The 57,671-nt window shown below is 60.7% G+C and carries 46 protein-coding genes and 2 pseudogenes (1 of these 48 only partly in view); 34 read left to right on the forward strand and 14 right to left on the reverse strand.

From position 1 onward, the window contains the following. A protein-coding gene (locus C4J91_RS01730) for a hypothetical protein (protein ID WP_124360864.1) crosses the window boundary here: on the forward strand, positions 1 to 270 show its 3' portion. Its footprint begins 171 nt before the window's first position; 270 of the gene's 441 nt are visible here — the last part of the coding sequence; the start codon falls outside the window, past its left edge; it ends in the stop codon at positions 268 to 270. A 450-nt stretch (positions 271 to 720) separates the two neighbouring features. Here C4J91_RS01730 and ntrC read toward each other — a convergent pair whose 3' ends face one another. The 4 genes from ntrC to glnA all read right to left on the reverse strand — a co-directional run bounded on the left by ntrC (position 721) and on the right by glnA (position 5,760). After that, entirely contained in the window at positions 721 to 2,157 is a 1,437-nt protein-coding gene (ntrC, locus tag C4J91_RS01740; protein WP_124360865.1) for a nitrogen regulation protein NR(I), read from the reverse strand. Further along, positions 2,154 to 3,239: a nitrogen regulation protein NR(II) gene (gene glnL / locus C4J91_RS01745; protein WP_005783937.1), complete on the reverse strand. Its 1,086-nt coding sequence runs from the start codon at positions 3,237 to 3,239 to the stop codon at positions 2,154 to 2,156. The genes ntrC and glnL overlap by 4 nt, the downstream gene beginning before the upstream one ends. A 372-nt stretch (positions 3,240 to 3,611) precedes the next feature. Beyond that, positions 3,612 to 4,148, reverse strand: a complete 537-nt coding sequence (locus tag C4J91_RS01750) for a chorismate mutase (protein ID WP_124360866.1) — start codon at positions 4,146 to 4,148, stop codon at positions 3,612 to 3,614. Between the two features lie 205 nt (positions 4,149 to 4,353). Continuing rightward, positions 4,354 to 5,760, reverse strand: a complete 1,407-nt coding sequence (glnA, locus tag C4J91_RS01755) for a glutamate--ammonia ligase (RefSeq protein ID WP_124360867.1) — start codon at positions 5,758 to 5,760, stop codon at positions 4,354 to 4,356. A gap of 334 nt (positions 5,761 to 6,094) precedes the next feature. Between glnA and thiI the strand changes: the two genes are divergently transcribed. Both thiI and typA read left to right on the forward strand, forming a co-directional pair. Next, positions 6,095 to 7,549: a tRNA uracil 4-sulfurtransferase ThiI gene (gene thiI / locus C4J91_RS01765; protein ID WP_124360869.1), complete on the forward strand. Its 1,455-nt coding sequence runs from the start codon at positions 6,095 to 6,097 to the stop codon at positions 7,547 to 7,549. A gap of 139 nt (positions 7,550 to 7,688) precedes the next feature. After that, on the forward strand, positions 7,689 to 9,509 hold the full coding sequence (gene typA, locus C4J91_RS01770; RefSeq protein ID WP_053140412.1) for a translational GTPase TypA: 1,821 nt from the start codon (positions 7,689 to 7,691) through the stop codon (positions 9,507 to 9,509). A gap of 176 nt (positions 9,510 to 9,685) precedes the next feature. Here typA and C4J91_RS01775 read toward each other — a convergent pair whose 3' ends face one another. Continuing rightward, positions 9,686 to 10,120, reverse strand: a complete 435-nt coding sequence (locus tag C4J91_RS01775) for a YkgJ family cysteine cluster protein (RefSeq protein ID WP_003237464.1) — start codon at positions 10,118 to 10,120, stop codon at positions 9,686 to 9,688. A 228-nt stretch (positions 10,121 to 10,348) separates the two neighbouring features. On the opposite strand from C4J91_RS01775, the gene C4J91_RS01780 reads away from it, so the two are divergent. From C4J91_RS01780 to C4J91_RS01795, 4 genes are all read left to right on the forward strand, one after another. Continuing rightward, positions 10,349 to 12,799: a glycogen/starch/alpha-glucan phosphorylase gene (locus tag C4J91_RS01780; RefSeq protein WP_124360870.1), complete on the forward strand. Its 2,451-nt coding sequence runs from the start codon at positions 10,349 to 10,351 to the stop codon at positions 12,797 to 12,799. 257 nt (positions 12,800 to 13,056) lie between these two features. Continuing rightward, positions 13,057 to 14,067, forward strand: coding sequence for a class 1 fructose-bisphosphatase (locus tag C4J91_RS01785; RefSeq protein ID WP_124360871.1), 1,011 nt, complete (start codon positions 13,057 to 13,059; stop codon positions 14,065 to 14,067). 176 nt (positions 14,068 to 14,243) lie between these two features. After that, entirely contained in the window at positions 14,244 to 14,498 is a 255-nt protein-coding gene (locus tag C4J91_RS01790) for a lipoprotein (protein WP_033897714.1), read from the forward strand. Positions 14,499 to 14,528: 30 nt separating this feature from the next. Beyond that, positions 14,529 to 15,098: a lipocalin family protein gene (locus tag C4J91_RS01795; RefSeq protein WP_124360872.1), complete on the forward strand. Its 570-nt coding sequence runs from the start codon at positions 14,529 to 14,531 to the stop codon at positions 15,096 to 15,098. A 95-nt stretch (positions 15,099 to 15,193) separates the two neighbouring features. Here C4J91_RS01795 and C4J91_RS01800 read toward each other — a convergent pair whose 3' ends face one another. Beyond that, complete coding sequence (locus tag C4J91_RS01800) at positions 15,194 to 16,558, reverse strand: formimidoylglutamate deiminase (protein ID WP_124360873.1); 1,365 nt, start codon at positions 16,556 to 16,558, stop codon at positions 15,194 to 15,196. Between the two features lie 78 nt (positions 16,559 to 16,636). Between C4J91_RS01800 and hutC the strand changes: the two genes are divergently transcribed. The 20 genes and pseudogenes from hutC (at position 16,637) to C4J91_RS01905 (ending at position 41,520) form a co-directional block, all read left to right on the forward strand. Next, complete coding sequence (hutC, locus tag C4J91_RS01805; protein ID WP_177412738.1) at positions 16,637 to 17,416, forward strand: histidine utilization repressor; 780 nt, start codon at positions 16,637 to 16,639, stop codon at positions 17,414 to 17,416. Further along, positions 17,413 to 17,973: a HutD family protein gene (locus C4J91_RS01810; protein ID WP_124360875.1), complete on the forward strand. Its 561-nt coding sequence runs from the start codon at positions 17,413 to 17,415 to the stop codon at positions 17,971 to 17,973. The genes hutC and C4J91_RS01810 overlap by 4 nt, the downstream gene beginning before the upstream one ends. 383 nt (positions 17,974 to 18,356) lie before the next feature. Beyond that, complete coding sequence (gene hutU, locus C4J91_RS01815) at positions 18,357 to 20,060, forward strand: urocanate hydratase (protein WP_124360876.1); 1,704 nt, start codon at positions 18,357 to 18,359, stop codon at positions 20,058 to 20,060. 141 nt (positions 20,061 to 20,201) lie between these two features. Continuing rightward, on the forward strand, positions 20,202 to 21,662 hold the full coding sequence (locus tag C4J91_RS01820) for a cytosine permease (RefSeq protein WP_124360877.1): 1,461 nt from the start codon (positions 20,202 to 20,204) through the stop codon (positions 21,660 to 21,662). Positions 21,663 to 21,730: 68 nt separating this feature from the next. Further along, on the forward strand, positions 21,731 to 22,696 hold the full coding sequence (locus tag C4J91_RS01825; RefSeq protein WP_124360878.1) for an ABC transporter substrate-binding protein: 966 nt from the start codon (positions 21,731 to 21,733) through the stop codon (positions 22,694 to 22,696). Between the two features lie 71 nt (positions 22,697 to 22,767). Next, positions 22,768 to 23,619, forward strand: coding sequence for a proline/glycine betaine ABC transporter permease (locus C4J91_RS01830; RefSeq protein WP_124360879.1), 852 nt, complete (start codon positions 22,768 to 22,770; stop codon positions 23,617 to 23,619). Continuing rightward, positions 23,616 to 24,440 (forward strand): glycine betaine/L-proline ABC transporter ATP-binding protein, encoded by an 825-nt coding sequence (locus tag C4J91_RS01835; protein ID WP_124360880.1) that lies wholly within the window; start codon positions 23,616 to 23,618, stop codon positions 24,438 to 24,440. Before C4J91_RS01830 ends, C4J91_RS01835 begins: the two co-directional genes overlap by 4 nt. 132 nt (positions 24,441 to 24,572) lie before the next feature. Continuing rightward, positions 24,573 to 26,081, forward strand: a complete 1,509-nt coding sequence (gene hutH / locus C4J91_RS01840; protein WP_124360881.1) for a histidine ammonia-lyase — start codon at positions 24,573 to 24,575, stop codon at positions 26,079 to 26,081. A 39-nt stretch (positions 26,082 to 26,120) separates the two neighbouring features. Further along, positions 26,121 to 27,653, forward strand: a complete 1,533-nt coding sequence (gene hutH, locus C4J91_RS01845; protein ID WP_124360882.1) for a histidine ammonia-lyase — start codon at positions 26,121 to 26,123, stop codon at positions 27,651 to 27,653. Positions 27,654 to 27,816: 163 nt separating this feature from the next. Beyond that, complete coding sequence (hutI, locus tag C4J91_RS01855; protein ID WP_124360884.1) at positions 27,817 to 29,022, forward strand: imidazolonepropionase; 1,206 nt, start codon at positions 27,817 to 27,819, stop codon at positions 29,020 to 29,022. A gap of 11 nt (positions 29,023 to 29,033) precedes the next feature. Continuing rightward, complete coding sequence (hutG, locus tag C4J91_RS01860) at positions 29,034 to 29,834, forward strand: N-formylglutamate deformylase (RefSeq protein ID WP_124360885.1); 801 nt, start codon at positions 29,034 to 29,036, stop codon at positions 29,832 to 29,834. Between the two features lie 518 nt (positions 29,835 to 30,352). Beyond that, positions 30,353 to 31,564 carry an RNA-guided endonuclease TnpB family protein gene (locus C4J91_RS01865; protein WP_124360886.1) on the forward strand — a complete coding sequence of 404 codons (1,212 nt, stop codon included), beginning with the start codon at positions 30,353 to 30,355 and terminating at the stop codon, positions 31,562 to 31,564. Between the two features lie 145 nt (positions 31,565 to 31,709). Next, positions 31,710 to 32,681 (forward strand): prolyl aminopeptidase, encoded by a 972-nt coding sequence (gene pip / locus C4J91_RS01870; protein ID WP_124360887.1) that lies wholly within the window; start codon positions 31,710 to 31,712, stop codon positions 32,679 to 32,681. Beyond that, positions 32,678 to 33,115 carry a D-aminoacyl-tRNA deacylase gene (dtd, locus tag C4J91_RS01875; protein WP_124360888.1) on the forward strand — a complete coding sequence of 146 codons (438 nt, stop codon included), beginning with the start codon at positions 32,678 to 32,680 and terminating at the stop codon, positions 33,113 to 33,115. The genes pip and dtd overlap by 4 nt, the downstream gene beginning before the upstream one ends. A 267-nt stretch (positions 33,116 to 33,382) precedes the next feature. Next, positions 33,383 to 35,134, forward strand: a complete 1,752-nt coding sequence (locus tag C4J91_RS01880; RefSeq protein WP_124360889.1) for a glucan biosynthesis protein G — start codon at positions 33,383 to 33,385, stop codon at positions 35,132 to 35,134. After that, positions 35,127 to 37,699 (forward strand): annotated as a pseudogene (gene mdoH / locus C4J91_RS01885) (glucans biosynthesis glucosyltransferase MdoH); the annotation flags it as partial. The gene C4J91_RS01880 and the pseudogene mdoH, both read left to right, overlap by 8 nt. Positions 37,700 to 37,881: 182 nt before the next feature. Then, the gene (locus C4J91_RS01890; protein WP_124360891.1) at positions 37,882 to 38,691 is read left to right on the forward strand and encodes a transporter substrate-binding domain-containing protein; all 810 of its coding nucleotides are present in this window, start codon (positions 37,882 to 37,884) and stop codon (positions 38,689 to 38,691) included. Positions 38,692 to 38,901: 210 nt separating this feature from the next. Further along, positions 38,902 to 39,699, forward strand: coding sequence for a transporter substrate-binding domain-containing protein (locus tag C4J91_RS01895; protein WP_124360892.1), 798 nt, complete (start codon positions 38,902 to 38,904; stop codon positions 39,697 to 39,699). Between the two features lie 134 nt (positions 39,700 to 39,833). Continuing rightward, positions 39,834 to 40,793: an amino acid ABC transporter permease gene (locus C4J91_RS01900; protein ID WP_124360893.1), complete on the forward strand. Its 960-nt coding sequence runs from the start codon at positions 39,834 to 39,836 to the stop codon at positions 40,791 to 40,793. Continuing rightward, on the forward strand, positions 40,786 to 41,520 hold the full coding sequence (locus C4J91_RS01905; RefSeq protein ID WP_124360894.1) for an amino acid ABC transporter ATP-binding protein: 735 nt from the start codon (positions 40,786 to 40,788) through the stop codon (positions 41,518 to 41,520). Before C4J91_RS01900 ends, C4J91_RS01905 begins: the two co-directional genes overlap by 8 nt. A 52-nt stretch (positions 41,521 to 41,572) precedes the next feature. Here C4J91_RS01905 and C4J91_RS01910 read toward each other — a convergent pair whose 3' ends face one another. From C4J91_RS01910 to C4J91_RS01920, 4 genes and pseudogenes are all read right to left on the reverse strand, one after another. Next, positions 41,573 to 43,480, reverse strand: coding sequence for a methyl-accepting chemotaxis protein (locus C4J91_RS01910; protein ID WP_124360895.1), 1,908 nt, complete (start codon positions 43,478 to 43,480; stop codon positions 41,573 to 41,575). Positions 43,481 to 43,613: 133 nt separating this feature from the next. Further along, entirely contained in the window at positions 43,614 to 44,486 is an 873-nt protein-coding gene (locus tag C4J91_RS28030; protein WP_372237489.1) for a methyl-accepting chemotaxis protein, read from the reverse strand. A gap of 33 nt (positions 44,487 to 44,519) precedes the next feature. After that, a pseudogene (locus C4J91_RS28035) lies at positions 44,520 to 45,530 on the reverse strand (methyl-accepting chemotaxis protein); the annotation flags it as partial. A 276-nt stretch (positions 45,531 to 45,806) separates the two neighbouring features. Further along, entirely contained in the window at positions 45,807 to 46,997 is a 1,191-nt protein-coding gene (locus C4J91_RS01920) for a murein transglycosylase A (RefSeq protein WP_124360897.1), read from the reverse strand. 126 nt (positions 46,998 to 47,123) lie between these two features. Here C4J91_RS01920 and C4J91_RS01925 point away from each other — a divergent pair, with 126 nt between their 5' ends. Continuing rightward, complete coding sequence (locus tag C4J91_RS01925) at positions 47,124 to 47,573, forward strand: cytochrome c (protein WP_124360898.1); 450 nt, start codon at positions 47,124 to 47,126, stop codon at positions 47,571 to 47,573. Between the two features lie 5 nt (positions 47,574 to 47,578). Here the strand turns inward: C4J91_RS01925 and C4J91_RS01930 are convergent, their stop codons facing one another. Next, positions 47,579 to 47,974, reverse strand: a complete 396-nt coding sequence (locus tag C4J91_RS01930) for a DUF1090 domain-containing protein (protein ID WP_124360899.1) — start codon at positions 47,972 to 47,974, stop codon at positions 47,579 to 47,581. 39 nt (positions 47,975 to 48,013) lie between these two features. Further along, the gene (gene ligB, locus C4J91_RS01935) at positions 48,014 to 49,675 is read right to left on the reverse strand and encodes an NAD-dependent DNA ligase LigB (protein ID WP_124360900.1); all 1,662 of its coding nucleotides are present in this window, start codon (positions 49,673 to 49,675) and stop codon (positions 48,014 to 48,016) included. A 98-nt stretch (positions 49,676 to 49,773) separates the two neighbouring features. Here ligB and C4J91_RS27480 point away from each other — a divergent pair, with 98 nt between their 5' ends. Then, positions 49,774 to 49,914, forward strand: a complete 141-nt coding sequence (locus C4J91_RS27480; RefSeq protein ID WP_164484507.1) for a hypothetical protein — start codon at positions 49,774 to 49,776, stop codon at positions 49,912 to 49,914. Positions 49,915 to 49,974: 60 nt separating this feature from the next. Here the strand turns inward: C4J91_RS27480 and metK are convergent, their stop codons facing one another. After that, the gene (metK, locus tag C4J91_RS01945; RefSeq protein ID WP_124360902.1) at positions 49,975 to 51,165 is read right to left on the reverse strand and encodes a methionine adenosyltransferase; all 1,191 of its coding nucleotides are present in this window, start codon (positions 51,163 to 51,165) and stop codon (positions 49,975 to 49,977) included. Between the two features lie 19 nt (positions 51,166 to 51,184). Further along, positions 51,185 to 52,180, reverse strand: a complete 996-nt coding sequence (locus tag C4J91_RS01950) for a metalloregulator ArsR/SmtB family transcription factor (RefSeq protein WP_124360903.1) — start codon at positions 52,178 to 52,180, stop codon at positions 51,185 to 51,187. Between the two features lie 259 nt (positions 52,181 to 52,439). Between C4J91_RS01950 and tkt the strand changes: the two genes are divergently transcribed. The 5 genes from tkt to C4J91_RS01975 all read left to right on the forward strand — a co-directional run bounded on the left by tkt (position 52,440) and on the right by C4J91_RS01975 (position 57,495). Then, positions 52,440 to 54,437: a transketolase gene (tkt, locus tag C4J91_RS01955; protein ID WP_124360904.1), complete on the forward strand. Its 1,998-nt coding sequence runs from the start codon at positions 52,440 to 52,442 to the stop codon at positions 54,435 to 54,437. 169 nt (positions 54,438 to 54,606) lie between these two features. Next, positions 54,607 to 55,662 carry an erythrose-4-phosphate dehydrogenase gene (gene epd / locus C4J91_RS01960; RefSeq protein WP_124360905.1) on the forward strand — a complete coding sequence of 352 codons (1,056 nt, stop codon included), beginning with the start codon at positions 54,607 to 54,609 and terminating at the stop codon, positions 55,660 to 55,662. Between the two features lie 17 nt (positions 55,663 to 55,679). Then, complete coding sequence (locus tag C4J91_RS01965; protein WP_057014011.1) at positions 55,680 to 56,843, forward strand: phosphoglycerate kinase; 1,164 nt, start codon at positions 55,680 to 55,682, stop codon at positions 56,841 to 56,843. Between the two features lie 31 nt (positions 56,844 to 56,874). Next, positions 56,875 to 57,102, forward strand: a complete 228-nt coding sequence (locus C4J91_RS01970) for a hypothetical protein (RefSeq protein ID WP_124360906.1) — start codon at positions 56,875 to 56,877, stop codon at positions 57,100 to 57,102. 60 nt (positions 57,103 to 57,162) lie between these two features. After that, positions 57,163 to 57,495, forward strand: a complete 333-nt coding sequence (locus C4J91_RS01975; RefSeq protein ID WP_124360907.1) for an MliC family protein — start codon at positions 57,163 to 57,165, stop codon at positions 57,493 to 57,495. Positions 57,496 to 57,671: the final 176 nt, after the last annotated feature.

A 57,671-nucleotide genomic window follows, 5' to 3' on the forward strand; every position in this document is an offset into this window, starting at 1 on the left:
GCGGCGGACGGTTTGGTGGTGTGGTTCAACAGCGAACCCAAGCTGCACGGCGAGCATATCGACGGCACCGTGGCGCTGCTGTTCGACGCACAGGGCAATGCCGCCAGTGGGCAACTCAAGGTCAATGACAAGGACGTGAACTGGCGCGTCCGCAAGACCGACAGCGGCTTGCTGCTGAACCTGGTGGCGGCTCGGCCATTACGCGGGGAGTGGAAGGGCGAAGAGGTCGATGACCGCTGGCGGCTGGAGATCCATCTCCACGAGCAATAAAAGAGGGAGTTCCCGGCCTGCCTGTACCAGGGCTCCCAAAACGGGGTGAAGCCTAGGGCTTCGGTGTTAAAGAGGGGATTCTCGGCCTGCCTGTACCAAGGTCCCCGAAACTGGGTAGTACAAGGGGTATTGCAGGGGGCGTGCCAGAGTTTGCAAATTGCCTCGTAAAAACTTGCAAGAAAGCGCAAAGCCCCGGAATTCGGGGCTTTGGTGGTTTCAGCTTTGGAGAGTTTTTCAGTCGTAGCAATCTTTCGGGTGCCGGCTCCATGCCCGATGCCGGTTCATGGTGCATTGAATCGGTGCATGACTATGAGCCTTGTGAAGATCCAAATGTGGGAGGGGGCTTGCTCCCGATAGCGGTAGATCAGACACAGATGTTGTGACTGAACCACTGCTATCGGGAGCAAGCCCCCTCCCACATTGGATCTTCAGTGGATCAGAGAGCGGTGATCAGCTTTCGTCACCTTCGTCGTCATCCCCGCCGTCGACCTTCATCCCCAGTTCCTTGATCTTGCGCGTCAGGGTGTTACGCCCCCAGCCCAGCAGCACGGCGGCATCGCGGCGGCGGCCAGCGGTGTGCTTCAGCGCGGTCTCGATCATGATCCGCTCGAACGCCGGCACGGCGCTGTCCAGCAGGTTCGACTGGCCGCGTGCCAGGGCCTGGTCGGCCCATTGGCGCAGTGCCTGTTCCCAGTTGGTGACCGGTGCTGAATCCTGCGGCAGGCTCAGCAGTTCCGGCGGCAGGTCGCTGATATGCACTTCACGCCCGGAGGCCATTACCGTGATCCAGCGGCAAGTGTTCTCCAGCTGGCGTACGTTGCCGGGCCATGGCAGGTTCTTCAGGTATTCCTCGGTCTCGGTCTTGAGCAGCTTAGGCTCGACGGCCAGCTCCTGGGCGGCGCGGCTGAGGAAGTGACGGGCGAGGGTAGGGATGTCTTCGCGGCGGTCCGACATGCGCGGGATGTGGATACGGATCACGTTGAGGCGATGGAACAAGTCCTCGCGGAATTTGCCGGCGTGGACCAGGGTTTCCAGGTTCTGGTGGGTCGCCGCGATGATGCGTACATCGACCTTGACCGGCGTATGCCCGCCGACGCGATAGAACTCACCATCGGCCAGCACCCGCAGCAGGCGGGTCTGGGTATCGGCGGGCATGTCGCCGATTTCATCGAGGAACAGGGTGCCGCCGTCCGCTTGCTCAAAGCGCCCGCGCCGCAGGTTGGCCGCGCCGGTGAACGCGCCTTTTTCATGGCCGAACAGCTCGGACTCCATCAAGTCTTTCGGGATAGCCGCCATATTCAACGCGATAAACGGCGACGCCGCCCGAGGGCTGTGACGGTGCAGCGCGTGGGCGACCAGCTCTTTACCGGTGCCCGACTCGCCGTTGATCAGCACGGTGATGTTGGAGTGGCTCAAGCGCCCGATGGCCCGAAACACTTCCTGCATCGCCGGCGCTTCGCCGATGATTTCCGGTGTGCGCGTCAGGGCCGGCGGGGCTTCCTGGTTCTGCTGTTCCTGGGCGTGCTGGTTGGCGCGCTTGACCAGCGCCACCGCCTCATCCACATCGAACGGCTTGGGCAGGTACTCGAAGGCGCCGCCCTGATACGACGCGACAGCGCTGTCCAGGTCCGAGTGCGCCGTCATGATGATCACCGGCAGGCGCGGGTGCTGTTCGCGAATCCGCGCCAGCAGGTCCAGGCCGCTGGCGCCGGGCATGCGGATATCGGAGATGATCACATCCGGCTGCTGGCGAGCCAGGCGGCTCATCACACCGTCGGCGCTGTCGAAGCTCTGGGTGGTCATGCCTTCCTGTTGCAAGGCTTTCTCCAGGACCCAGCGGATAGAACGGTCGTCATCGACGATCCAGACAGTTTCACTACGGCTCATGTCGTGGGGGCTCCTTGTTCCAATGGCAGGAAGATCGAGAACGTGGTGTGGCCGGGATGGCTCTCACATTCGATCAGGCCCTGATGCTGGCTGATGATGTTCTGGGTGATGGCCAGGCCCAGCCCGGTACCATCCGGGCGGCCACTGACCATGGGGAAGAAGATGGTTTCCTGCAATTCCGCAGGAATGCCCGGGCCGTTGTCGATGATTTCGACCTTGGTCACCAGGCGATGGCGCACATGGCCAATGGTGAACTGGCGCAGGGCGCGGGTGCGCAGGCTGATGCGGCCCAGGCGCAACTCGTTCTGGCTGCTGATGGCCTGCATGGCGTTGCGCACGATATTGAGCACCGCCTGGATCATCTGCTCACGGTCGATCAAGACATCGGGGATGCTGGGGTCATAGTCGCGCACCAGGGTGATGCAGCCCTGGCTTTCGGCCTCGACCAGTTGGCAGACGCGCTCCAGCACTTCGTGCACGTTGGTCATCGCCAGCGACGGCAGCTTGTTGGAGCCGAGCATGCGGTCCACCAGGTTTCGCAGGCGGTCGGCCTCTTCGATGATGACGTTGGTGTAGTCCTTGAGATGCTCCTCCGGCAGCTCGCGGGCCAGCAACTGCGCCGCGCCACGAATGCCGCCCAGCGGGTTCTTGATCTCGTGGGCTAGGCCGCGCACCAGCATCTTGCTGGTTTCCTGCTTGGACAGCTGCGCCTCCTCCTTGGTGATGCGCAGCAGGCGGTCGCGGGGGTGCACTTCGAGCAGCAGCAGCGTCGCGCCATTGCTCAGGATCGGCGTCACCGCGTAGTCGACAGTCAGCGTCTGCCCGGTCAGGGCGGTGAGCATCGCTTCGCGCTTGGTGAACGGGTGTGCCTGCTCCACGGCCTGGCGCAACGAGCTCAGGGCTTCGGCCGACTCGGTGAACAATTCGCTGATGAACTGCCCATGGCTGCGCTGGCCGCTGATAGCCAGAAGCATCTCCGCCGCCGGGTTCATGTACTCAAGGCGCAGGTCGGCGTTGAGCAGGATGGTCGCAGTGGTCAGGTTGTCGAGTAACAAACGGTGCAGTGCATCACTGATGGTCATCAGGACCTCTTTTGGAGCAAGGCGCAGGCTTGAGGCACACGCTGATACAAGGAAAATGCAAAAACCAAACCAAGGCTCCGAAAAGAAGCGTTAAAGCCCTGAAATAAGGGGTTCAAGCGCGAAACTGTGGCGTTCTGCCAGCTTGTTCGGGAATAATCGAACCAAAATGGGCTGGATCGCTGGGATGGGTGCAACCTATCGCACCAATATAGTGCGATTTGAGAAAGTCTGTTCAGGAAGCTGAATGCACCCAAATCCAATGTGGGAGGGGGCTTGCTCCCGATAGCGATGTATCAGCTGTTAAATATGCTGACTGACACTCTGCTATCGGGAGCAAGCCCCCTCCCACAGTTTTGATTGGGTTTGCGGGTGTTAACCTTTGTAGACGCACAGCTCCGCGGTGGCGCGGATCATCGCCAGTTGGCGCAGCGGGTCATTCAGTGGCTCATGCACCGCCTCGGCAAGCCATTGGGGGCATTGAGGATCTGTGCGCAGGGGTGTGAAGTCGGCCAACTGCTGCAGCAGGCGTTTTTGCAGCTCATCCAATCGCGGGCGAATCTGCTTGACCAGGTCCGGACGCGGATCGTCGGGGGCCTTGCCCTGGAATTGCCAGTCGGACAAATGGGTGTACTGCACCAGTTTGTTGGCCTCGATCTGCGCCGCGAAAAATTGCTCTGCGGCGGCGGGGTCCAGTTTGTAGCTCGGTGCTTGGGCGACGACGCTGGCGATCACTTCCTGCTCGCGCTTTTTATCTTCCACGGGTTTATGGCTGTCCCATTTGCTCAAGGCTACCTGGTCGGCGATCTCCAGGCGCTCGGCGATGCTGTTGAGCAGCGGCTCGAGGGTGGGCGGGGCGGCGCAAGCACCGGCACTGACGAACAGCAGAGCGAACACAAGTCTATGTTTCAACGCAGATCTCCTGTGGGAGGGGGCTTGCTCCCGATGACGGTGTGCCAGTCATACCTATACTGCCTGACACTCTGCCATCGGGGGCAAGCCCCCTCCCACATTTTTTATTGGGTTTGAACATGTAAAGCAGCGTAATTCCCAAGCAAAAAAAGACCTCCCGAAGGAGGCCTTTTTCAATCACGCTACGTCAAGCAGCGCTACCGGATCAGCAGCTGTAGTACAGCTCGTATTCCAGTGGGTGTACGAAGGTACGAACCTTGATTTCTTCTTCGCTTTTCAGCTCGATGTAGGCATCGATGAAGTCGTCGCTGAACACGCCGCCTTTGGTCAGGAACGCACGGCCCTTGTCCAGCTCTTCCAGGGCTTCTTTCAGGCTGCCGCACACTTGTGGAATCTCTTTGGCCTCTTCAGGCGGCAGGTCGTACAAGTTTTTGTCGGCGGCGTCGCCAGGGTGGATCTTGTTCTGGATGCCGTCCAGGCCAGCCATGACCAGGGCTGCGAAAGCCAGGTATGGGTTGGCCGCCGGGTCCGGGAAGCGGGCTTCGATACGACGAGCGCGCGGGCTGGACACGTAAGGGATACGGATAGAAGCGGAACGGTTACGGGCCGAGTAGGCCAGCATCACCGGCGCTTCGAAGCCTGGGACCAGACGCTTGTAGGAGTTGGTCGACGGGTTGGTGAAGCCGTTCAGGGCCTTACCGTGCTTGATGATACCGCCGATGAAGTACAGGGCGGTGTCGGACAGGCCGGCATAACCTTCGCCGGCGAAGGTGTTCTTGCCTTCTTTGGCGATGGACAAGTGAACGTGCATACCCGAACCGTTATCGCCGTACAGCGGCTTAGGCATGAAGGTAGCGGTACGGCCGTAGGCATCAGCCACGTTGTGTACGCAGTACTTCAGGGTCTGGACTTCGTCAGCCTTGGCGACCAGGGTGTTGAACTTCACACCGATTTCGTTCTGGCCGGCAGTCGCCACTTCGTGGTGGTGAACTTCGATGACCAGGCCCATTTCTTCCATGGCGTTGCACATGGAGGTACGGATTTCGTGGTCGTGGTCGAACGGCGGAACAGGGAAGTAGCCACCTTTGATGCCTGGGCGGTGGCCTTTGTTGCCGCCTTCCACGTCCTGGTCGGACATCCACGAACCTTGTTCGGAGTAGATCTTGAACATGGAGCCGGAGATGTCGGACTTGAACTTGACCGAATCGAAGATGAAGAATTCTGGCTCTGGGCCTACGAATACGGTGTCGCCGATACCGGTCGACTTCAGGTATTCCTCGGCACGCTTGGCGATCGCACGTGGGTCGCGGTCGTAGCCTTGCATGGTCGAAGGCTCGATCACGTCGCAGACGATGATCAGGGTTGGGTCTTCGGTGAACGGGTCGAGGACGGCAGTGCTGTCGTCCGGCATCAGGATCATGTCGGAGGCTTCGATGCCTTTCCAGCCAGCGATGGAGGAACCGTCGAACATCTTGCCTTCTTCGAAGAAAGCATCATCCAGCGCGTCGCGAGCCGGCATGGTCACGTGGTGCTGAGTACCTTTGGTGTCCGTGAAGCGCAGATCAATCCATTTAACGTCATGATCTTTGATGAGTTGAACCGACTTCGACATGGTGTCCTCCGGGTGGCTTCGGGCTAGGGTAGTGGAGTTAGCCCTTAGAATTTGGGTGATGCCGGCGCGGATACTCCGCCAAGGCAACCTGCCTCACAAGAGAGCAAATTGCATGCCAGTGCGCCAACATGGTCTTTTTGCGTCAAAATGGCCCCTATAACGGTGCAATCGGCCAAAGCGCGGCAAATAGCGCACTGCAATGTAGCGCTAACGGGCGAAAATGACCCGTTTTGGTGCGCAGCGAATGCGCTGCATATTAACTGGTTAAACCTTGAGCGATTTCCGCTATAATCCGCGCCCCCCTTTTTCAGCAGGCCCGGCGCGCGCTGTTTCCATGAAATTAATCGTTAAAGTCTTCCCCGAGATCACCATCAAGAGCCGACCGGTACGGACGCGTTTCATCCGTCAGTTGGCCAAGAACATCCGTGCCGTGCTCCGTGACCTGGACCCGGCTGTGGTGGTGAATGGCGTGTGGGACAACCTCGAGCTGGAAACCCGCCTGACCGACGCCAAAGCCTTGAAGGACATGACCGAGCGCCTGAGCTGCATGCCGGGTATCGCGCATTTCCTGCAGGTGGATGAGTACCCGCTGGGCGACTTCGACGACATCACCGAGAAGTGCAAACAGCACTTCGGTGACGCGCTGGCCGGCAAGATTTTTTCGGTGCGCTGCAAGCGTGCCGGCAAGCATCCGTTCAGCTCCATGGATGTGGAAAAATACGTCGGCAGCAAGCTGCGTCGCGAGTGCGGCGCCGCCGGAATTTCCCTGAAAGCACCGCAAATTGAAGTGCGCATGGAAATTCGCGACAAACGGTTGTTCGTGATCCACAGCCAGCACAACAGCATCGGCGGCTACCCGCTGGGCGCCCTGGAACAGACCCTGGTATTGATGTCCGGCGGTTTCGATTCGACGGTGGCGGCCTACCAGATCATGCGTCGCGGCCTGATGAGCCACTTCTGCTTCTTCAACCTGGGCGGGCGTGCACACGAATTGGGCGTGATGGAAGTCGCGCACTTTATCTGGAAGAAGTACGGCAGCTCTCAACGCGTGCTATTTGTGAGCGTACCGTTTGAGGAAGTGCTGGGCGAAATTCTCGGCAAAGTCGATAACGGTCATATGGGCGTCGTATTGAAGCGTATGATGTTGCGCGCGGCGTCCCGGATTGCCGATCGGTTGCAGATCGACGCGCTGGTGACCGGCGAAGCGATCTCCCAGGTATCCAGCCAGACGCTGCCAAACCTGTCGATCATCGACTGCGTCACCGAGAAACTGGTGTTGCGCCCGCTGATCGCCAGCCACAAGCAGGACATCATCGATCAGGCAGAGCAGATCGGCACCGCCGACTTTGCCAAGCATATGCCTGAGTATTGCGGGGTCATCTCGGTGAACCCCAAGACCCACGCCAAGCGCAACCGCGTGGAGTATGAAGAACAACAGTTCGACATGGCGATTCTGGAGCGAGCGCTCGAGAACGCCAAACTGGTCCCGATCGATCGCGTCATCGACGAGCTGGGCCAGGATGTGCAGATCGAAGAAGTCAGCGAAGCCCTGGCTGGCCAGATCATCGTCGACATCCGCCACCCGGATGCCGCCGAGGATGAGCCGCTGGAAATTCCTGGCATCGACGTACAAACGCTGCCGTTTTATGCATTGAACGCGCGTTTCAAGGAACTGGATGACAGCCGTCAGTACCTGCTGTATTGCGACAAAGGCGTGATGAGTCGCCTGCATGCCCACCATTTGCTCAGTGAGGGGCATGCCAATGTGCGCGTTTATCGACCGAGCTAAGAGCCCGGGGCTGTTTGCCTGTGGCCTGCGTCACCGGCCCCCCGACTCTGCCGTCAAGCTGTAACGGCAAGGCCTGACTCTACTGTAAATCGCTGCCACGACCTGTCAGCACACCGAATCCTCTGATCGAGATACACAAGTGATCGAAAATCTACGTAACATCGCCATCATTGCTCACGTTGACCATGGTAAAACCACCCTGGTAGACAAACTCTTGCGTCAATCCGGCACCCTGGAGCGCAACGAGCTCAACGACGAGCGCGTGATGGACTCCAACGACCAGGAAAAAGAGCGCGGTATTACCATCCTGGCAAAAAACACCGCTATCAACTGGAACGGCTACCACATCAACATCGTGGACACCCCGGGCCACGCCGACTTCGGCGGCGAAGTAGAACGCGTAATGTCGATGGTTGACTCCGTTCTGCTGCTGGTTGACGCTCAAGACGGCCCTATGCCGCAAACCCGTTTCGTGACCAAGAAGGCTTTCGAAGCCGGCCTGCGTCCGATCGTGTGCATCAACAAGGTTGACCGTCCAGGCGCACGTCCGGACTGGGTTCTGGACCAGATCTTCGACCTGTTCGACAACCTGGGTGCCACCGAAGAGCAGCTTGATTTCCAAGTGATCTACGCCTCGGCCCTGAACGGTATTGCCGGTCTGGAACACACCGCCATGGCGGAAGACATGACCCCGCTGTACCAGGCCATCGTTGACCACGTTCCACCACCGAAGGTTGACCGTGAAGGCCCGTTCCAGATGCAAATCTCGGCACTGGACTACAACAGCTTCCTGGGTGTTATCGGCGTTGGCCGTATCGCCCGTGGCAGCGTCAAGCCGAACACCCCGGTTGTCGCGATCGGCGCCGACGGCAAGAAGCGTAACGGCCGTATCCTGAAGCTGATGGGCCACCACGGCCTGCACCGTATCGACGTTGAAGAAGCCTTCGCCGGCGACATCGTGTGCGTCAGCGGCATGGACTCGCTGTTCATCTCCGACACCCTGTGCCAGCCGGACACCGTCGAGGCGATGAAGCCTCTGACTGTTGACGAGCCAACCGTTTCCATGACCTTCCAGGTCAACGACTCGCCGTTCTGCGGTAAAGAAGGCAAGTTCGTGACCTCCCGTAACATCAAGGAGCGTCTGGACAAAGAGCTGCTGTACAACGTTGCTCTGCGCGTTGAAGAAGGCGACTCGGCCGACAAGTTCAAGGTCTCCGGCCGTGGTGAGCTGCACCTCTCGGTACTGATCGAAACCATGCGTCGCGAAGGCTTCGAAATGGGTGTTGGTCGTCCGGAAGTGATCATCCGTACCGTTGACGGCGTGAAGCAGGAACCGTTCGAAAACGTGACCATCGACACCCCGGAAGAATCCCAGGGCAAGGTGATGGAAGAGATGGGCCTGCGTAAGGGCGACCTGACCAACATGGTGCCGGATGGCAAAGGCCGTGTGCGTCTGGAATACAACATCCCTGCTCGTGGTCTGATCGGTTTCCGTAACCAGTTCCTGACCCTGACCAACGGTGCTGGCATCCTGACCTCGATCTTCGATCGCTACGACACCATGAAGTCCGGCGACATGTCCGGCCGTCAGAACGGTGTTCTGGTATCGGTAGAAACCGGCAAGGCGCTGACCTACTCCCTGGAAACCCTCCAGGCGCGTGGCAAGCTGTTCGTTGAACACGGTCAAGAGATCTACAACGGCCAGATCGTTGGTCTGAACAGCCGTGACAACGACATGGGCGTCAACCCAACCAAAGGCAAGAAGCTCGACAACATGCGTGCTTCGGGTAAAGACGAAACCATCGCTCTGGTCCCACCTGTTCGCTTCACCCTGGAACAGGCCCTGGAATTCATCCAGGACGACGAGCTGTGCGAAGTCACGCCTAAGTCGATCCGCCTGCGTAAGAAGATCCTGGACGAAGGCGAGCGTACCCGCGCTGCCAAGAAAGCCAAGAACTGAGTTAACTCAGGCTGAATGAAAAACGCCCCCGGTCGAAAGGCCGGGGGCGTTTTTTTATGTCTGATCGTTCCCACGCTCTGCGTGGGAATGCCTCTGGGTACGCTCTGCGTCCCGCCTTTAAGAGCGGACGCGGAGCGTCCAGGGCTGCGTTCCCACGCGGAGCGTGGGAACGATCATCAGAACTTGTCGAGTGTCTTGAAATTAGTCTCGCGCACCACTTCTTTCGGCTTGTACGCGCAATACCCCGGCCGCGGCCCGATTTTCGGGTGGTTGCGGCAGGTATCCGGGCGCTTGTCATAAATAGTGCAAAAGCGCGTCTTACGATCCAGGTACAGGCAGTCGTTGTTGCTCATGCGCTGCAAAGTAAAAATCTCGGATTTGGAATTGAAGCGCTCGACGATGCCTTCCTTCTGCAAACGCTTGGCGATGTTCTTCGGCGGGTCGCCGCGCTCGAACTCATCGACGATGCCGATGCGGATCAGGTCCTTGATCTTCACTTCGACCGGCAGCGTGCAGCAGCTGGACACGCAGCCACCGCACATGTGGGCGGAATATTTCTGCCAGGTCTCGAGACGGTCGAGTTCCGCGGCGGCGATCAGTTGAGGCTTCATCAGGGTTCCAAAAGGTGGGGCTGTATCCGGGCGCGCGATCATACCGGGATTGGTGGTTTTTTGAACAACCTTTTCAGAGTTTCTGCGCGAACGGCGATCAGGCACGACCTCTGCATCAAATTCATGCAACGCTCAATGAGTTAAAAAACTGACGAACCAGAGCGTCTACCGTCTGTCAGACCGTCTAGGCTCTAGCAACTCCTTCTATCTCGCCCGAGGTCGCAATTGATGTCTCAGGAACCACTTGCACGAGAAGCAGAGGTAGCCGCATTTCGCGATGCTGTCTTGACCAAGCTCACCTACGCGGTGGGCAAGGACCCGGATCACGCCTTCGACCACGACTGGTTCGAAGCCATTGCCCTGGCCGCCCGCGACCAGATGGTCGACCACTGGATGGACCATACGCGGCGCATCTACCGCAAAGGCCAGAAACGGGTTTATTACCTCTCGCTGGAATTTCTTATCGGCCGCTTGCTCTACGACAGCCTGAGCAACCTCGGCGTGCTGGAGATCGCGCGCGAAGCGCTGTCGGAGCTTGGCGTGGACCTTGAGCGCATTCGCCTGCTCGAACCCGACGCGGCGCTGGGCAACGGTGGCTTGGGCCGTCTGGCGGCGTGCTTCATGGAAAGCATGTCGACCCTGGGCATTGCCGGCCACGGTTATGGCATTCGTTACGAACACGGCTTGTTCCGCCAGGCGATTGTCGATGGCTGGCAGCAGGAGCAGACCGAGCGCTGGCTGGATTTCGGTAACCCGTGGGAGTTCGAGCGCGCCGAAGTGATCTACCCGATCGGTTTTGGCGGCAGCGTGGAAACCCTGGCGGACGCGTCCGGCAAGATGATCCAAGTGTGGTCGCCCAGCGAAACCGTGCGCGCGGTGGCCTACGACACTCCGGTGGTCGGCTGGCGTGGCGCCAGCGTCAATACCTTGCGCCTGTGGCGCGCACGGGCGGTCGAAGATTTGCACCTGGAACGCTTCAACGCCGGTGACCACCTGGGCGCCGTCGCCGAAGTGGCGCGGGCCGAGAGCATCTCGCGTGTGCTGTACCCGGCCGACAGCACCGAAGCGGGGCAGGAACTGCGCCTGCGCCAGGAATACTTCTTCGTTTCCGCTTCGTTGCAAGACTTGCTGCGCCGCCACAAGAACATGCACGGCTCGGTGCTGAGCCTGGGCGAACACGCCGCCATCCAGCTCAACGATACCCACCCGTCCATCGCCGTGGCCGAGTTGATGCGCCAGTTGGTCGACCTGCACGACATTCCGTGGGAAGCGGCGTGGGACGTCACCGTCGAAACGCTTTCCTACACCAACCACACCTTGCTGCCCGAGGCATTGGAAACCTGGCCGGTCGGTTTGATGGAACGCATGCTGCCCCGGCATATGCAGATCATCTACCTGATCAACGCCCAGCACATCGACTCGCTGCGCGCCAAGGGCATTCACGACTTCGACGTGCTGCGCGCCGTGTCGTTGATTGAAGAAGACAACGGTCGCCGTGTGCGCATGGGCAACCTGGCGTTCCTCGGTTCCCACAGTGTCAACGGCGTGTCCGGTCTGCACACTCAGCTGATGCGCAGCACGGTGTTTTCCGAACTGCATAAGCTCTACCCGGAGCGCATCAACAACAAAACCAACGGCATCACCTTCCGCCGCTGGCTGTACCAGGCCAACCCCAAGCTCACCGATATGCTGGTGCAAGCCCTGGGCCCTGACATTCTCGACAACATGGAAACCCGCCTGGGCGAGCTGGAAACCTTCGCCGAGAAACAGACCTTCCGCAAAGCCTTCGCCGACCAACGCCTGCACAGCAAGCGAGCGCTGGCCGAGATCATCCATGAGCGCCTGGGTATTTCGGTGAACCCGGCGGCGATGTTCGACGTGCAGGTCAAACGGATCCACGAATACAAGCGCCAGCTGCTCAACCTGCTGCACACCGTGGCGCTGTATCAGGCGATCCGGGCCGAGCCGGAGGTCGATTGGGTGCCGCGGGTGAAAATTTTCGCCGGCAAGGCGGCGGCGAGTTATCACCAGGCCAAGCTGATCATCAAGCTGACCAACGATATCGCGCGCACCGTCAACAATGACCCTACCGTACGCGGCCTGCTCAAGGTGGTTTTCCTGCCCAACTACAACGTCAGCCTGGCGGAAAGCATCATCCCGGCGGCGGACTTGTCTGAGCAGATCTCCACCGCCGGTTTCGAAGCCTCGGGTACCAGTAACATGAAGTTCGGCCTCAACGGCGCGCTGACCATCGGCACCATGGACGGTGCCAACGTGGAAATGCACGAGCGGGTGGGCGCCGAGCACATGTTCATCTTCGGCCTCAGTGCCCAGCAGGTCGAAGCCCGCAAGCACGCCGGTGAATTCAACGCCGGGTCGGAAATCGCTGCCTCCCATCGCTTGAGCGATGTGCTGCAGGCGATCCGTGGCGGTGTGTTCTCGCCGGATGATCCGGGCCGGTATGTGGGTTTGATCGACGGGCTGATCGACTGCGACCGCTTCCTGGTGTGTGCCGACTTCGACTCCTACTGGGACGCCCAGACGCGGGTCGAGGCGCATTGGCATGACTCCAAGGCCTGGTGGCGCTCGGCGGTGCTGAATACGGCGCGGATGGGCTGGTTCTCCTCGGACCGGACGATCCGCGAATACGCCACCGAGATCTGGAAAGCCCTCGACTAAACACCGCAGTAAAAAATGTGGGAGGGGGCTTGCTCCCGATAGCGGTCTATCAGTTAACAGCTATGTCGACTGGCACACCGCTATCGGGAGCAAGCCCCTCCCACATGGGGTTCTGCATAGATGCAGCGTTATTGGAGATAGCCGTTGCGCCAACCCGTGAACTCTATTGGCGTTAAATCCTCTGATTAGAGGAAATCAGCCCCGACTCGCGTTAAACTGCGCGGGTTTTTAAGCCCCCCCATTCTCCGGAGCCGTCCATGTCCCGCGTTACCTTGAGTCGCTATTTGATCGAGCAGACCCGCAGCAACAACACGCCTGCCGATCTGCGCTTCCTTATCGAAGTGGTGGCGCGTGCTTGCAAGGAGATCAGCCACGCCGTGTCCAAAGGCGCACTGGGTGGTGTCCTGGGCAGCATGGGCACTGAAAACGTGCAGGGCGAAGTGCAGAAAAAGCTCGACGTTATCTCCAACGAAATCCTGCTCGAAGCCAACGAATGGGGCGGTCACCTGGCCGGCATGGCCTCCGAGGAAATGGACAATGCCTACCAGATTCCGGGCAAATACCCCAAAGGCGCATACCTGTTGGTATTCGACCCACTGGACGGTTCGTCCAATATCGACATCAACGCGCCGGTCGGTACTATCTTCTCGGTACTGCGTTGCCCGAACGAATACCTGAGCCAGAACGAAGCCCTGAACGAAAAGGCCTTCCTGCAGCCGGGCACCGAGCAGGTCGCCGCCGGTTACGCGATCTACGGCCCACAGACCATGCTGGTGCTGACCCTGGGCGATGGCGTCAAGGGCTTCACCCTGGACCGCGAAATGGGCAGCTTCGTACTCACCCACGAAGACATCTCCATTCCGGCCTCCACCCAGGAATTTGCGATCAACATGTCCAACCAGCGTCACTGGGAAGAACCGGTGAAGCGCTACGTCAACGAGTTGATGGAAGGCGAAGAAGGCCCGCTGAAGAAAAACTTCAACATGCGCTGGGTCGCGGCCATGGTTGCCGATGTGCACCGCATCCTGACCCGTGGTGGCTTGTTCATGTACCCACGTGACGGCCGCGAACCGTCCAAGCCGGGCAAACTGCGCCTGATGTACGAAGCCAACCCGATGTCGTTCCTGGTGGAGCAGGCGGGCGGCGCATCCACTGACGGCCACCAGCGCATCCTCGACATCCAGCCCGAAGGCTTGCACCAGCGTGTGGCGGTGTTCCTGGGTTCCAAGGAAGAAGTTGAGCGTGTGACGGCGTATCACAAGAAGTAAGCTGCTGCGATAGGTTATCCGCCGTGTTGTGAGGCGGATCACCGTTAAAGAAGCCCCGAAACGTTTCAGCGTTTTCGGGGCTTTTTTGTTTTCGCTCGTCGGGAACCAGACACCTCTTTTCCCTTCTAAGCTTCTGGCAGATACCCCAGCTGCTTTGTCTCTCCAGGAGCTTTTCCATGTCTTTACGCCGTCTCGCCCTGCTGGCTTTTTGCGTGCTGTTAGCCGCCTGCAGCAAGGTCAACCAAGAAAATTACCAGAAGCTGTCGGCCGGCATGGCCAAGGCCGAGGTGGAGTCGTTGTTGGGCAAGCCGACCGATTGTTCCGGCGCACTGGGCATGTCCAGCTGCACCTGGGGCGATAAAAACAGCTTTATCAGCGTGCAGTACGCCGGTGACAAAGTTCTGATGTTTTCCGGGCAAGGCCTGAAGTAAACCGGGGCGCGAGCCTGCGGGAGAAGAAGAATGATGCGTTTTGTTGTGTTCCTTTGCGCCAGCCTGTTTTTGGCGGGCTGCGCCAGCCATTCTGGCGATGATCTGCAACCCAAGACCGCGAGCAACGTCAACCTCAAGCGTTACCAGGGCACCTGGTATGAGTTGGCTCGCTTGCCGATGTACTTCCAGCGCAACTGCGCGCAGTCCGAAGCCCGCTACACCTTGTTGCCGGATGGCGACATGTCGGTGTTCAATCGCTGCCTGACGCCTGAGTGGAAATGGCAGGAAGCCAAAGGCACGGCCACGCCGCAAGTGCCGGGCAAGACCGACAAGCTCTGGGTAGAATTCGATAACTGGTTTACGTCGTTGTTGCCGGGCGTTGCCAAGGGCGATTACTGGGTGCTGTATGTCAGCGATGACTACAAGACCGCCATCGTCGGCAGCCCGAGCCGGCGTTACATGTGGATTTTGTCGCGTACGCCAACGGTAAGCGCCGATACGCGTGAAGACCTCTTGAGCAGAGCACGACAGCAGGGGTATGACACCACGCGTTTGATCTGGCGCACGTCCGACAAGCAGATGGCGAAAACCTCGCAGTAAAAATGTGGGAGGGGGCTTGCCCCCGATAGCAGTGTGTCAATCAGCGCATCTGATACTGATACATCGCCATCGGGAGCAAGCCCCCTCCCACATTTTTAACCGAGTAAGTTTCTCAAGACTTGAGTGAATGCCCGGCTGCTTTCTTCCTCGCCGGCATGATGCCCATCCCGCACCACCCACTGGCCGTTGACCAGCACATCCCGTACCTGTCGATCACCGCCAGCGAACAGCCAGCGATTCAGAATGCCGTCCTCTGTCGCTGTCGCCAGGTAAGGGTCGTTGCCGTCCAGCACGATCCAATCCGCGCGCTTGCCCACCTCCAATCGACCAATCGGCTGGCCCAATGCCTGGGCGCCGCCGTCCAATGCGGCATCGAACAGCGTACGGCCGACCATCGGCTGGTCATTGCGATACAAGCGATTGCGCCGTTGATCGCGCAGGCGCTGGCCGTATTCCAACCAGCGCAGTTCTTCCACCACGCTCAGTGACACATGGCTGTCGGACCCGATGCCCATGCGCCCGCCCTGGGCCAGAAAATCCACCGCCGGGAAAATCCCGTCGCCCAGGTTGGCTTCGGTGGTCAGGCACAAACCGGCAATCGCCCGGCTCCTGGCCATGCGCGCGACTTCGTCGGCATCGGCGTGAGTGGCGTGCACCAGGCACCAGCGCTCGTCGACGTCCACGTTGTCGTACAGCCACTGCAACGGGCGTTTGCCGCTCCAGGCCAGGCAGTCGTCAACTTCTTTTTGCTGTTCGGCAATGTGAATGTGCACCGGGCACGCCTTATCACTGGCGGCCAGCACGTCCTTGATCTGCTCGGGCGTGACCGCACGCAGGGAGTGGAAACACAGGCCCAGTTGCTGCGCAGGTTGCGCGGCGAGCATCGGCTGCAAGCGCGCCTGCAGATCCAGGTAGTTGTCGGTGCTGTTGATAAACCTGCGCTGGCCGTCGTTGGGCGCCTGGCCACCGAACCCCGAATGCGTATAAAGCACCGGCACCAGCGTCAAGCCGATGCCACTGCTGGCGGCGGCCTGGCTGATCTGGCGCGACAGCTCAGTGCGGTCGGCATAGGGCTGGCCACTGACGTCGTGATGCACATAATGAAACTCGGCCACCGAGGTGTAGCCGGCCTTGAGCATCTCGATGTACAGCTGGCGGGCGATGATCTGCAACTGCTCCGGGTTGATCTTGCCGACCATGCGGTACATCAGGTCACGCCAGGTCCAGAAGCTGTCATTGGGGTTACCCGCCACTTCCGCCAACCCCGCCATGGCGCGCTGGAAAGCGTGAGAATGCAGGTTGGGCATGCCGGCCAGTACCGGGCCTCTGAGCCGTTCGGCACCCTCTGCGCTGGCATTGGCCTCAACCTGTATCAGGACCCCATCGGCGCTGACTTCAAGACGTACATCATTGGCCCAGCCATCAGGCAGCAGCGCGCGTTCGGCAAAGAAAGCGGACATGATCAAGGCGCCCCGGTCGTGTGTTTATTTGTATATACATATACAGATGTTTGCCTGCTCGGTAAACTCCGGCAATCTATGCATCTTTTCCCCCTGCAAGGATTCCCTGTGCCGACTCCGCCTGCCAAGTCTCCGCTGGCTGCCCACATGGACGAAAGTCCGGCGCCCTTGTATGCCCGCGTCAAACAGATGATCAGCCAGCAGATCCTCAACGGCAACTGGCCGCCCCATTACCGCGTGCCGTCGGAGAGCGAGCTGGTCAGCCAACTGGGCTTCAGCCGCATGACCATCAACCGCGCGCTGCGCGAGCTCACGGCCGAAGGTTTGCTGGTGCGCATGCAGGGCGTCGGTACGTTCGTCGCCGAGCCCAAGAGTCAGTCGGCGCTGTTTGAAGTGCACAACATTGCCGATGAGATCGCCTCCCGCGGCCATCGGCACACGTGCCAGGTCATCACCCTGGGCGAAGAAGCGGCCGGTTCGGAACGTGCCGTTGCGCTGGAAATGCGCGAAGGCGGGCGGGTGTTTCACTCGCTGATCGTGCATTTCGAAAACGACATTCCGGTGCAGATCGAAGACCGTTTCGTCAACGCCCTGGTCGCGCCGGAATACCTGCAACAGGATTTCACCCAGCAAACGCCCTACGCCTACCTCAACCAGGTCGCACCGTTGACTGAGGGCGAGCATGTGGTTGAAGCCATCCTCGCCGATGCCGCCGAGTGCAAGCTGTTGCAGATCGAGCCGAGCGAGCCCTGCCTGTTGATCCGCCGACGCACCTGGTCTGGCCGCCAGCCGGTGACGGCCGCGCGCTTGATTCACCCCGGTTCCCGGCACAGCCTCGAAGGACGCTTCAGCAAATGAGTTCAGTCAACGTCTGGCGCGCTGCCGACTACGTGCGCATGCCGTGGAAGAACGGCGGCGGCAGCACCGAAGAAATCACCCGTGATGCGGGCACCGGCCTCGATGGTTTCGGCTGGCGCCTGTCGATTGCCGATATTGCCGAGTCGGGCGAGTTTTCCACCTTCGCCGGCTACCAGCGCGTGATCACCGTGATCAAGGGCGCGGGCATGGTGTTGACCGTGGACGGTGAGGAGCAGCGCGGTTTGTTACCGCTGCAACCGTTCGCGTTCAAGGGTGACAGTCAGGTGGCGTGCCGCTTGATCACCGGGCCGATCCGCGATTTCAACCTGATCTACTCACCCCAGCGTTATGACGCGCGGTTGCAATGGGTGGATGGCGTGCAGCGGTTTTTCAGCTCGGCGCAGACGGTGCTGGTGTTCAGCGTGGCGGATGAAGTGAAGGTGCTGGACCATGTGCTGGGTCATCACGACTGCCTGCAGGTGGACGGTAACACCGGCCTGCTGGACATCTCGGTGAGTGGCCGCTGCTGCCTGATCGAACTGACCCCGCGCGGTTAAAATGTGGGAGGGGGCTTGCTCCCGATAGCGGTGGATCAGTCAATATATCTTTGACTGACACACCGCTATCGGGAGCAAGCCCCCTCCCACGTTTGTTTTGTGTTGCTCTTAGGATCTGTTTCCACAGCCCCCGCACCAAATTGTTACCTAACGCCCCAGCGCGGCGCAAAGCCGCGTTGTCGTGACAAACCTCCCTCGCTGCAAAACTCCTTCGTAAGAAATTTCATCACGCCTCGAAGCCTTAATTTCCAAGGCTCCCACGCGCTTTCGAAAAAAATCCAAACCCTCGCTCTGAAAGTTGGCCGCTTGATTGCATATGCTTGTACATACAAGTAAAGATGTGTGCGTAAGAGTCTCCTTCGCACCATCCATGTTCGCGCATCATGCCGAGGAGTCCAGCAGTGACCGATTTTTCGAAAGCAAGGCCTACAAAATACCGTGACGTCGAAATCCGCGCCGCCCGTGGTAACACGCTCACTGCCAAAAGCTGGCTGACTGAAGCGCCGCTGCGCATGCTGATGAACAACCTCGACCCGCAAGTGGCCGAGAACCCCAAGGAGCTGGTGGTGTACGGCGGTATCGGGCGTGCCGCGCGTAACTGGGAGTGCTACGACCAGATCGTCGAGAGCCTTACGAATCTGAACGACGACGAAACCCTGCTGGTGCAATCCGGAAAGCCGGTCGGCGTGTTCAAGACCCACAGCAATGCCCCGCGGGTGCTGATTGCCAACTCCAACCTGGTGCCGCACTGGGCCAGCTGGGAACACTTCAATGAACTGGATGCCAAGGGCTTGGCCATGTACGGCCAGATGACCGCCGGCAGCTGGATCTACATCGGCAGTCAGGGCATCGTCCAGGGCACTTACGAAACCTTCGTCGAAGCCGGTCGCCAGCATTACGACAGCAATTTGAAAGGCCGTTGGGTGCTCACTGCCGGCCTCGGCGGCATGGGCGGTGCCCAACCTTTGGCCGCGACCCTCGCCGGCGCGTGCTCGCTGAACATCGAATGCCAGCAGGTCAGCATCGATTTCCGCTTGAACAGCCGCTATGTCGACGAGCAGGCCACCGACCTTGACGACGCCCTGGCGCGCATCGCCAAGTACACCCAGGAAGGCAAGGCGATCTCCATTGCCCTGCTGGGTAACGCGGCTGAAATTCTGCCGGAGCTGGTCAAGCGTGGCGTGCGCCCGGACATGGTCACCGACCAGACCAGCGCCCACGACCCGCTCAACGGCTACCTGCCGGCCGGCTGGACCTGGGACGAATACCGCGCCCGCGCCAAGACCGAGCCTGGCGCTGTGATCAAGGCCGCCAAACAGTCAATGGCTGTGCACGTCAAAGCCATGCTCGAGTTCCAGAAACAAGGCATTCCGACCTTCGACTACGGTAATAACATCCGCCAGATGGCCCAGGAAGAAGGCGTGGAAAACGCCTTCGATTTCCCAGGCTTCGTACCGGCCTACATCCGCCCGCTGTTCTGCCGGGGTATCGGCCCGTTCCGCTGGGCCGCGCTGTCGGGCGACCCGCAAGACATCTACAAGACCGACGCCAAAGTCAAAGAACTGATCCCCGACGACGCCCACCTGCACAACTGGTTGGACATGGCCCGCGAGCGCATCAGCTTCCAGGGCTTGCCGGCGCGTATCTGCTGGGTCGGCCTGGGCCAGCGCGCCAAGCTCGGCCTGGCGTTCAACGAGATGGTGCGCAGCGGCGAGTTGTCCGCGCCTGTCGTAATCGGTCGTGACCACCTCGACTCCGGCTCAGTGGCCAGCCCCAACCGTGAAACCGAATCCATGCAGGACGGCTCCGACGCTGTGTCCGACTGGCCGCTGCTCAATGCCTTGCTCAACACTGCGAGCGGCGCGACCTGGGTGTCGTTGCACCACGGCGGCGGCGTCGGCATGGGCTTTTCCCAGCACTCGGGCATGGTGATCGTGTGTGACGGCACCGACGAAGCGGCCGAGCGCATTGCGCGGGTGCTGCATAACGACCCGGCTACCGGGGTGATGCGGCATGCGGATGCGGGCTACCAGATTGCGATCGATTGCGCCAAGGAACAGGGCCTCAACCTGCCAATGATCAAGTAACCAGTGTGGGAGGGGGCTTGCTCCCGATGGCGGTGTATCAGCCGGAAAATCAGTGACTGACACACTGCTATCGGGGGCAAGCCCCCTCCCACATTGGATTGGCGTAGCACATAAAAACAATCCATCAGAGGTTGAACACCCATGGCTGCAAACGACACCACCCCGTTGATCGAAAGGCGTTCGATCGACTACATCCCGGAAGCGGAAAGACATGGTCGTCTATTGAGCCAGTTCACCCTGTGGCTGGGTGCCAACCTGCAGATCACGGCTATCGTCACCGGGGCCCTGGCCGTGGTGCTGGGCGGGGATGTGTTCTGGTCGTTGTTCGGTCTGTTGATCGGCCAACTGCTGGGCGGCGGGGTGATGGCGTTGCATGCGGCGCAGGGGCCCAAGCTTGGCCTGCCGCAGATGATTTCCAGCCGGGTGCAGTTCGGCGTGTATGGCGCGGCCATCCCGATCGTGCTGGTGTGCCTGATGTACCTGGGCTTCACCGCCACCGGCACCGTATTGTCCGGGCAGGCGCTGGGCCAGTTGTTCGGGGTCAGCGACAGCATCGGCATCCTGATCTTCGCCAGTGTCATCGTGCTGGTCACGGTGCTGGGGTATCGGGTGATCCACTTCATCGGGCGCGTCGCCAGCGTCATCGGCGTGATCGCCTTCGTCTACCTGTTCAGCCGCTTGATGGGCCAGGCCGACATCGGCGCATTGCTGCAGATCCGCCATTTCAGCTGGAGCAGCTTCTTGCTGGCGGTTTCGCTGGCAGCGTCCTGGCAAATCGCGTTCGGGCCCTATGTGGCGGACTACTCACGTTACCTGCCGAGCAGCACCTCCTCGGTGAAAACCTTCCTGGCGGCTGGCGCAGGGTCGGTCATCGGCGCGCAGGTGGCAATGGTTCTCGGTGTGTTTGCCGCCGCGATGGCCAACGGGCAATTCGCCGGGCACGAAGTGGCTTACATCGTTGGCCTGAGCGGCAGCGGTGCAGCGGCGGCGTTGCTGTACTTCAGTATCGCGTTCGGCAAGGTCACGATTTCCACGCTGAACTCCTACGGCAGTTTCATGTGCATCGCGACCATCATCAGCGGCTTCCAGGGCCACCTGCGGGTATCGCGTCTGCAGCGCCTGCTGTTCGTGCTGGCGATTGTCGGCACGGCCACCCTGATCGCGCTGCTCGGCCAGCACTCGTTCCTGGGGGCGTTCAAGTCGTTCATCCTGTTTCTGCTGGCGTTCTTCACGCCCTGGAGCGCGATCAACCTGGTGGATTACTACTGCATCACCCGCGAGCGTTATGACGTGCCAGCGCTGGCTGACCCCAAAGGTCGCTACGGGCGTTGGAACCCCCTGGGCATCAGCGTTTATGTATTCGGTGTGCTGGTGCAGCTGCCGTTCATTTCCACCAAGTTCTATACCGGCCCGCTGGTAGAAACCCTGGGTGGGGTGGATATCTCCTGGATCATCGGCCTGGTGTTGCCGGCGGCCCTGTACTACCTGTGCGCGAAAAAATGGCACGGCACGATGCCTGATCAACTGATCCTGCCGGTCGAGCAGGACAGCGTTGCACCCACGCAAACAAGCGGTATCGGTCGCGCTGCGGCGCAGGCCTGACGGGACGTGGACAAGGCAGGATGCCTTTTGACTGCCGTAATCCATTTCATGATTGGGAGCGTCACACAATGAAAATGCATAAGACCCTGCTGACCACGTTGCTTTCTGCGGGCTTGCTGGCAAGCGCCGGCGCTCAGGCGGCCGGCTGGTGCGAATCCGGCAAGCCGGTGAAGTTCGCCGGCCTGAACTGGGAAAGCGGCATGTTGCTCACCGACATCCTGCAAACCGTGCTGGAGAAAGGCTACAACTGCAAAACCGACAGCCTGCCGGGCAATTCCATCACCATGGAAAACGCCCTGAGCAGCAACGACATTCAGGTGTTTGCCGAAGAGTGGGTCGGCCGCAGCGAAGTCTGGAACAAGGCCGAGAAGGCCGGCAAAGTCGTTGGCGTCGGTGCGCCCGTGGTTGGCGCCATCGAAGGCTGGTACGTGCCGCGCTACGTGATCGAAGGCGACGCCAAGCGCAAGCTGGAAGCCAAGGCCCCGGACCTCAAGACGATTGCCGACCTGGCCAAGTACGCCGCGGTGTTCAAGGACCAGGAAGAACCCTCCAAGGGACGCTTCTACAACTGCCCGGCCGGCTGGACCTGCGAACTGGACAACAGTGAAATGCTCAAAAGCTACGGCCTGGAAAGCACCTACACCAACTTCCGCCCCGGCACCGGCCCGGCGCTGGATGCGGCGGTGTTGTCGAGCTACAAGCGCGGCGAGCCGATCCTGTTCTACTACTGGTCGCCGACGCCGCTGATGGGCCAGGTGGATCTGGTCAAGCTGGAAGAAAAACCGGGCGTGGATAAAAGCGTGAGCATCAAGGTCGGCCTGTCCAAGGCCTTCCACGAGCAAGCGCCGGAACTGGTGGCCGTGCTGGAAAAGGTCAACCTGCCCATCGACCTGCTGAACCAGAACCTGGGCCGCATGGCCAAGGAGCGGATCGAGTCGCCGAAACTGGCGAAAATTTTCCTCAAGGAACATCCTGAAGTCTGGCACGCCTGGGTGAGCGAAGACGCCGCCAAGAAAATCGACGCGGCCTTGTAGGTCAAGCGTGTCCGGCTACCCTGAGGGGCAGCCGGGCGCCTGGCCTCAACCCACTGGATCGAGAGCACGCTATGTTTCCTGAGAGTTTTACGTTTTCCATTGCCGACTGGGTCAACGGTTGGGTGGATTCGCTGGTCACCAACTACGGCGACGTGTTCCGGCACATTTCCGACACCCTGCTATGGGCCATCGTCAATCTGGAAAGCCTGCTGCGCGCAGCGCCCTGGTGGCTGATGCTGGCCATCGTCGGCGTCATCGCCTGGCACGCCACGCGCAAGGTGGTGACCACGGCCGTGATTGTCGGTTTGTTGTTCCTCGTCGGCGCGGTCGGCCTGTGGGACAAACTGATGCAGACCCTGGCGCTGATGATGGTCGCCACGGTGATCTCGGTGCTGATCGGCATCCCCTTGGGCATTCTTTCCGCGCGCAGCAATCGCTTGCGTTCGGTATTGATGCCGTTGCTCGACATCATGCAAACCATGCCCAGCTTCGTGTACCTGATCCCGGTGCTGATGCTGTTTGGCCTGGGCAAGGTGCCGGCGATTTTCGCCACGGTCATATACGCCGCGCCGCCGCTGATCCGCCTCACAGACCTGGGTATCCGCCAGGTCGACGGCGAAGTCATGGAAGCCATCAACGCCTTCGGCGCCAACCGTTGGCAGCAGCTGTTCGGCGTGCAACTGCCGCTGGCGCTGCCGAGCATCATGGCGGGCATCAACCAGACCACCATGATGGCGTTGTCGATGGTGGTGATCGCCTCGATGATCGGCGCCCGTGGCTTGGGTGAAGACGTACTCGTCGGCATCCAGACCCTCAACGTCGGCCGAGGCCTCGAAGCCGGGCTGGCGATCGTGATTCTTGCCGTGGTCATCGACCGCATTACCCAGGCCTATGGTCGTCCACGGCATGAGGCGAGCAAATGACTACTGTCAGCAAAATCGAAGTCAAGAACGTCTTCAAGATCTTCGGCAACCGTTCCAAAGAAGCGCTGGCGCTGATTGGCCAGGGCAAGACCAAGGACCAGGTGCTGGCCGAAACCGGTTGCGTGGTCGGCGTGAACGACTTGTCCCTGAGCATTGGCACCGGTGAGATCTTTGTGATCATGGGCCTGTCGGGCTCCGGCAAATCCACCCTGGTGCGTCACTTCAATCGCCTGATCGACCCCACCAGCGGCGCGATCCTGGTCGACGGTGAAGACATTCTGCAACTGGACATGGAGGCCTTGCGCCAATTCCGTCGCCACAAGATCAGCATGGTGTTCCAGAGCTTCGGCTTGTTGCCCCACAAGAGCGTGCTCGACAATGTTGCCTATGGCTTGAAAGTGCGCGGTGAAACCAAGCAGGTGTGTGCCGAACGCGCCCTGCACTGGATCGAAACCGTGGGCCTCAAGGGTTATGAAAACAAATACCCGCACCAGCTCTCTGGCGGCATGCGTCAACGTGTCGGCCTGGCCCGCGCCCTGGCGGCCGACACCGACATCATCCTGATGGACGAGGCGTTCAGCGCCCTCGACCCACTGATCCGCGCCGAGATGCAGGACCAGTTGCTTGAGCTGCAAAAGACCCTGCATAAGACCATCGTATTTATCACCCACGACCTCGACGAGGCGGTGCGCATCGGCAACCGCATTGCGATCCTCAAGGACGGCAAGCTGATTCAGGTCGGCACGCCCAGGGAGATTCTGCATTCGCCGGCGGATGAGTATGTGGACCGGTTCGTTCAGCGGCGGGCGGCGGTGGTCTGACTGATCGTTCCCACGCTCCGCGTGGGAATGCATCCCGTGACGCTCTGCGTCACTCCCTGACAGCGGGACGCGGAGCGTCCCAGGCGGCATTCCCACGCAGAGCGTGGGAACGATCAACTTAAGAGGCTGAAAATGTCCCAGGCAACAAAAATCACCCTCGCCGACACCCCGTTGCGCTGGCAGGACGTCGTCGCCGTCGCCCGCCATGGCGCCGTGCTCGAACTCTCGGGCCACGCCTGGGCGCGTATCGACAATGCCCAGGCCATCGTGCAGCGCATCGTCGCCAGCGGCGAACGCGCCTATGGGGTGAACACCGGCCTGGGCGCGCTGTGCAATGTTTCGCTTGAGGGCGAGCAACTGAGCCAGTTGTCGCGCAACACCTTGCTCAGCCACGCCTGTGGTGTCGGTCCGGTACTGAGCGATGAGCAGACTCGCGCGATCATCTGCGCCGCCATCATCAACTACTGTCACGGCAAATCCGGCCTGCACCCGCAAGTGGTGCATGCGCTGCTGGCGCTGCTCAACCACGGCATCACGCCGCAGGTGCCGTCCCAGGGGTCAGTCGGTTACCTGACCCACATGGCCCATGTCGGCGTGGCGCTGCTCGGTGTCGGCAACGTCAGCTATCGCGGCCAGGTGGTGACCGCGCAAGCAGCGCTGGCAGCCGAAGGTTTGCAGCCGGTGGTACTCGGCGCCAAGGATGGGCTGTGCCTGGTCAACGGCACGCCGTGCATGACCGGCCTGAGCTGCCTGGCCCTGGCCGATGCGCATCACTTGCTGGAATGGGCGGACGTGATCGGCGCCATGAGCTTTGAAGCCCAGCGCGGCCAGATCGACGCGTTCGACGAAGCAATCATCGCCCTCAAGCCGCACCCGGGCATGCAGCACGTCGGCCGCCATCTGCGCGCCTTGCTCGACGGCAGTGAAGTGATCGCCAGCAGCCGCGGCATTCGTACCCAGGACGCCCTGAGCCTGCGCTCGATCCCGCAAATCCACGGCGCGGCGCGCGATCAGGTGGAGCACGCGACCCGCCAGATCGAGACCGAACTCAACAGCGCCACGGATAACCCGCTGCTGCTCGGCACGCCGGGCAACTACCGCGTGGTGTCCCAGGCCAACCCCCACGGGCAGTCCGTGGCAATGGCCGCCGACATGCTCGCCATCGCCATGGCCGAGATCGGCTCGGTGGCCGAACGCCGCCTGGACCGCCTGATCAACCCGCACGTCAGCGGTCTGCCGGCATTCCTGGTGAGCAACCCGGGGGTCAACTCCGGAATGATGATCGTGCAGTACGTCGCCGCTTCCTTGTGCGGGCAAAACCGCCAGTTGGCGCAACCGGCGGTGCTCGACAACTTTGTCACCTCGGGTCTGCAGGAAGACCACTTGAGCATGGGCACCAATGCCGCGCTCAAGCTGCATCAGCTACTGGCCAACGTTACCCAGATTCTGGCCATCGAATACCTGCTGGCGGCCCAGGCGTTCGAGTTCCTCAAGGACCAGCGTTTCGGCGCCGGCACCGACCGCGCCTGGCGCTTGCTGCGCGAAGTTGTACCGGCCTACGAAGAGGACCGCTGGCTGGCGCCGGACATCGCGGCCGCCGCCCACCTGCTCAAACACACCGCATTATCGAATGTGCACTGAACACCTATTCAAGAAGAACAATTCACAAGGAGAACGAATGTGACTGCGCTAAACCTGATTCCAGGCCAACTGAGCCTCGCCCAACTGCGGACCATCTACCAGCAGCCGGTAACCCTCAGCCTGGATGACAGCGCCTCGGCCCAGATTGAAGCCAGCGTGGCCTGTGTGGAGCAGATTCTCGCCGAGAACCGCACTGCGTATGGCATCAACACCGGTTTCGGCCTGCTGGCCTCGACCCGCATCGCCAGCGAAGACCTGGAAAATCTCCAGCGTTCCCTGGTGCTGTCCCACGCCGCCGGCGTGGGTGAGCCGATCAGCGATGCGCTGGTGCGGCTGGTCATGGTGCTCAAGGTCAACAGCCTGAGCCGTGGGTTTTCCGGGATTCGTCGACAGGTGATCGACGCGCTGATCGCACTGATCAACGCCGAGGTTTACCCGCATATTCCGCTCAAGGGCTCGGTCGGTGCATCCGGTGACCTGGCGCCGCTGGCCCATATGTCCCTGGTGCTGCTCGGCGAAGGCAAGGCGCGTTACCAGGGCGAGTGGCTTTCGGCCACCGACGCATTGAAAATCGCCGGCCTCACGCCGCTGACCCTCGCCGCCAAAGAAGGCCTGGCCCTGCTCAACGGCACCCAAGTGTCCACCGCCTACGCCTTGCGCGGCCTGTTCGAGGGCGAAGACCTGTTCGCCGGTGCGCTGGTCTGCGGCGGCCTTACCGTGGAAGCGGTGCTCGGCTCGCGCTCGCCGTTCGACGCGCGTATTCATGCCGCGCGCGGCCAACGTGGGCAGATCGATTCGGCGGCGGCCTATCGTGACCTGCTCGGCGAAAGCAGCCAGGTGTCCCAGTCGCACCAGAACTGCGACAAGGTGCAAGACCCGTATTCCCTGCGTTGCCAGCCACAAGTGATGGGCGCCTGCCTGACCCAGTTCCGCCAGGCTGCCGACGTGTTGGTCGTTGAAGCCAACGCCGTGTCGGATAACCCGCTGGTGTTTGCCGCTGAAGGCGATGTGATTTCTGGCGGTAACTTTCACGCCGAGCCGGTGGCCATGGCCGCTGACAATATGGCCCTGGCCATCGCCGAAATCGGCTCCCTCAGTGAGCGCCGTACCTCGTTGATGATGGACAAGCACATGTCGCAATTGCCGCCGTTCCTGGTGGGCAATGGTGGGGTCAACTCCGGTTTCATGATCGCCCAAGTCACGGCTGCGGCCCTCGCCAGCGAAAACAAGGCGCTGGCCCATCCCCATAGCGTCGACAGCCTGCCGACGTCGGCCAACCAGGAAGACCACGTGTCCATGGCCCCGGCTGCGGGCAAGCGCCTGTGGGAAATGGCCGAGAACACCCGTGGCATTCTGGCTGTTGAGTGGCTGGCCGCCTGCCAGGGGCTGGATCTGCGCGACGGCTTGAAAACCTCGCCAACACTGGAAAAAGCCCGTGGCCTGTTGCGTGACAAGGTGGCGTTCTATGACAAGGACCGTTTCTTCGCCCCGGACATCATCGCCGCCAGCGAACTGCTCGGCAGCCGTTGCCTGAATGAACTGGTGCCGGCCAAGTTGCTGCCAAGCCTGTAACCCACCGATCGTTCCCGCGCTCTGCGTGGGAATGCCGCCCTGGACGCTCTGCGTCCGCTTTTAGAGTGGTGACGCGGAGCGTCACAGGATGCATTCCCACGCAGAGCGTGGGAACGATCTTCTCCTCATAAGAATGTCTCATCGATAACTGAGGGAGGCGTTGATGAAAACCCTTTGGCAACACTGCCACGTCGCAACCATGGCCCATGGCAAGTACTCGATCATCGAGGACGCCGCCATGGTCACCGCATATTCGCTCATCGAGTGGATCGGCCCGCGCAGCCAAGTGCCGACGGCGGATTACACCCAGGTCCACGACCTGCAAGGCGCGTGGGTCACCCCAGGGCTGATCGACTGCCACACCCACACGGTGTTTGGCGGTAACCGCAGCGGCGAATTCGAGCAACGCCTCGAAGGTGTCAGCTATGCGGACATCGCGGCCAAGGGCGGCGGTATCGCCAGCACCGTGCGCGCTACCCGTGCGGCGACGGAAGATGAGTTGTTCGTCAGCGCGGAAAAACGCCTGCGCAGTCTGTTGCGCGACGGCGTGACCACGGTGGAGATCAAGTCCGGCTACGGCCTGGACCTGGCTAACGAACGCAAGATGCTGCGTGTGGCGCGACGCCTTGGGCAAGCGCTGCCGGTGAGCGTGCGCGCCACCTGCCTGGCGGCCCACGCGTTGCCGCCGGAATACAAAGACCGCGCCGATGACTACATCGAGCACATCTGCAACGACATGCTGCCGACCCTGGCGGCCGAAGGGCTGGTGGACGCGGTGGATGCCTTCTGTGAATACCTGGCGTTTTCCACCGAGCAGGTGGAACGTGTGTTCAAAGTGGCCCAGCAACTCGGCCTGCCGGTGAAATTGCACGCCGAGCAATTGTCTTCCCTGCATGGCTCCAGCCTGGCAGCGCGCTATCAGGCGTTGTCGGCGGACCACCTGGAATTCATGACCGAAGAGGATGCCATCGCCATGGCTGCTGCCGGCACGGTCGCCGTGTTGTTGCCGGGCGCGTTCTACTTCCTGCGTGAAACCCAGTTGCCGCCCATGGAGGCCTTGCGCAAACACGGCGTGAAGATTGCCATTGCCAGCGACCTCAACCCCGGCACCTCACCGGCACTGTCGGTGCGCCTGATGCTGAACATGGCCTGCACCCTGTTCCGCATGACCCCGGAAGAAGCCCTGGCCGGCGCCACGCAGCATGCGGCCACCGCGCTGGGCATGGGCGATACCCATGGTTCCCTGGAAGTGGGCAAGGTCGCGGATTTTGTCGCCTGGCAGATCGATCGCCCCGCCGACCTGGCCTATTGGCTGGGTGGCGAACTGGATAAACGCGTCGTACGCCATGGCGTCGACGTCACTGTGTAAGGAGTCGCGTTGTGGATAAGGTACTGACATTCAAACAAGGCAACACACCGCTGCTGATCAGCATGCCCCACGCTGGCCTGCGGCTTACGCCAGCAGTCGAGGCCGGGCTGATCCCCGAAGCGCAAAGCCTGCCGGACACCGATTGGCACATCCCTACGCTGTATGACTTTGCCGATGAACTCGGTGCCAGCACCCTGGCGGCGGAATATTCGCGGTTTGTCATCGATCTGAATCGGCCGTCCGATAACAAGCCGCTCTACGCCGGCGCTACCACCGGCCTGTACCCGGAGACGCTGTTCGACGGCGTGCCGCTGTTCCGCGAAGGGCAGACACCCTCCGAGGCCGAGCGCGCGAGCTATCTGCAAAAAATCTGGGGGCCATATCACCGCACGCTGCAAGAGGAACTCGCCCGCCTCAAGGCCGAGTTCGGCTATGCGCTGCTGTTCGACGCGCATTCGATCCGCTCGGTGATCCCGCACCTGTTCGATGGCAAACTGCCGGACTTCAACCTCGGCACCTTCAACGGCGCCGCGTGCGATCCGCAACTGGCCAGCCAGCTCGAAGCCATCTGCGCCAATCACCCGCAATACACCCATGTGCTGAACGGGCGCTTCAAGGGCGGTCATATCACCCGGCATTACGGCAACCCGGCGCAGGATATTCATGCGGTGCAGTTGGAGCTGTGCCAGAGCACGTATATGGAGGAGATCGAGCCGTTCCGCTATCGCGAGGACTTGGCCGCGCCGACGCGGGTGGTGTTGAGGCAGTTGCTGGATGGATTTCTGGCTTGGGGGCAGAAGCACTATCGTTGATGCAGGTGACTGGTAAGCATGCAGTAGGAATCATGCGATGCGGTGGTAGCAGTTGTTGGGTAAAAATGTAAGGCGTCTACCATTGTCCTTGTAGTTGGCGTCTTTATTGATGGCGCGAGAGCTGAGGCATCTAGGTTCCTTGGTAGGCTGCGCACCCGCAGCGTCGATGGAATAAGGTAGGGCCGGGTGTCTCAAGAAGGGGATTTCAACGTTGTTCTAAGCCAAGTGCAGATGGCGGCTATTTTGACGCGCGAATCTTTGAGTCCTATGGAGGTCGCGACCTGCACAATTCGGGTTTATCTTTTTGCGCGAGAACCCTCGCCCTTCAGGGCGGGGATGGATAGCGCTGACGGCAAAGCCGTCCTGAAGAGGTGTCTGCTGCTGCTGCTCTGCCTCCATGCCGGCTCCACCGCAGATGCCGGCGAGCCACAAGACCCAGTGAGCGGTGCATAAAAAACGCAATACTTTCCACGTCTAACATCATTGTCATGAGTCATAAGCCACACTACAGTCGCATGATGAAACGACTCCAAGCCTTTAAGTACCAACTGATGCCAGATGGCAACCAAGAGCGGCAAATGCGCTGTTTTGCGGGGTCGTGTCGGTTCGTTTTTAACAAGGCGCTGGCGTTACAGAAATCCAATCATGAGGCCGGAAACAAGTTCATGGGCTATGTTGAAATGGCTGCCAGGCTTCCCATATGGAAGCGAGAGGCGGGCTTTGAGTGGCTCAAGGATGCGCCATCCCAAGCACTTCAACATACCCTCAAAGACCTTGAGCGGGCCTATTCCAACTTTTTTGCCAGGCGTGCCGACTTTCCCCGCTTTAAGCGCAAAGGCAAGAGCGAGAGCTTTCGTTACCCGGACAGCAAACAATTCAAGATCGACGCAGCCAACCAGCGTATTTTTCTGCCCAAGCTGGGCTGGATACGCTACCGCAACAGCCGCGATATTCTGGGCAAGGCCAAGAACATCACCATTAGCCAGTCTTGCGGCAAATGGTACGTCAGTATCCAGACAGAGCGTGAGGTAGAACAATCATTCCCACAAGGCGATGCCGTGGGTATCGACTTGGGGATCACCCGATTTGCCACGCTCTCAGACGGAACGTTCTACAAACCGCTCAACAGCTTCAGGCAACACGAAAGCCGCCTGCGCAAAGCGCAGCGAGTGATGAGCCATAAGGTTAAATTCAGCAAAAACTGGAAGAGAGCGAAAGCCCGCGTCCAGCGTATTTACAGCCATATCGGTAACGCCCGCCGCGACTACCTGCACAAAACCACATCCAGCATCAGCAAAAACCACGCGATGGTGTGTGTCGAGGACTTGCAGGTTCGGAATATGTCCAAGTCATCGGCGGGCGACAGCGAGCAGCCCGGCAAGAATGTTCGGGCCAAGTCCTGCCTGAACAAGTCCATCCTCGACCAAGGTTGGTTCGAGTTTCGGCGGCAACTGGACTACAAGTTGGCGTGGAAGGGAGGATGCCTCGTTGCGGTCCCGCCGCACTACACAAGCCAGACCTGCCCATGTTGTGCTCATATCTGCAAGGACAACCGGCAGACTCAAGCCAAGTTCCGATGTGTCGAGTGTGGTTTTTCAGAAAACGCCGATGTAGTCGGCGCGATCAATGTTTTAAGGGCGGGATACGCCCGGTTAGCCTGTGAAGTGAACGGTGCTGTCAAGCCGTCAGCAGCAGGAACCCACCGAGGTGAGTCAGCCCTAACAGGCTGAACACGGTAGGAGTCCCCTTCCTTTCCAGCTTGTCTGGCGAGGTTCTGCGTAGCAGACTGAGAGGTGGGGAGGATGTCAAGATGCCGGACGGCAAGAATAATAGACGTCCCCCCAGGGATGAACCCGACACCCTACGGAGCGCGCAATGCAGACTTGGTACCCGCAGATCAAACCCTACGCCCGGCACGATCTGGCAGTCGATGATGTTCACACCCTGTACGTCGATGAAAGCGGCTCCCCCGAAGGGCTGCCCGTGGTTTTCATCCATGGCGGCCCAGGCTCCGGTTGTGATGCCCAGAGCCGGTGCTACTTCGATCCGAACCTGTACCGCATCGTTACCTTCGACCAACGCGGCTGCGGGCGCTCCACGCCCCGCGCCAGTCTGGAAAACAACACCACCTGGGACCTGGTCGCCGACCTTGAGCGCATCCGCGAGCACCTGGGCATCGACAAATGGGTGCTGTTCGGTGGTTCCTGGGGTTCGACGCTGTCCCTGGCCTACGCGCAAACCCATCCCGAGCGCGTGCATGGCCTGATCGTGCGCGGCATTTTCCTCGCGCGCCCACAGGACATCGAATGGTTCTACCAGGCCGGTGCGAGCCGCCTGTTCCCGGACTACTGGCAGGACTACCTCGCGCCGATTCCTGTCGATGAGCGTCACGACATGATCGCGGCCTACCACAAGCGCCTGACCGGCAACGACCAGATCGCCCAGATGCACGCGGCCAAGGCCTGGTCCGGTTGGGAAGGGCGCATGCTGGGCCTGTGCCCGAGCCCGCAGCATGTCGAGCGCTTCTCCGAGCCGCAGCGTGCCTTGTCCATTGCCCGCATCGAATGCCATTACTTCACCAACAACTCCTTTCTGGAGCCCAACCAGCTGATTCGCGACATGCACAAGATCGCCCATCTGCCTGGCGTCATCATCCATGGTCGCTACGATATGATCTGTACGCTGGATAACGCCTGGGAGCTGCATCAGGCCTGGCCGAACAGCGAACTGCAGGTCATCCGCGAAGCGGGGCATGCGGCGTCCGAGCCTGGGATTACCGACGCGCTGGTGCGCGCAACCGGCGAAATGGCACGGCGCCTGCTTGATTTGCCGCCTGAAGAAGCATGAAGGGCCTGTTGCAACGGGTGCGAGGCGCCCGGGTCGAGGTTGCCGGCGAAGTCGTCGGGGCGATTGAGCAGGGTTTGCTGGTGCTGGTGGCCGTCGAACCTTCAGATACCCCCGAGAGCGCCGATAAACTGCTGCATAAGCTGCTTAACTATCGGGTGTTCAGCGACGACGAGGGCAAGATGAACCTGTCGTTGAAGGACATCGGCGGCGGTTTGCTGCTGGTGTCGCAGTTCACGCTGGCGGCGGACACCAAAAGCGGGCTGCGGCCAAGCTTCTCCACAGCGGCCCCGCCGGCCCTGGGAGCGGCGCTGTTTGATCACTTGTTGTTACAAGCGCAACAATTGCATGGCAAGGTGGCGTCAGGGCGTTTTGGCGCGGATATGCAGGTGCATCTGGTCAATGATGGCCCTGTGACCTTCCTCTTACAGACCTGAATGTTTGAAAAACGACGTTAATGCCTAAAAACGCAGGGTTTCGCTACAAATACTTCGTTGTCCCTGATGCGTTGTCTCGCGGGCTACTAGATAATCGCGCGCTACGGGGATCAGCGTTGTTTGGTCCATTTTTGACTTAGGTAGAGACTTGTCCGACAAACCAGTGGGGAATCATTTTGCCCCTGAGGAGTCGGAACAATGCTCGCCAACCTGGCATATAGATAGCTGGCCGTTGGTTTTTTGATCTGTTTTCGGCGAGGGTTGCTCGTGATTGTTAGTCCCTGTAATGCACCAAAATTGTCTGCCAAACGGTTACGAAACGCACTGGTGACGGGCTCTGCCCTGTTTTGCCTGTTCGGCGCGGGTCAACTGTGGGCATTCAGTCTGGACGATGTGTCGGCCAAGGCAAAAGAACTGGCTGGGCAGAAATACGAAGCTCCGCGCAGCAATCTGCCGAACGAATTCCGCGAAATGAAATTCGCTGACTACCAGAAGATTCGTTTCCGCAACGAAAAAGCCGAGTGGGCCGATCAGAACACCCCGTTCAAGCTGTCCTTCTATCACCAGGGTATGCACTTCGATACACCGGTGAAAATCAATGAAGTCACCGCTGACAGCGTTCAGGAAATCAAATACGACCCCAATCGTTTCGATTTCGGCGACGTAAAGTTTGATCCAAAAGCCACCGAACAGTTGGGTTATGCCGGCTTCCGTGTGCTGTTTCCGATCAACAAGGCTGACAAGCAAGACGAAATCATGACCATGCTTGGCGCCAGCTATTTCCGCGTCGTCGGCAAGGATCAGGTGTATGGCCTGTCGGCCCGTGGCATGGCGATCGACACCGCGCTGCCGTCCGGCGAAGAATTCCCGCGTTTCACCGAATTCTGGATCGAGCGTCCGAAGCCGGGCGACAAGCACCTGGTGATCTTCGCGTTGCTGGATTCCCCACGTGCGACGGGCGCCTACCGCCTGATTCTGCGTCCGGGCACCGACACCGTGGTCGACGTCAAATCCCAGATGTACCTGCGCGACAAAGTCAGCAAGCTGGGCGTGGCCCCGTTGACCTCGATGTTCCTGTTCGGCGCCAACCAGCCGTCTAAGGTTCTCAACTACCGTCGCGAGCTGCATGATTCCAGCGGCCTGTCGATCCATGCCGGCAATGGCGAGTGGATCTGGCGCCCGTTGAACAACCCTAAACACCTGTCGGTCAGCAACTTCAGCGTCGAAAACCCGCGTGGGTTCGGCCTGCTGCAACGTGGCCGCAATTTCAGCCACTACGAAGACCTGGACGACAACTACGACAAGCGCCCGAGCGCCTGGATCGAGCCGGAAGGCGACTGGGGCAAGGGCAGTGTCGACCTGGTAGAAATTCCGACCGCTGACGAGACCAACGACAATATCGTTGCCTTCTGGAGCCCGGCCGAACTGCCGGAAGTCGGCAAGCCGCTGGACGTGTCCTACCGTCTGCACTGGACGCTGGACGATGCTGCCTTCCATTCGCCTGACAGTGCCTGGGTCAAGCAGACCCTGCGTTCCACCGGTGACGTGAAGCAATCCAACCTGATCCGTCAGCCGGACGGCAGCGTGGCTTACCTGGTCGACTTCGAAGGCCCGGCCCTGAAAAAACTGCTGCCGGACGCCCCGGTGCGCAGCCAGGTAAGTGTTGGTGACAACGCCGAGCTGGTTGAAAACAGCGTGCGCTACAACGAGCACACCAAAGGCTGGCGCCTGACCCTGCGCATGAAGATCAAAGACGCGGGCAAGCCGACTGAAATGCGCGCCGCGCTGGTGCAGGAGATCGCACAGGCCGAGCCAGAACAGGTGTCGACCCACGTGCTCAAGGCTGACAAGGTCTTGGCCAAGCAACACGAGAAACAGGCCAAGAAAGACGCCAAAGAGGCGAAGGACAAGGACGCCAAGCAGCCAGAAGCTGCCCCGGCCCCTGTCACGCCGGAGCCGGCCAAGACCGAACAAGTCCTGACCGAAACCTGGAGCTACCAGTTGCCCGCCGATGAGTAATTCACAAGTCAAGCCAGAGACTCTGACCGAGTACCTGGCGCATCTGCCCATGACTGCTGAGCAGCGTGCCGAACTGGCGGGCTGCAGTTCCTTCAGCGAGTTGCACGAACGCCTGTCGTCCGCAACCTTCGACGCACCTACCGACGCCGCTCAGGCGTCGGTGGGCCGCAGGCTGACCCTCAGCACCGCCGAAGAGCTGCAGGACGCCGAGATGCTGGCGCTCGACGCCAGCGGCCGCGTCTGCTTGAAGGCCACGCCGCCGATCCGGCGCACCAAAGTCGTGCCCGAGCCTTGGCGCACCAATATTCTGGTACGCGGCTGGCGCCGGATGACGGGTCGTACCAACCCGCCCAAGCCGCCGAAAGACGAGCGGGTCCTGCCGGCTGCGCGCTGGCGGACCGTGGGTTCGATCCGTCGCTATATCCTGCTGGTGCTGATGCTTGGCCAGACCATCGTGGCCGGCTGGTACATGAAAGGCATCATGCCGTACCAGGGCTGGTCGCTGGTGGACTTCGACGAAATCCGCAACCAGACCCTGCTGCAAACCGCTACCCAGGTTCTGCCTTATGCACTGCAGACCAGCATCCTGATCATGTTCGGGATTCTGTTCTGCTGGGTGTCGGCCGGTTTCTGGACCGCGCTGATGGGCTTCCTCGAACTGCTGACCGGTCACGATAAATACCGTATCTCCGGTAAAAGTGCTGGCAACGAGCCTATTCCGAAGGATGCGCGCACCGCGTTGGTCATGCCGATCTGTAACGAAGACGTGCCTCGGGTATTCGCCGGTTTGCGTGCGACGTTCGAATCGGTGGCGGCTACCGGTGACCTGGACCGCTTCGACTTCTTCGTGCTCAGCGACAGTAACGACGCCGATATCTGCATTGCCGAACAGCAAGCCTGGCTCGACGTGTGCCGCGAAGCCGGTGGTTTCGGCAAGATTTTCTATCGCCGCCGTCGCCGTCGCGTCAAGCGCAAGAGCGGTAACCTCGATGACTTCTGCCGTCGTTGGGGCGGGGACTACAAGTACATGGTGGTGCTCGACGCCGACAGCGTGATGAGCGGCGAATGCCTGACCAGCCTGGTACGCCTGATGGAAGCCACGCCGGATGCCGGGATTATCCAGACCGCGCCGCGTGCGTCGGGCATGGACACCCTGTATGCGCGCATGCAGCAGTTCGCCACCCGCGTCTACGGCCCGTTGTTCACCGCCGGTCTGCACTTCTGGCAGCTGGGTGAATCCCATTACTGGGGCCACAACGCAATCATCCGCATGAAGCCTTTCATCGAGCACTGCGCCCTGGCGCCGTTGCCGGGCAAAGGCGCGTTCGCCGGTGCGATTCTCTCCCACGACTTCGTCGAAGCCGCGCTGATGCGCCGTGCCGGCTGGGGCGTGTGGATTGCCTACGACCTGCCGGGCAGCTACGAAGAACTGCCGCCGAACCTGCTCGACGAACTCAAGCGTGACCGTCGCTGGTGCCACGGCAACCTGATGAACTTCCGCCTGTTCCTGGTCAAAGGCATGCACCCGGTGCACCGTGCGGTGTTCCTGACTGGCGTGATGTCGTACCTGTCGGCGCCGTTGTGGTTCTTCTTCCTGGTGCTGTCCACCGCGTTGCTGGCGGTGAACACCCTGATGGAGCCGCAGTACTTCATGGCGCCACGCCAGTTGTACCCGCTATGGCCACAATGGCATCCGGACAAGGCGGTGGCGCTGTTCTCCACCACGATCGTGCTGCTGTTCCTGCCTAAATTGCTCAGCATCATCCTGATCTGGGCCAAGGGCGCGAAAGAGTTCGGCGGCAAGTTCAAGGTGACCCTGTCGATGCTGCTGGAGATGTTGTTCTCCATGCTGCTGGCGCCGGTGCGCATGATCTTCCACACCCGTTTCGTACTGGCCGCGTTCCTCGGCTGGGCCGCGACCTGGAACTCGCCGCAACGCGACGACGACTCCACGCCCTGGAGCGAAGCGGTCAAGCGCCACGGTCCGCAGACTGTGCTGGGCTTCTTGTGGGCACTGCTGGTGGTGTGGCTGAACCCGAGCTTCTTGTGGTGGCTGATCCCCATCGTCGGTTCGCTGATGCTGTCGATCCCGGTGTCGGTGATTTCCAGTCGGGTCAAGCTGGGCCTCAAGTCTCGCGATGAGAGCCTGTTCCTGATCCCCGAGGAATACAATCCACCGCAGGCGTTGCTGTCGACCGAGAAGTACACCCACGAAAACCGTTGGCACGCGCTTAACGACGGGTTCGTACGTTCGGTGGTCGACCCACAGCAGAACGCCCTGGCCTGCGCCCTGGCGACTTCACGTCACCGCGAGGCGGAGCCGATCGAGTACCTGCGTGGGGAGCGTGTTCGCCACGCGTTGAAAGTCGGCCCGGCCGGCCTCAACAACGGCGAACGCCTGGCCTTGCTCAGCGATCCGGTGGCCCTCGCTCGCCTGCATGAACAGGTGTGGAGCGAAGGTCATGCCGAGTGGCTGGACGCTTGGCGTGCTTCGATCAAGGCCGATCCGCACGCGCCGTTGCTACCCCTGCAACCGCAGTCGTCCCAGGCTCTACCGGCCTGATTCAGACGCCCCCGAGGGCTCACCTCGGGGGTGTTCCAAGTGTTTGCCCTACAGCGTTTACCGCTCCTTCCTTTCTCCGCTAACCCTTTGTTATTTCGAAACAAAACACCTTCGTTCGAAGCGTATTGCCGTGCCTGTGGCTGGGGTAGCATCGCCCCCAATCTGACTCGCCACGGGGGCACATATGTTCAAAAAGTATGGTTCGGCACTGCTGATGGGTGTTGTCGCATTGATTCACACAGGCTTGCTCAACGCAGGGGCAATTGACGACGCCGTTCGCCGTGGTGTGCTGAAAGTCGGTACCACGCCGACTTACGTACCGTTCGAAATGACGGACAGGCAGGGGCGCATCGTCGGCTTCGAGATCGATTTGCTCCATGCCATGAGTCGCGCGCTGGGGGTTGAACTCGAACTGGTCACGGTGCCCTATACGGAGTTGTTGTCGGGGCTGATGGCGAAGAAGTTCGACCTGATCGGCAGCGGTATGACGGTCACCCAGGAGCGCAACCTCAAGCTCAATTTCAGTGATTCTTTTATCGTGGTAGGCCAGACCGTCCTGCTGCATCCGCGCCTGGCCGGCACGGTGTCGAGCATCGAAGACCTGGACGAGGCGAGCTATCGGATCGCGGTCACCGAAGGCACCACCGGCGAGGCCGCGGCGCTGCGCTTCCTGGGGGCGGCCCGGCTGATGAGTTTCGTAACGCCGGAGGAGGGTGTGCGCGAGGTGGTGGAGGGCAGGGCCGACGCTTTTATTTATGATGCGCCCTACAACCTGATCGCGATGGCCCGGCCCGAGAACAGCGCATTACTGACGCTGGAGCAGCCGTTTACCTTTGAGCCTCTGGCGTTCGGCCTGAAAAAGGGTGATTGCGACAGCCTCAACTGGATCAATCATTTTCTCAACCAAGTGGCCCAGGACGGGACCTACGATCAACTGCATGACAAGTGGTTCAAGGACACTGCCTGGATCGCGGAAATTGACTTGTCGTCATAACTGCTTACACATCAACCCATTAGTGAACCCAGGCGCTGACCGGTCTAGGCCTGCGGTCATGAGCGGCGCCGTAGGGTTCCTCTTACACACGCCGAGAACATTTAGCCGTGAAACCTTTGTGACGGGCAACGAGTGGGTTAGGATCGCACCCCGAAATGGCGCAGCCCTTTTGTGCGCCCACTTTATGAGAACCGTTCAGGGGACTTGATGATGAAAAAGTATCTTTCGATGCTGATGCTCGGCGTCACCGCGCTGGTGGCGGCCACTGCGGCCCAGGCCGGCGCCATCGATGATGCGGTCAAGCGCGGCACGCTGAAAGTCGGCATGGACCCGACCTACATGCCGTTCGAAATGACCGACAAACGCGGTGACATCATCGGTTTCGAAGTGGACATCCTCAAGGCCCTCGCCAAGTCCATGGGCGTCAAGCTGGAGCTGGTGTCTACCGGTTACGACGGTATCATCCCGGCCTTCCTGACCGGCAAGTTCGACATGATCGGCAGCGGCATGACCCTGACCCAGGAACGCAATCTGCGCCTGAACTTCAGCGAACCGTTCATCGTGGTCGGCCAGACCCTGCTGATTCGCAAGGACCTGGAAGGCACCATCAAGTCCTACAAAGACCTGAATGACGAAAAGTACCGCCTGACCTCCAAGCTTGGCACCACCGGTGAAATGGTCGCCAAAAAACTGATCGCCAAAGCCAAGTACCACGGCTACGACAACGAGCAGGAAGGCGTGCTCGACGTGGTCAACGGCAAGGCTGACGCGTTTGTCTACGACGCACCGTACAACGTGGTGGCCGAGAAGAAAGTCGGCAATGGCAAGCTGGTGTTCCTTGACGAACCCTTCACCTTCGAACCCCTGGCGTTCGGCCTGAAGAAAGGCGATTACGACAGCGTCAACTTTATCAACAACTTCCTGCATCAGATCAAGCACGACGGCACCTACGATCGCATCCATGACAAGTGGTTCAAGAGCTCCGAGTGGCTCAAGGACATGGAATAAAGGCTGATTGATCATTCCCACGCTCCGCGTGGGAATGCAGCCCGTGACGCTCCGCGTCACAAAGCAGACGCAGAGCGTCCATTGAGGCGTTCCCACGCGGAGCGTGGGAACGAGCTCTAATCCCGGAATCTGAAATGAAACAGAAAAAAGCCCAATGGCCCTGGCACCTGCTGACGGTGCTCGTACTGGTCGGCCTGGCTGGCGCCTTGTACTACGCCACCTCGCTGATGTCCTACGAATGGCGCTGGAACCGCGTGCCGCAGTACTTCGCCTATCAGGCAGAGGAAGCGCAGCGTGCGGCGGATATTTCGACGGTCATTGAACTGGTACGCAAAGGCGACGTGGCCGAGGTTACCCTGCGCAATGACGCCGGCACCGAACAAACGCTGACGGTTGCCGACAACAGCCTGCAGGTGGCGCGCGGCGATGATGTGGCTGAAGGTGACGTCATCGGTGTCAACCGTCATTGGGCGTTGGGGCCGCTGATGTGGGGCCTGTGGACCACGCTGTGGTTGTCGGTGGTGTCCGGCGTCCTGGGCCTGGCGATTGGCCTTGCCACCGGCTTGTGCCGCCTCTCCAGTAACCCGACCTTGCGCGATCTGTCGACGCTCTACGTCGAACTGGTGCGTGGTACGCCGCTGCTGGTGCAGATCTTCATTTTCTATTTCTTTATCGGCACGGTGCTCAACCTGTCACGGGAGTTTGCCGGGATCGCCGCACTGTCGCTGTTCACTGGCGCCTATGTGGCGGAAATAGTGCGTGCCGGTGTGCAGTCGATCACCCGTGGCCAGAACGAGGCCGCGCGCTCCCTGGGCTTGAGCGCCAGCCAGTCGATGCGGCATGTGGTGCTGCCCCAGGCGTTCAAGCGCGTACTGCCGCCGTTGGCCGGGCAATTCATCAGCCTGGTGAAAGACACCTCGCTGGTCTCGGTGATCGCGATCACCGAGTTGCTCAAGAGTGGACGCGAAGTGATCACCACCTCGTTTTCGCCGTTTGAAATTCTGTTCTGTGTGGCAGGCCTGTACCTGCTGATCAACCTGCCGCTGTCGAAAATGGCCAGCCGGCTTGAGCGGAGGCTCGCGCAAAGTGATTGAAGTCCGCGATCTGGTAAAAGTCTTCGACACCCGTGGTCATGTGGTGCGTGCGGTGGACCATGTCACCACCCAGGTGGCCAAGGGCGAAGTGCTGGTGGTGATCGGCCCGTCCGGCTCCGGCAAGTCCACCTTCCTGCGCTGCCTCAATGGACTGGAGGAATTCGACTCAGGTTCGGTCAGCATTGACGGTTTGCAGCTGGCCGACCCGAAGACCGATGTGAATGCCTATCGCCGTGAAGTCGGCATGGTGTTTCAGCATTTCAACCTGTTCCCCCACATGACCGTGCTGGAAAACCTGTGCCTGGCGCAAAAGGTCGTGCGCAAGCGCGGCAAGCAAGAGCGTGAGGCCAAGGCCCTGGCACTCCTGGAAAAGGTGGGTATTGCGCAGAAAGCCAATGAGTTCCCGTCACGCCTTTCCGGCGGCCAGCAACAGCGGGTCGCCATCGCCCGGGCGTTGGCGATGGAACCCAAGGTGATGCTGTTCGACGAACCCACCTCGGCGTTGGACCCGGAAATGGTCGGTGAAGTGTTGGATGTCATGAAGACCCTGGCGCTGGAAGGCATGACCATGGTGTGCGTCACCCACGAGATGGGCTTTGCCCGCGAGGTGGCAGACCGGGTGTTGTTCTTCGACCACGGCAAATTGCTGGAGGACGCGGCGCCGGCCGAATTCTTCGCGGCGCCGAAGGACCCGCGGGCCCAGGCTTTCCTGCGCCAGGTCTTATAGGTTCGGGCGCCTATGTGGGAGCAAGCCCCCTCCCACATTGGATGGCGGTATTTCAGAGCTTGAATTTGCCGATCAGCGTCTGCAGATCCAGGCTCAACCTCGTCAGCTGAACGCTCGCGGCCGCCGTTTCCTCGCTGGCGGCGGCGGTCTGTTCCGACACATCCCGCACCTTCAAGACACTGCGATTGATTTCCTCGGCCACCGCGCTTTGCTGTTCGGCGGCGGCGGCAATCTGCGGGTTCATTTCCTGGATGACCGATACCGTGCGGGCAATCGCTGCCAAGGCCTCGCCGGCGTCGCGAGTCAGGGCAACGCTGTTGTCGGTCAGGTTGCGACTGCTGTCCATGATGTCCGCGACCTGTTGGGTGCCGTTATGCAGCCCCAGGATCAGCCCTTCAATCTCTTCAGCCGATTCCTGTGTGCGCTGAGCCAGGCTGCGCACTTCATCGGCGACTACGGCAAACCCTCGCCCGGCAGTGCCCGCGCGCGCCGCTTCGATGGCGGCGTTCAGGGCGAGCAGGTTGGTCTGCTGGGACACGGACTTTATAACGTCCAGCACGCTGGCGATCTTTTCGCTCTCTTTTTGCAGAGCCAGCATCGCGCGGCCGGATAAGGCCATTTCACTGGCCAGGTTGCCGATTTGCTCAACCGCCTGGATGACTACCTGCTCGCCGGCACCGGCCTGCTGGTCTGCTTCGTTCGCTGCAACGGACGCGCGTTCGGCATGGCGCGCCACTTCCTGGGCGGTGGCGAGCATTTCATTCATCGCCGTGGCCACTTGGTCGGTTTCATCTTTCTGATTGTTCAGCCCGTTGCGGGTCTGTTCGGTCACGGTGGATAACTGCGTCGCCGCACCGGCAATCTGCCGAGCGCTGTCACCGATGCTGCCGATCAGGCTGCGCAGGCTGTGGGTCATTTGGCCGATGCTGTGTTGCAGTTGGCCCAGTTCATCGCGGCGCTCCACCTGGATATCGTGACTCAGGTCGCCGTTGGCGATACGGTTGGCGGAGGTCAGGACCTGGCGTAACGGTAAGACGATCTGCCGAGCAATCCACCAGGCGGCCAGGGTGCCGAGCAGCAACGCCACAGCGGTGACGCTTGTGAGCAGGGTATGGGTTTGTTTCACTTCCCGGTCGAGTTTAAAGGCCTGGGCCTGGCTTAACAGGTCGTTTTGTTCCAGGACTTGATCGAGTTGTTGTTCGAGTCGGTTCTGCACGGCCTCGGTATTAAGCTGGGCATCCTTGAGCGCTATCAATTGCCCACGGTAGGCGGCCAATTGGGTTTTGAGCAAAGCCGCATCCACCGGGAGGGTCGTGACGGCCTCTTGCGCCGCCTCCATTGCATCGAGCGCCGTACTGACCGTTTGGGCATAGGCTTGCAATGAGTCGGCCGCCCACGCCGGGTTCTGGGTGCCATCATCGGCAAGTGTTATCGCCTGGCGCAGGTCTTCAATGGCATCAAGGGCTTTCTGGTTTTCCTGGTCGGGTAAATCACTGGCGAGTTGGGCCAGGGTGTCGCCGGTCTGAAGGGCCATTTGTTTGAGCGGGCTGCGGGCGTTTTCACGACGTTCGACCAGGGACGGGAGCTCATTGAACTCGGCTTTTAATTCAGCTACCAGGCGCGTTGTTTCCTGAAGGTGCTGCTGGTCGGAGGGGGCTCTCATGTGGGTTGAGAGGTCAGCGACATACAGTTCGATTTTTCCGATGCGCGCGTTGATTTTGCTCAGGCTGGCCGTGTCCGCCTGTATTCGGTACACGATTCGTTCGGCACGCATGGCTTCGGCATCAACAGCCCACTGCCCCAATGTTGTCAGCTTGGAAGAGCGTTCAAGCACGGCATTCAGCGCTTGCCAGCTTGTCACGGCGATGGTGAGACTGAGTAACAGCACCAGGCCAAAACCCAGGGCGAGTTTGAGGCGGACGCTGATGTTGTCCAGCAAGCGAGTCAGCCAAGTAAACATGGTGAACCTCCAAATCTGAAAAGCGCTTAGCAACAGAGCAAACGCTAATCCGATTCGAGGTGAGGGCTGGCTGATAACTGTGTAGGAAATTTCACAAGATGCGGCGGCCTCAAGCGGCCGCCGCTCAAGTCAGTCAGATGCGGAAGCGCCCGACCAGGGTTTGCAGGTAGATGCCCAGGCGTGCCAGCTCTGCGCTGGACGCCGCCGTTTCTTCGCTGGCCGAAGAGGTTTGTTCGGAAACATCGCGCACATTCAACACGCTGCGGTTAATCTCTTCGGCCACCGCGCTTTGCTGCTCGGCGGCCGTGGCGATCTGCGAGTTCATCGCCTGGATGGTCGAAACGGTGCGCGTGATGTTCTCCAATGCGCTGCCAGCGCGGCGGGTCAGTTCGACACTGCTGTCGGTCAGGCCGCGGCTGTTGTCCATGATGGTCGCCACCTGCTGAGTACCGTTTTGCAGGCCGACGATCAGTTCCTCGATCTCCTCGGTGGACTTCTGTGTGCGCTGGGCCAGGCTGCGCACTTCGTCGGCCACCACGGCGAAGCCACGCCCGGCTTCACCGGCACGCGCCGCTTCAATGGCCGCGTTCAGCGCCAGCAGGTTGGTTTGCTGGGCCACGGACTTGATCACGTCGAGCACGCTGCCGATTTTGTCGCTTTCGCGCTTCAGGTCGGCCATGGCGATCGTCGAATTGCCGACTTCGGTGGCCAGGCGCTCGATCTGGGCGATGGCTTCGCCAACCACCTTGTCGCCTTCACGGGCCTGCAGGTCGGCGGCTACGGCGGCTTCCGAGGCTTCTTCGGCATTGCGCGCAACTTCCTGCACGGTAGCGGCCATCTCGTTCATGGCCGTGGCTACTTGGTCGGTCTCGATCTTCTGACTGTTGACCCCGGCGCTGGTCTGTTCGGTCACTGCCGACAACTGCTCGGCGGCGCTGGCGATTTGCGTGACGCCATCGCTGATGCCGCCAATCAACTCGCGCAGACCCACGGTCATGCTTTGCATGGCGCGTTGCAGTTGGCCGAGTTCATCCTGGCGGGTGGATTCCAGATTGTGGCTCAGGTCGCCCGAGGCTACGCGTTCGGCGACCTTGAGGGTTTGATTGAGCGGAATGATGATCTGGCGAGTGATGGCCCAGGCGGCGAAGAGACCAAAGCTCAGTGCCAGCAGGGCAGCCAGCAGCAACAGCTGTTTGGCTTGCGCGGCATCATTGTCGCGGACCACGGTTTGCGAGGCGGTGAGTGTGCTGCTGCGGTCCAGCAGAATGTCGCCTTGGACGTTCATGAGTTTCAGCGCAGCGGCGCTGGCCACCTGCGAGTCGCGGTACTGGCTGACAGCGGCGCGGTAGGCTTGCAGCGAGGCGCTGGCCTGTTGCAGGTTGGTCGAGAATTGGTCAGGTAGCTGGCCGTTAAGGGCGGCGATTTTCTTCAGCGTATTGTCGATGGCATCCAGCGCAGGCTGCTCGGCCTCGACTTTGCCGCTGTAGGTGTAGCCGCGAACCTGGAACCGCGCCTGCTGGATCAGCTTGCTCAGATCGACGATGCTGTTGAACTGGCTGACGCTGTCGCCCTGTAACAGGGCCTTTTCCACTTCGCCGACTTTGAGCACTGCGTTGTCGGCGGTATCGCCGAGTTTGCTGCGCGCGTTTTCGCGATTGGCACCTGCCTGGACCATAGCGTCGAATGCACGCTTGTACTGGTCAACCGCCGCAAGTTGGTCATCGACCAACGCGATATCGGCGGGCTGTTCAATCAGCGCCCGCGCAGTTTTCAGGCCGCTTTCCAGTTGGCCGAGAAGGCCATTGACGGTTGCCGGGCCCTGTTCGCCACGACGCATTTCAAAGTCCAGTCGCGCGATGCGCAGGTCCTTGCTCAAGTCGTTGAGGCTGGCGATGTAGCCCAGTTTGTCGCCACGGCTTATCACGCTGGAAAGCCCGGTCCAGCCGGTGAGTGTGATGATTAACGTAAGCAGCAACACCAGGCCGAAGCCCACGCCCAGTTTGGTTTTGACGCTCACATTTCCGAGCTTTTCGGCCGACCAACGATACATGCTGCGAACTCCCCTGGAACAAGGCTTGGACTTATTCACAGGCTATCGGCATACGCACGGGATTCTGTAGCGCCACCGATTCACTGGGTGAGGAGGCTTGCCCTAATGCCAGTCAGTTAAGGCTTTTTTTGTAGGAGCGAGCTTGCTCGCGAAGAACTCAGAGCCCCCGCGTTTATTCAGAATGAACGCGTTGCCTAGACGTTTTTCGCGAGCAAGCTCGCTCCTACAGTGGAGCACTTTCGCTTAGCTGAATGGCATTAAGGCTTGCCCCGATCATCATAGAGCGTCCGTGACAGGCGCCTGAGGCAGCGCCGCACCCTTGGGCCACAACATCCAGATCTGCCCCTGTTGCTTCATGTTGCCCGCCAACTCGCCCGCTGCCTCGCCTGTGCCCCAGAACAAGTCTGCCCGCACTTCGCCGGTGATTGCGCCGCCGGTGTCCTGGGCTGCGACGGGTCTGGTGATGGCTGAACCGTCAGGTTTGGTGGTCGACAGCCACAACAGACTGCCCAGCGGAATCACCTTGCGGTCTACCGCCACGCTGTACCCCGCCGTCAATGGCACATTCAGCGACCCACGCGGCCCTTCGTTGCTGTCGGGGCGGGCGCTGAAGAATACATAGCTGGGGTTGCTCGCCAGCAACTCTGGAATACGCTGCGGATGCGCCTTGGCCCAGGCGCTGATGGCGCCCATGCTCACCTCTTCTTTTTTCAGCTCGCCTTGCTCGATCAGCCAGCGGCCGATAGGGCGGTAGGGATAGCCGTTCTGGTCGCCATACCCCACACGCAGTTGACGCCCACCGGCCAGTTGAATACGCCCAGAGCCCTGGATCTGCAGGAATTGCAGGTCCATCGGATCGGTCAGCCAGGCTATCGGCTTGGCGGTCGAGCCTTGGCCGTTGATGGTGCTGGCATCGTCATACGGCTTGAGCACGCGGCCTTCCAGGCGGCCGCGCAGGCGTTTGCCCTTGAGTTCCGGGTAGATTGCTTCCAGGTTGACGATAATCAGGTCATCCGGCACGCCGTACACCGGCACATGCGCGGTGGCGGTTTCAGTCAGGCTGCCGGGATAGACCGGCTCGTAGTAGCCAGTGATCAGGCCGTTCGGGGTGTTGTCGGCTGAACGCAGGCCGAATACATCCAGGCGCTCTTTAAGAAACCCGCGAACCGCCACGGCATTGCCCGGTACGCTGGCTGCCGCTGCGCAGGTCGCGCCCCAGACCGGGTCAGCCTTGAGGCGCTGACAGGCACTGCGCCAGGATTCGAAGCCCGCCAGCAAGTCGCTGTCGGAAACCGCCGGCAGCGCTTCCCACGGAGCGCTCACGTAAGTGGCGACGGCATGGGGTTTGGGCGCCTCTTCTTTGGCTGTCTCTTTGCCAGCGTCTTTGCCCAGGTCGCAGCCGGCCAGCAGCGCGATCATCGGTAGAGCCCACGCCAGGCGGCTCCAGGGTTTCCAATTGACATTCATGCATGTAATTCCTGAAGCGATTGCCCGTGCTTTTTCGCGCTCGGGCAACCTTATTATTAATAGGGCTATTGGTCTTTGCGGAGGGGGCGGGGATACTGACCGCCGTTTCCGTGACCCTGAGCCACCATGACTTTAAAAAATATGACCGTTGTAGCGTTGGCCTGCCTGGCCTTGTCCGCCTGCGGCGGGGTTGACCCCAATTCTCCCCTGGGCCAACGCAAGGCGATCTTCAAGCAGATGCTCAAGACTGCCGAAGGCCTGGGCGGCATGTTGCGCGGGCGCATCCCTTTCGACGGCACCCAGTTCGCCGACGGCGCGGTCAAGCTGGACGCGTTGTCCCATCAACCCTGGCAGCACTTCCCGAACGTGCGTGAAGAGGACCACACCAGTGCCAGGGACGAGGTGTGGCAAAAGCAGGCGCAGTTCCAGCAAATGGCCCGCGACCTTGAGGCGGCCACCGGTGAATTGGTGATCGCAAGCCGCGTCCAGCCCTATAAGGCCAGCAATCTGCAACCTGCAGTGCAGAAAGTTGAAGATGCCTGCAGCGCCTGCCATAAGCAGTTTCGGGACCACTGACCGGTTTACTGGTCGAGTTCTTCCACCGCATCCTGCAGTTCTTTGCGCGATTCGGCGAGCTTGTCCTTGCGCTTGTTGATCTTGTCCGGATCGCCTTTTTTCATGGCCTTGTCGAGGTCGGCCTGACGGCGGCTGACTTCGTGCTTGGCATCCAGCACCTTGTTTTCGCGTTCTTTCTTCAGCGATGCATCAGTGCAGTTGGCGGTGACTTCGCTCAGGGCTTTTTCCAGGCCGGCCTGTTGAGCGCTGTTGCCATGGGCCTTGGCCTGTTCGATCTGGGTGCTGATGGCCTGGCGCTTGGCGGCGCAGCCGGTCAGTTCGGGCGCTTCGTCGGCGGCCAGCAGCGGCGTGGCCATGAAGCTTGCGACAGTCAGTAAGGCAAGAGGGGCAAGAAATTTCATATAAGGACTCCAAGTAGCATTCAGAGGGTCGGGCCGGACTCAGAAACCGTCTATGCCGGCTCCACGTAATGTTTCAGCCAATGCCTGGACCTGCGGGTCGCGGAAAAAGGCGCTCAGTTGCGCTGCGCGGCCCGGGCCGATGCCGTCTGAGGCCAGCCAGGCTTGGGTGTCTTTGGCGACCAGCGTATGCCAGTCGCCCTCCAGGTTGTTGCGCGCCGCAGGCGGTACGCCCAGGGCTTTGAGCCACTGTGCAAACGGGCGTTGCCGGGCGCTGTGAATACTGTCGAGCACCCGCGCGCGGGTGCGTTCGCCGAAGCCATCAATGTTAGCAAGCTCTGCCGCATCCAGGGTCAACCAATCGAGAAAGCCTGCGATTAGACCGGCCTGGATCAATACGTTCCAGGTTTCCCGCCCCATATGTGGCAAGGCCAGGCCCTGGTTGCTGCTCAGCCAGGTGAGGCGCGAGAGCAGCTGCTCCTCGCAGCCAGGGTCCAGTTGCCAGCAGCTCAAGGCGTGAAAGTCTCGAGTATCGGGTACTGGCACTTCCACTCGGGTGTTGTTGCGCAGGATCACCTCGTCGAGCCGGGGAATGACCTGGCCGGCAAGGCTGATGGATACCTGATCGCCGGGCCGGATGTCGAGGGCCTGCCAGTTTCTCAACGAACCCGCGCTGACCCGGCTGATTTGCCGGTCATCCAGTCGCACCGGTTCCAGTTCGAGAATCGGTGTGATACGCCCGGTACGCCCGATCCTGAACTGCACCTTACGCACCAGCGCCAGCGCCTTGATCGCTGGGTACTTCCAGGCCACCGCCCAGTAAGGTGCGCTGGCTTGCCAACGTTTGGCGGGTGCGCGCGCAGCCTGGTGCAACACCACCCCGTCGCTGGCGAACGGCAGCGGATGGTTGTACCAATGTGTACGCCAGCGCGTGGCATCGCTGATGCTGTCGATGGACTGGCTATACCGCTGGCTGTCGGTGAACCCCCACCGTGCCAGCATGGCCAGGCGCTCGGTGAAGCCCGCCGGGCCTTCGGGCCAGGCCCAGACGAATAACCCGATCCCGCCCGCCTCGGTGTCGCTCAATTGGCGTCGGTTCATCAAGCCGGCCACTTTGCTACGCGCGTTGAGCCCGCCGTTTGCCGACTGTACGTGACCGTCGAGGCGCCAGTAGAGCTCGCCTTGCAGCACGGCGTCGACGGGCTCCGGCAGTTGCTGGACGATTCCCGGCATCTTGCGCGCGGAAGCTGTCCAATCGTGACCGAGCAGGCCGTCGCCGCGGCTGATGAGTTGGTGCAATTGGCCTTTGCGATACACCAGGGTCACGGCTACCCCGTCGACCTTGGGTTGAATCCAGACGTCCTGGCGGGTGCTGAGCCATTCACCCACAGCGGACGCGTCCAGCAGTTTGTCCAGGCCGGTGTGCGCGACCGGATGGCGCAAGGTGCCACGTGAGCTGGCCAGGGGGTTGTCAGCCTTGAGGGCGGGTTGGCGCGAACATTTGCGCCAATCTGCCAGGCGTTGGCGGGCTTGGTCGTAAAGTTCATCGCTGATGGGGGACTGCCCTTGTCGGTGATAAATGTCATCCCATTCGCTGACCTGCCTGGTCAACGTGTCGATTTGCGCTCGGGCGTCATCGGGACAGTCTTCGGCCCAGGCCCAGCACGGTAGAAAGCCGATCAGGAGAACTATAAAAAAACGCATCGTGAGCATCCTTGCTCGAAAAGGGTGCTCAGCCTAAGTGATCCACATGGCGACAAAAAAGCCTCCACTGAACGGGGCTTTTTACCGGGTGTTTCTGCTTGCTTAAACAGGCCGTCCAGCGCGTTCATCGCGCCGTTGTTTTCAGCCTTGGCCTGCTGCTTTTGCTGGCCCGCGTCGACTCTGGCCTGAGTTTCATCGATTTTGTTGCAACCTTTGTTGCTCGCTCCAGCGCGGCCTGAATCCAACACGTAAAAAAGCCCCGCCGGGTTAACCCGGCAGGGCTTGGCGAGCCACAGCGATTACAGGCCGGCAGCGGTACGCAGGTCGTTGGCGCGGTCGGTTTTTTCCCAGGTGAAGGTGGTGAAGGTGTCGTCGCCGACCGTCTTCTGCGCAGGGGTACGACCGAAGTGGCCGTAGGCTGCGGTTTCCTGGTACATCGGGTGCAGCAGGTCGAGCATGGTGGTGATCGCGTATGGGCGCAGGTCGAAGATCTCGCGCACCAGCTTGACGATCTTGTCATCGCTGATCTTGCCGGTACCGAAGGTATTCAGCGAGATCGAAGTAGGCTGGGCCACGCCGATGGCGTAGGACACCTGAATCTCGCAACGCTCAGCCAGGCCGGCGGCGACGATGTTCTTGGCCACGTAACGACCGGCGTAGGCTGCGGAACGGTCGACCTTGGATGGATCCTTGCCGGAGAACGCGCCACCACCGTGACGGGCCATGCCGCCGTAGCTGTCAACGATGATCTTGCGACCGGTCAGGCCGCAGTCGCCCACCGGGCCGCCGATGATGAACTGGCCGGTCGGGTTGATGTGGAACTGGGTGTCCTTGGTCAGCAGCTCGGCAGGCAGTACGTGCTTGACGATCAGCTCCATCACGCCTTCGCGCAGGTCTTTGTAGGAGACATCCGGGTTGTGCTGGGTGGACAGTACGACGGCGTCGATACCCACCACTTTGCCGCCTTCGTAGCGGCAGGTGACCTGGGACTTGGCGTCCGGGCGCAGCCACGGCAGCAGGCCGGATTTACGTGCTTCGGCTTGGCGCTGTACCAACTGGTGAGAGAAGGTGATCGGTGCGGGCATCAGCACCTCGGTTTCGTTGCTGGCGTAGCCGAACATCAGGCCCTGGTCGCCAGCGCCTTGATCTTCAGGCTTGGCGCGGTCGACGCCCTGGTTGATGTCGGGGGACTGCTTGCCGATGATGTTCATCACGCCGCAGGTCGCGCCGTCAAAGCCGACGTCGGAGCTGTTGTAGCCGATGTCGGTGATCACGTCGCGCACGATCTGTTCCAGGTCGACCCAGGCCGTGGTGGTGACTTCGCCGGCGATGATCGCCACGCCCGTTTTCACCAGAGTCTCGCACGCCACACGGGCGAACTTGTCTTCAGCAATGATGGCGTCCAGCACCGCGTCAGAAATCTGGTCGGCGATTTTGTCCGGATGCCCTTCAGACACGGACTCGGAGGTGAAAAGGGAGTATTCGCTCATCTCGATGTTTTCCTGATATTTACCGATGGTGAGTGTCGCCAGCCGGTCGCTGAAAATGGCGGACCTGAATCTGGAAACCATTACGTAAACCTACATAGAGGCTTTCCCCGGGAACGAGTCCCGCAGCGGTGGCCCAACGGGCCAGATCGTCCTGTTCAAAACCCAACCAGAGATCACCGCAGGCCTCCCTGGCCCAATTCTGGTTGTGGCTGCATAAATCCGTTACCAGCAGGCTGCCGCCGGGGTGCAGCAACCCGGCCATTTGCTTGAGCGCGTCGGCGGGGACGGCAAAGTGGTGCAAGACCATGTTCAGCACCACGCAATCGGCCCGCAGGCGGGTGTCGCTCAAGGCGTCGGCCAGTTGCAGGCGGACATTGCCCAACGCCTCGCGTTCACACAGCTGGCGCGCCAGTTCAAGCATCGCCGGGCTGTTGTCCAGCGCCGTCACCTGGCCAAAGCGCCGCGCCAGGTCCGGCAGGAAACCGCCGTCGCCAGGGCCGACTTCCAGGGCTGTGGCCTCATTGCTGAAGCTCAGCTTGTCCAGCAGCGCCAGTACGCTTTCGCGGTACTGGGGCAAGCCGGCGATCAGGTCTTGCTGAGCACGAAATTTCTCGGCAACCCGTGCGAAAAAATCCTGGCTGGCAGCGGCGCGTTGTCCGTGAACCTGACTGACGCGTGACTGTACGTCGCTCGGCAGGTCCAGGCTGTCCACTTCGTCGAGCAGGGCGGCGTGCAGTTTGCCGCCTAGCAGTTCGGTGTGGGGCAGGGCGCGACGGTAAAAAATTGCATTGCCTTCGCGGCGGGTCGCCACCAGGTCGGCCTGGGCCAGTACCTTCAGATGATGGCTCATGCCGGACTGGCCGATGGCGAAGATCTGCGCCAGTTCCAATACGCCGAAGGAATCGTTGGCCAGTGCGCGCAATACGTTCAAGCGCAGCGGATCACCTGCAGCCTTGCAAAGGGCAGCCAGTTCATCGCCGTCGTCAGGACGCAGGGAGGGCACAGGTAGGTTCATAAGGCCAGCAGTCTAGTGACGGGTGGTAATCGCCGCAAGGCCAATATCAAAAAGTTTTGATATTGATCGATAAGTGGCAGTTATAAGCGGGCGCTATAACCTTTGGACGAACCGGCATCCGGGTTCTGCAAGGGATTGGCGGGCAAACCACAGGAAAAACCGCTTCAAGTGACTATCTGTCATTGCCCGCAGGCGGTGGCTGAGGGAAAATGCCGGTCCTTTTTTCCGTTTCTTTGTTCAAGCCCCCAGGAGATCAGCGATGCCCAGCCGTCGTGAGCGTGCCAACGCCATTCGTGCCCTCAGCATGGATGCCGTGCAAAAAGCCAACAGCGGCCATCCCGGTGCCCCGATGGGCATGGCGGATATCGCCGAAGTACTTTGGCGTGACTACCTGAAGCACAACCCGAGCAACCCGTCGTTCGCCGACCGTGACCGTTTCGTACTGTCCAACGGCCACGGCTCGATGCTGATCTACTCGCTGCTGCACCTGAGCGGCTACGACGTCACCATCGATGACCTCAAGAGCTTCCGCCAGCTGCACAGCCGCACCCCGGGCCACCCGGAATTCGGCTACACCCCAGGCGTCGAGACCACCACCGGTCCCCTGGGCCAGGGCCTGGCAAATGCGGTTGGCTTCGCGCTGGCTGAAAAAGTCTTGGGCGCGCAGTTCAACCGCCCCGGCCACGATATCGTCGATCATCACACCTACGTATTTTTGGGTGATGGTTGCATGATGGAAGGCATTTCCCACGAAGTCGCTTCCCTGGCCGGCACCTTGGGCCTGGGCAAGCTGATTGCCTTCTACGATGACAACGGCATTTCCATCGACGGCGAAGTCGAAGGCTGGTTCACCGATGACACCCCCAAGCGTTTCGAAGCCTACAACTGGCAGGTGATCCGCAACGTTGACGGCCACGATCCGGAAGAAATCAAGATCGCCATCGACACCGCTCGCAAGAGCGCGCAGCCGACCCTGATCTGCTGCAAGACCACCATCGGCTTCGGTTCGCCGAACAAGCAAGGCAAGGAAGACTGCCACGGCGCCCCGCTGGGTGACGCGGAAATCGCCCTGACCCGCGAAGCGCTGAAGTGGAACCACGGCCCGTTCGAGATCCCGGCGGACATCTACGCCGAGTGGGACGCCAAGGAAAAAGGCCTGGCCACCGAAGCCGAGTGGGACCAGCGCTTCGCTGCCTATTCCGCCGAATTCCCTGAGCTTGCCAATGAGCTGGTACGCCGCCTGGCCGGTGACTTGCCGGCCGATTTCTCGGAAAAAGCCTCGGCCTACATCGCCGAAGTCGCGGCCAAGGGCGAGACCATCGCCAGCCGTAAAGCCAGCCAGAACACCCTGAACGCCTTTGGCCCGCTGCTGCCTGAGTTCCTTGGCGGTTCGGCCGACCTGGCCGGTTCCAACCTGACCCTGTGGAAAGGCTGCAAAGGCGTGTCGGCTGAAGACGCCAGCGGCAACTACATGTACTACGGCGTGCGCGAGTTCGGTATGAGCGCCATCATGAACGGCGTGTCGCTGCACGGCGGGCTGGTGCCTTACGGCGCGACCTTCCTGATGTTCATGGAGTACGCCCGTAACGCGGTACGTATGGCCGCGCTGATGAAGAAGCGCGTGATCCATGTGTACACCCACGACTCCATCGGCCTGGGCGAAGACGGCCCGACTCACCAGCCGGTCGAGCAATTGACCAGCCTGCGCACCACGCCGAACCTGGATTGCTGGCGCCCTGCCGACGCGGTGGAATCCGCCGTGGCCTGGAAGCACGCGATCGAGCGCAAGGACGGCCCTTCGGCGCTGATCTTCTCGCGCCAGAACCTGCAACACCAGGTGCGTACCGACGCGCAGATCGCCGACATCAGCCGTGGCGGCTATGTTCTCAAGGACTGCATCGGTGAGCCGGAACTGATCCTGATCTCCACCGGTTCCGAAGTGGGCCTGACCGTTCAGGCGTACGACAAGCTGACCGCGCAGGGCCGCAACGTGCGCGTGGTGTCCATGCCCTGCACCAGCGTGTTCGAAGCCCAGGACGCCGGCTACAAGCAATCGGTATTGCCGTTGCAGGTCAGCGCGCGTATCGCCATTGAGGCGGCTCACGCCGACTACTGGTACAAGTACGTAGGCCTGGAAGGTCGCGTGATCGGCATGACCACCTACGGTGAGTCGGCACCGGCACCCGCCTTGTTCGAAGAGTTCGGTTTCACCTTGGAAAACATCCTGGGCCAGGCTGAAGAGCTGTTGGAAGACTAAGGCGCTAACGCGGTGGCCCACTGACCACCGCCTCTACTGTAGGAGCGAGCTTGCTCGCGAAGATCGTTAACGATAACGCAGCGTTTCTGGTTTAACGCGGCGCTCTCAAGTTCTTCGCGAGCAAGCTCGCTCCTACAGTGGTTTGTGTCGCCCCTACTGCGAGAACCCCATGCCCCAACCGCGTCCCTACAAAGTTGCACTCAACGGCTACGGCCGCATTGGTCGTTGCGTCTTGCGTGCTCTGTTCGAGCGAGGGGCGGCGGCAGGGTTTGAAATTGTTGCGATCAACGACTTGGCCGACATGGCCAGCATCGAATACCTGACACGCTTTGACTCCACTCATGGCCGCTTTCCCGGCGAAGTGCGGGTCGAGGGCGATTGTCTGCATATCAATGGCGACTGCGTAAAAGTACTGCGCAGTGCCACCCCCGAGGGCATCGACTGGGCGGCGCTGGGTGTCGACCTGGTGTTGGAATGCTCCGGTGCCTACCACACCCGTGCCGACGGCCAGCGTTTTCTTGATGCCGGCGCTCCGCGCGTGCTGTTTTCCCAGCCGATGGCCAGCGAGGCGGATGTGGACGCCACCGTCGTCTACGGCATCAACCAGGACTGCCTGACCGGCGCCGAGCTGCTGGTGTCCAACGCCTCGTGTACCACCAACTGCAGCGTGCCGTTGTTGCGCCTGCTGGACCAGGCGATCGGCCTGGACTACGTGTCGATCACCACGATCCACTCGGCCATGAACGACCAGCCGGTGATCGACGCCTATCACCACGAAGACCTGCGCCGCACGCGTTCGGCGTTCCAGTCAGTGATTCCGGTGTCCACCGGCCTGGCGCGTGGCATCGAGCGATTGCTGCCGGAACTTGCCGGGCGAATCCAGGCCAAAGCGGTACGGGTGCCGACGGTGAACGTGTCCTGTCTGGACATCACCATGCAAACCGTGAGCGATACCGATGCGGTGGAGGTCAACCGAATATTGCGCGACGCCGCCACCAGCGGCCCGCTCAAAGGCTTGCTGGCCTACACCGAGTTGCCCCACGCCAGCTGCGATTTCAATCATGACCCGCATTCGGCGATTGTCGATGCCAGCCAGACCCGCGTTTCCGGCCCGAGGCTGGTGAACATCCTGGCTTGGTTCGACAACGAATGGGGCTTTGCCAACCGAATGCTCGACGTTGCAGAACACTATCTGCAAGTGGCTTCCAAACAACCTCAACAGTAATTCAGGAACTGCGACCCATGACCGTGTTGAAGATGACCGACCTCGATCTGCAAGGTAAGCGCGTACTGATTCGCGAAGACCTCAACGTCCCAGTCAAGGACGGTGTTGTCACCAGCGATGCGCGAATCCTGGCCTCGCTGCCGACCATCAAGCTGGCCCTGGAAAAAGGCGCGGCCGTGATGGTCTGCTCCCACCTGGGTCGCCCGACCGAAGGTGAGTTCTCCGCCGAAAACAGCCTTAAACCTGTGGCCGAATACCTGAGCAAGGCCCTGGGCCGCGACGTACCGTTGGTGGCTGACTACCTGGGCGGCGTTGACGTCAAGCCTGGTGACATCGTGCTGTTCGAAAACGTGCGCTTCAACAAGGGCGAGAAAAAGAACAGCGACGAGCTTGCCCAGCAATACGCGGCGCTATGCGATGTGTTCGTGATGGACGCCTTTGGCACCGCCCACCGCGCCGAAGGCTCGACCCACGGCGTGGCCAAGTTCGCCAAGGTCGCCGCTGCCGGCCCGCTGCTGGCCGCTGAGCTGGATGCGCTGGGCAAGGCCCTGGGCGCTCCGGCGCAGCCGATGGCCGCCATCGTGGCCGGCTCCAAGGTCTCCACCAAGCTGGACGTACTCAACAGCCTCAGCCAGATCTGCAACCAGTTGATCGTCGGTGGCGGCATTGCCAACACCTTCCTGGCCGCAGCCGGCCATCCGGTGGGCAAGTCGCTGTACGAGCCGGACCTGCTCGATACCGCCCGCGCCATCGCCGCCAAAGTCAGCGTGCCGCTGCCGGTGGACGTGGTGGTCGCCAAGGAATTCGCCGAAAGCGCCGAAGCCACCGTCAAGCTCATCGCTGACGTGGCCGACGACGATATGATCCTGGATATCGGCCCGCAAACCGCAGCCAACTTCGCTGAGCTGTTGAAAGCCTCCCAGACCATTCTGTGGAACGGCCCGGTCGGCGTATTCGAGTTCGACCAATTCGGCAACGGCACCAAGGTGTTGGCCAAAGCCATCGCTGAAAGCTCGGCATTCTCCATCGCGGGGGGTGGCGACACTCTGGCGGCCATCGATAAATATGGCGTTGCTGATCAGATCTCCTACATTTCTACCGGTGGCGGTGCGTTCCTCGAGTTCGTCGAGGGCAAAGTACTGCCGGCCGTTGAAGTGCTGGAAACCCGAGCCAAAGGTTAAGGCGCGCGTGATCAGGAAAAAGGAGCGTCCCATGATCAAGTCGTTGGCACTGGTGATAGCAGTGGGCCTGTTGGCCGGCTGCAGCAGCACGCCGAGCGCAGCGCCCGAGGCGGATAAAGCCACGGCGCCGCTGAAAAAAAACTGCTACCAGGCCGACTGGCAAGCCGAGACCATGCCGGTGATCAACAAGCGCATGGGCAATGAACGGCTGGAGAAATACGACTCCGCGCCCAACGGTCAGGAACAGGGTTGCCCTTGACGGGTCTGATCCACTAACCCACAGCAATGGCGGCCTTGTGTCGCCCTGCGAGGATTGGCAATGAAAGGCGCTATCGCCCTGGCAACCCTGGCCTTGTTGGCCGGTTGCAGCAGCATGAACATGTTCGACAAGGCTGGGCCGGAAGGTAAATGGACGACGTGGACCTGCGACAGCAAGGCCGAGGTCAATTGGCGCTTCGCCAACCCGGCCCGCACTGAGGTGGATGTACGCCTCGGCGGTTCCGACCAGGTTTATCGCCTCAAGGAGGACGTGGCGGCTTCGGGTGTGCTGTACAGCAATGATCAGCTGGCGTTTCACACCAAGGGTGAGGAAGGCCTGATTTACTGGACGGCCACGGATGATTTGATTGGGCGCGGCTGCAAGGCTCAGTAGGACAAAACACGATCTTGAATTTAATGAGATCAACATGTGGGAGGGGGCTTGCCCCCGATAGCGGTGGGCCAGTCAACAGATTCATCACTGACAGACTGTCATCGGGGGCAAGCCCCCTCCCACATTGATCCGGTTCCAAAGTGATGCAGGTGGTGAACCGGACACTGCAATAACGA

This window comes from Pseudomonas sp. R3-52-08 (genome assembly GCF_003851745.1).
GTDB lineage: Bacteria > Pseudomonadota > Gammaproteobacteria > Pseudomonadales > Pseudomonadaceae > Aquipseudomonas.

Excerpts from the sequence above, each read along its gene's own strand:
- ntrC (WP_124360865.1), bottom strand. The coding sequence starts at position 2,157 with ATGAGCCGTAGTGAAACTGTCTGGATCGTCGATGACGACCGTTCTATC.
- glnL (WP_005783937.1), bottom strand. The coding sequence starts at position 3,239 with ATGACCATCAGTGATGCACTGCACCGTTTGTTACTCGACAACCTGACC.
- glnA (WP_124360867.1), bottom strand. The coding sequence starts at position 5,760 with ATGTCGAAGTCGGTTCAACTCATCAAAGATCATGACGTTAAATGGATT.
- thiI (WP_124360869.1), top strand. The coding sequence starts at position 6,095 with ATGAAATTAATCGTTAAAGTCTTCCCCGAGATCACCATCAAGAGCCGA.
- C4J91_RS01775 (WP_003237464.1), bottom strand. The coding sequence starts at position 10,120 with ATGAAGCCTCAACTGATCGCCGCCGCGGAACTCGACCGTCTCGAGACC.
- C4J91_RS01780 (WP_124360870.1), top strand. The coding sequence starts at position 10,349 with ATGTCTCAGGAACCACTTGCACGAGAAGCAGAGGTAGCCGCATTTCGC.
- C4J91_RS01785 (WP_124360871.1), top strand. The coding sequence starts at position 13,057 with ATGTCCCGCGTTACCTTGAGTCGCTATTTGATCGAGCAGACCCGCAGC.
- C4J91_RS01790 (WP_033897714.1), top strand. The coding sequence starts at position 14,244 with ATGTCTTTACGCCGTCTCGCCCTGCTGGCTTTTTGCGTGCTGTTAGCC.
- C4J91_RS01795 (WP_124360872.1), top strand. The coding sequence starts at position 14,529 with ATGATGCGTTTTGTTGTGTTCCTTTGCGCCAGCCTGTTTTTGGCGGGC.
- C4J91_RS01800 (WP_124360873.1), bottom strand. The coding sequence starts at position 16,558 with ATGTCCGCTTTCTTTGCCGAACGCGCGCTGCTGCCTGATGGCTGGGCC.
- hutC (WP_177412738.1), top strand. The coding sequence starts at position 16,637 with ATGCATCTTTTCCCCCTGCAAGGATTCCCTGTGCCGACTCCGCCTGCC.
- C4J91_RS01810 (WP_124360875.1), top strand. The coding sequence starts at position 17,413 with ATGAGTTCAGTCAACGTCTGGCGCGCTGCCGACTACGTGCGCATGCCG.
- hutU (WP_124360876.1), top strand. The coding sequence starts at position 18,357 with ATGCCGAGGAGTCCAGCAGTGACCGATTTTTCGAAAGCAAGGCCTACA.
- C4J91_RS01820 (WP_124360877.1), top strand. The coding sequence starts at position 20,202 with ATGGCTGCAAACGACACCACCCCGTTGATCGAAAGGCGTTCGATCGAC.
- C4J91_RS01825 (WP_124360878.1), top strand. The coding sequence starts at position 21,731 with ATGAAAATGCATAAGACCCTGCTGACCACGTTGCTTTCTGCGGGCTTG.
- C4J91_RS01830 (WP_124360879.1), top strand. The coding sequence starts at position 22,768 with ATGTTTCCTGAGAGTTTTACGTTTTCCATTGCCGACTGGGTCAACGGT.
- C4J91_RS01835 (WP_124360880.1), top strand. The coding sequence starts at position 23,616 with ATGACTACTGTCAGCAAAATCGAAGTCAAGAACGTCTTCAAGATCTTC.
- hutH (WP_124360881.1), top strand. The coding sequence starts at position 24,573 with ATGTCCCAGGCAACAAAAATCACCCTCGCCGACACCCCGTTGCGCTGG.
- hutI (WP_124360884.1), top strand. The coding sequence starts at position 27,817 with ATGAAAACCCTTTGGCAACACTGCCACGTCGCAACCATGGCCCATGGC.
- C4J91_RS01865 (WP_124360886.1), top strand. The coding sequence starts at position 30,353 with ATGAAACGACTCCAAGCCTTTAAGTACCAACTGATGCCAGATGGCAAC.
- pip (WP_124360887.1), top strand. The coding sequence starts at position 31,710 with ATGCAGACTTGGTACCCGCAGATCAAACCCTACGCCCGGCACGATCTG.
- dtd (WP_124360888.1), top strand. The coding sequence starts at position 32,678 with ATGAAGGGCCTGTTGCAACGGGTGCGAGGCGCCCGGGTCGAGGTTGCC.
- C4J91_RS01890 (WP_124360891.1), top strand. The coding sequence starts at position 37,882 with ATGTTCAAAAAGTATGGTTCGGCACTGCTGATGGGTGTTGTCGCATTG.
- C4J91_RS01895 (WP_124360892.1), top strand. The coding sequence starts at position 38,902 with ATGAAAAAGTATCTTTCGATGCTGATGCTCGGCGTCACCGCGCTGGTG.
- C4J91_RS01900 (WP_124360893.1), top strand. The coding sequence starts at position 39,834 with ATGAAACAGAAAAAAGCCCAATGGCCCTGGCACCTGCTGACGGTGCTC.
- C4J91_RS01910 (WP_124360895.1), bottom strand. The coding sequence starts at position 43,480 with ATGTTTACTTGGCTGACTCGCTTGCTGGACAACATCAGCGTCCGCCTC.
- C4J91_RS28030 (WP_372237489.1), bottom strand. The coding sequence starts at position 44,486 with ATGCAAAGCATGACCGTGGGTCTGCGCGAGTTGATTGGCGGCATCAGC.
- C4J91_RS01920 (WP_124360897.1), bottom strand. The coding sequence starts at position 46,997 with ATGAATGTCAATTGGAAACCCTGGAGCCGCCTGGCGTGGGCTCTACCG.
- C4J91_RS01925 (WP_124360898.1), top strand. The coding sequence starts at position 47,124 with ATGACTTTAAAAAATATGACCGTTGTAGCGTTGGCCTGCCTGGCCTTG.
- C4J91_RS01930 (WP_124360899.1), bottom strand. The coding sequence starts at position 47,974 with ATGAAATTTCTTGCCCCTCTTGCCTTACTGACTGTCGCAAGCTTCATG.
- ligB (WP_124360900.1), bottom strand. The coding sequence starts at position 49,675 with ATGCGTTTTTTTATAGTTCTCCTGATCGGCTTTCTACCGTGCTGGGCC.
- metK (WP_124360902.1), bottom strand. The coding sequence starts at position 51,165 with ATGAGCGAATACTCCCTTTTCACCTCCGAGTCCGTGTCTGAAGGGCAT.
- C4J91_RS01950 (WP_124360903.1), bottom strand. The coding sequence starts at position 52,180 with ATGAACCTACCTGTGCCCTCCCTGCGTCCTGACGACGGCGATGAACTG.
- tkt (WP_124360904.1), top strand. The coding sequence starts at position 52,440 with ATGCCCAGCCGTCGTGAGCGTGCCAACGCCATTCGTGCCCTCAGCATG.
- epd (WP_124360905.1), top strand. The coding sequence starts at position 54,607 with ATGCCCCAACCGCGTCCCTACAAAGTTGCACTCAACGGCTACGGCCGC.
- C4J91_RS01965 (WP_057014011.1), top strand. The coding sequence starts at position 55,680 with ATGACCGTGTTGAAGATGACCGACCTCGATCTGCAAGGTAAGCGCGTA.
- C4J91_RS01970 (WP_124360906.1), top strand. The coding sequence starts at position 56,875 with ATGATCAAGTCGTTGGCACTGGTGATAGCAGTGGGCCTGTTGGCCGGC.
- C4J91_RS01975 (WP_124360907.1), top strand. The coding sequence starts at position 57,163 with ATGAAAGGCGCTATCGCCCTGGCAACCCTGGCCTTGTTGGCCGGTTGC.